Below are 57,061 nucleotides of genomic sequence, written 5' to 3'. Positions count from 1 at the left end.
CGGATCGATCGCCGCGAGCCGCACGTCGAGCGGGCCAAACCACGCGTCGTACAACGAGAAATAGAAAGCGCGCACCAGACGGTAGCCGATCGCATCGGTAGCCGCACGGCCGTTCCACTCTTCGATCTGCCGACGAAAGGTCGCGCGTTGCGGGTGATCCTTCAATGCATCGGCATCGAGCGCGGCGAGCGCGATGTCGCGCCAGCGGCCCATCCATAACGCGCGGTCGTCGGTCTGGATCGACAGCATGTCGCGTTCACCCGCATGCGGCAGCGCGAGCAGATCATCGCGAATCTGCGAAGCGCGCGCGCCGACGTCAGCGCCGGAATCGCCGATGCGCGCGGCTTCAGCCAGCGGCAGCGTGCGGTTGTTCGCGGTCCACAGCCGGCCCAGCGGCGGATCGACGCGCGATGGATACGCCTGCGGCGGCAGATACGTCTGCCAGCCGCGATACGTCGATGAATCGAACGGGAGATCGTCTTCTGGCGCGCCGTCTGGGCCCGGCGCCCCGGCATCCCGCTCCGGCAACGGGCCGGCCAGCGTCCAGCCGATCGTGCCTTGCGCATCGGCGACCATGAAGTTCTGCGTGGGAATGCCGCTCGTCTGCGCGACGTGCAGTGCGTCTGCGACATTCGCGGTGTCTTCGAGATGCTGCAGGTTCAGGTTGACCGCCCGAGGGTCATGCGCGACCCAGCGCAGCGCGTACGCGCGCGACCCGACGACGATCAGCGGTCCCCAGTGCGTCTCGGCCACCGGCAGATCGACCGGTGCCCCGCCGTTGACCTCGATCGATTCATGATGGACAACCGCGCGCTCCCACGTGCCGCCGCTCGCGCGATATCGCAACGGATCGGCGGGATCGCGCTGCAACACGATCAGATCAATGAAATGGCCGTAGCTGTTGGTGAAGCCCCATGCGATCTGTCCGTTGCTGCCCGCGATCACGAGCGGTGCACCGGGCAGGCTGACGCCCGTGATACGCACTGGCTTTCCGTGCGCGCCCGGCCACGCGAGCGAAAGCCGGTACCAGATGTTCGGCAGCGAGAGGCCAAGGTGCATGTCGCTCGCGAGTAGCGCGCCGCCATGCATGCTGTGCGCGCCATCGACGACCCAGCCATTGCTGTCCGCCATCGCATCCGTGGCGGTCAGCGATGCGTCTTCAGCACGCGCCAGCGTCGTTGGCGACGATGCGGCCGCCAGCCAGTCCGGACGTAGTGCGGGCGGCATTGGGGGTTCGTCATGCGCGGGCACGGCATCATCGAACGGTGCGTCCCAGTGGCTTTGCTTCGGCAGCAGGAATGCGAGCAGACCGTCTGGTACAGGGTCGCGCAACAGGTCGCGCAACGCCGCGCGCGACAGGATCCGCCGCACCTCCTGCGATTGAAGATCGAAGTACATCGCGTAGACCACCAGCAACGTGTCCTCCGCACGCCACGGTGCCGGACGCGTGCGCAGCACGACATACTCGAACGGTCGCGCTGAAAGCGATGCGAGCCCGTCGTTGACGCCGGCCACGTAGCGTTCGATCAACTGGCGCTCGCCTGCGGGCAGTGAATCGAAAGTGCTCCGTGCGCGCTCGCGAAACCGGTGCAACCGGTTGCGGCGATCGAGTTCGAGCGCGGCCGGCCCGACCAGCGCGGACATCTCGCCCGCAGCGACGCGACGCAACAGATCCATCTGGAAGTAGCGGTCCTGCGCGTGCACGAAGCCGGTCGCATACGCGACGTCGGTACGCGCGTTGCCGCGCAGCGTCGGCACACCGAGCGCATCGCGCGCGATCGTCACGGGCGCGGAAAGCAGCGGAGAAGAGGAAGCGTGCGCGCCATCGAGTTGCGGCAGGCTTGCCCGCAATAGCATCCAGAACGCCAGCGCCAGGGCCAGAACGACCAGAAGCACGGCGAACGTCGCGGCAAGGAGCCAGGTCGAGCGGCGGGATGTCGAAACGTCAGCGGTACGGGTCATCGCGTCAGAATGCCGTACTGGCCGATTTTTCGCATGCACCTCATCTAATGCGCCGGATCTGGCTCATTCGGGTCACATATTTCGACGCGAGCGCCCAGTTCGATCACGCGGTTGGTCGGCAGCTTCAGATACGCGGCCACATTGCCGACGTTATGCAACATCACCGCGAACAGCCGCTCGCGCCACAGCGCCATGCCCTGGCCACGCTTCGGCACGAGCGTCGCGCGACTCAGGAAATACGACGTCTGCGCAGGCTCGAAATCGAGTCCTGCCGACCTGCAGGCTTCGAGCGCGCGTGGCAGGTCGACTTCGTCCTTGAAGCCGTACGTGATGGTCAGTTGATAGCAGCCGGATTCGAGCGGATGCAGCGATACGCGCGCGCTCTCCGCCACCCACGGAATCTCCGCGTTCTTCACGGTCAGAAACACCACCCGCTCATGCAGCACGCGATTGTGCTCGAGGTTGTTCAGCAACGCATGCGGCACGACGTTCGGATCCGTCGACATGAAAATCGCGGTACCGCCCACGCGCACAGGCGAACGCGCGAGCAACGAGGCGAGGAACGATTTCAGCGGCGTCGTGCCCGCGCGAATCCGCGCTTCGACCAGCATCATTTCCCAGCCCCGTCCCCACGTTGCCATGACGGTGAACATCAACATCCCGATGACCAGCGGGAACCAGCCGCCCTGCGCGATCTTCAGCAGGTTGGCGGAGAAGAACGTCGCATCGATGATGAAGAAAAACACCGTCGCGAACACGCACAGAAACCAGTTGTAATGCCATGCATAGCGCACGACGAAAAACGTCAGCACTGTCGTGATCAGCATCGTGCCGGTGACCGCGATGCCGTAAGCCGAGCCAAGCGCCGTCGATGAACCGAAGCCGAGCACGGCGGCCACCACCGCGATCAGCAAGGTCCAGTTGATCCCGGGCACGTAGATCTGCCCGATCTCTTTCGCCGACGTATAGACGACGTTCATGCGCGGCAGGAACCCGAGCTGCATCGCCTGCTTGGTCATCGAGTACGTGCCGGAAATCACGGCCTGCGACGCGATGACGGTCGCGACGGTCGACAGCACGACCATCGGATACAACGCCCATTGCGGAAACAGCAGATAGAACGGATTTTCCAGTGCCGAAGGACTGGCGAGCAGCAACGCGCCCTGCCCAAGGTAATTCAGCGCGAGCGCCGGAAACACAAGGGCGAACCACGTGAGCCGGATCGGACGCTTGCCGAAGTGGCCCATGTCCGCATAGAGCGCCTCGGCGCCGGTCAGCGAGAGTACGACGGCGCCGAGCGCGACGAACGCGAGCCATTCATGATGCAGGCAGAACGCGAGGCCCGCGAGCGGATCGAGCGCGTACAGGATGTGCGGCGCGTCCATGATGTTGACGACACCCGAACCGGCGAGCACCGCGAACCACACGACCATCACCGGGCCGAACACCGCGCCGATGCCCGCCGTGCCGTGCTTTTGCATCACGAAGAGCGCAATCAGCGCAACCAGCGTGACGGGGATGACGTAAGGCTTCAGCAGCGGCGTCGCGACTTCGAGCCCTTCCACGGCGCTCAGCACCGAGATCGCGGGTGTGATTACGCCGTCACCGTAGAAGAGCGCCGCGCCCATCACACCGATCGCGAGCAGCGTATGACGCAGACGCGGCCGCGTTGCCACCGAAGAAGCGGCGAGCGCCAGCAGCGCCATGATTCCGCCTTCGCCGTGATTGTTGGCGCGAAGGATCAGCGCCACGTATTTCAGCGAAACCACCACCGTCAGCGACCAGAAGATCAGCGAGACGATACCGATGACGTTGCCCGCGTCGAGCGGAAGTCCGTTGGCCGGGTCGAAAACGGTTTTCAGCGTATACAGCGGACTCGTGCCAATGTCGCCGTACACGACGCCGAGCGCAGCGAGCGAAAGGGCGAACAGCGCCGGCCTATGCGGACTCGGCGCGCCGACATGCCCGGGGGCCGGTGCAGCGGATGCTGGCAGTCCCACGTCTCCCTCCAGACGTACGCCTGCGCCGGCAGAAGCCGCGCAGCGCTGCGCGCTTTGCCCGCGTGGGTACGGATTGTCGTTCCGGTTGTGCCGCGCGAGCCCGAATCTTGCAAGAGTGTCAGGTCGTGCTGCGTGCTGGCCGTGTTGATGAAGTATAGGGAAGGGGCGCGAAAAACGGCGGCAAAAAAACCGGTGACGCAGTGCGCGAAAACCCGGATCCTCATGGGGTTTTCCACGAGTACTTATATCACCTTGTGAGATGTAACTGGATCTGGCGCGGGCACTTCAGATGGTGCGCTTACGCGCGCGGACGCGCTTTCACGGCGGTATCCAGACCGGCAGCCCTCTCCGGCAATCGTCGATTTATATCACGATCGCATACATTCATGAGAACAAGTTCTTTCCCTTAATTCCAGCTTTCATTTAAGGTGACGACTCTTTTAACTGGCGTCGCTTTCTTCTGACCAAACCGACCTTGCTCCGCTCGATACTCGTTCGCACACTGTCCTGGCTTGCCCGCTTTACGCCTGGTAATCTCACCGTCCGCTGGGAAGAGCGTATGCGCGCTTGCGTCGGCGCACTGCTCGGGATCGGCTTCACCGGCACGGTCATGCATCTGCTGCTCGGTCCGGTCGGCAGCATTCCGCTACTGGTCGCCCCGATGGGCGCGTCTGCCGTGCTGCTGTTCGCCGTGCCCTCCAGCCCGCTGGCGCAGCCGTGGTCGATCATCGGCGGCAATCTCGTGTCGGCGACGGTTGGCGTGCTGTGCGCGCAGTGGATCGCGGACCCGGTCGTCGCCTCTGCGCTCGCAGTCTCGCTTGCGATCTGCGCGATGTTCGCGCTGCGCTGCGTGCATCCGCCTTCGGGCGCGGTTGCGCTGACCGCGGTGCTCGGCGGTCCGGCCGTGCACGCGCTCGGCTTCGGCTTCGTGCTGGCGCCGATTGCCATGCAGTCGGCGGCGCTGCTCTCGGCCGCGCTCGTCTATCACGCCATCACGGGTCATCGCTATCCGCACGCAGCACACGTCGTTCACATCCGTTCGGGCACCGACGCGGCTACAGCCAGCGAACAGACGCGCGGCGGCGTCACCCGAGCGGACATCGAGGCCGTGCTCAACCGCCGCGGCGAGCTGCTCGCGATCGATCCGGACGATCTGGAATCGCTGCTGCGCGAAGCCGAGATGCGCACCTATGCACGCACCTTCAGCGAGACCCTCTGCGCCGACGTGATGTCGAAGAGCGTGATCAGCATCTCGCCCACTACCACGGTCAAAGCTGCGTCGAACCTGCTGAAGCGGCACGGCATCAAGGCATTGCCGGTCACGGATGCAGCGCGACAGGTGGTCGGCATCGTCACCCGCGCGGACCTGGCGGGCAACCCGACGGGCGCGCGAAAGAGCCCGACGGAAAGCCTGTCCGCGCGCTGGTTCACCGGCACGCCCAACCCCGATGCGACAGTCGATACGGTGATGAGCACCGATGTCTGCTCGATCGAGGCCGCGACGCCGATCGTCGAACTGGTGCCCCTCTTCGCGGATTACGGCCACCATCACATTCCCGTGCTCGACGCCAGGCGCCAGCTCGCGGGCATCATCACGCAGGCAGACCTGATCTCCGGCCTGTACCGGCAGACCCAGGCCCAGGCCCAGCAAAGACAGGTTGCATGATTGTCTAACGACGAAATATGTATCACCTTGTGATATATTCGCCATTTAACCTGTCTTCATCAATGGCGGATCACGGATGAAAGTCATCACACGCGGGTTGGCGAAAGCAGACTTCGAACAGCTGTCGGAATTTCGTTACCAGATGCGGCGCTTCGAGCGCTTTTCCGAGCAGGCCGCGCAGGGCGAAGGCATCACGCCGCTGCAATACCTGCTGCTTTTGCACATCAAGGGCTACCCGGATCGCGAGTGGGCGACTGTCGGCGAACTGGCCGAGCGGTTGCAGGCGCAGCATCACGGCGTGGTCGCGCTGGTCTCGCGTTGCGAGGCGCTGGAACTGGTGACGCGCAAGATCAGCGAGACTGACCGGCGTCAGGTCGAAGTGCATCTGCTGAAAGCGGGCGAGAAAGTGCTCGCGCGGCTCGCGGAACTGCATCGTGCCGAACTCAAGTCGCTCAAGGGCGCGTTCACGATTCCACAGATCGATTTGTAACCCGTCATGAACCACGATACGCACAAGCGCGACTTCTCGATCAATGCGCGGCTGCCCGGTATTTCCGCGCTTGCAGCGGGAATCGGTGCACTCAGCACGCTCGCCGCGTTCGCGCTGCTCAGCCTGATTCATCTGTTCACGAACCTGTTTTTCTTCGGCAGCTTTTCGTTCGCCGATCGCTCCCCGGCACTCAATACGCTCGGCGCGTGGGTCGTGGTGATTCCGGCAGCGGGCGGCCTCATCGTCGGGCTGATGGCGCGCTTCGGCTCGGAGAAAATCCGCGGTCACGGCATCCCGGAAGCCATCGAGGCGATTCTCTTCGGCAAGAGCCGGATGTCGCCGAAAGTGGCCGTGCTGAAACCGCTATCGTCGGGCATCGTGATCGGCAGTGGCGGTCCGTTCGGCGCGGAAGGACCGATCATCATGACCGGTGGTGCGCTCGGTTCGCTGATTGCGCAGTGCGTCAAGGTGACGTCAGCAGAACGCAAGACGCTCCTGGTGGCCGGCGCCGCAGCGGGTATGACCGCCGTATTCGGTACGCCGGTCGCGGCCGTGCTGCTTGCCGTCGAGCTGCTGCTGTTCGAATGGCGTCCGCGCAGCTTCCTGCCGGTGGCGCTCGCGTGCGCTGTCGCAGGCTTTGCTCGCGCCGTGTTCTTCGGCACCGGGCCGCTCTTTCCGCTCGTGACCGCGCCGCCGGACGCCTGGTCGCTCGTCTCATGCGTGATCGCGGGCCTGCTGTCCGGGGCGCTGGCATCGGGTCTGTCGGCGGCGCTCTACAAGACCGAAGACCTGTTCGGCCGCCTGCCCATTCACTGGATGTGGTGGCCGGCGATCGGCGGTCTTGTCGTGGGCATTGGCGGACTGATCGAGCCGCGCGCGATGGGCGTCGGTTACGACGTGATCGGCGATCTGTTGCACCAGCACATCGTGTTGCAGGTCGCGATTGCGATTCTCGTGGTGAAAGCGGTCATCTGGGTCGTGGCACTCGGCTCGGGCACGTCGGGCGGCGTGCTCGCTCCACTCCTGACGCTGGGCGCGGGCCTGGGCACCGTGCTCGCGCACTGGCTGCCGGGCGGCGAGCCGGCACTGTGGCCGCTCGTCTGCATGGCCGCCACGCTCGGCGCGACGCTGGGCGCACCGCTGACCGCCATCATGTTCGCATTCGGCCTCACGCACGACAGCAACGCATTGCTGCCTTTGCTGGCGGCCACGCTGGTCGCGCACGGCTTCGCCACCGTCGTCATGAAGCGCTCGATCATGACCGAGAAAATCGCGCGTCGCGGTTACCACATCTATCGTGAGTACGGCGTCGATCCGCTCGAACGCCATTACGTCGACGAAGTGATGACGCGCACGGTGGACGCCATCGTTGCGAGCCTGACCGTGCGCGATGCGCTCCTCACGTGGTTCGGTGCGACGCAGGCGCGACGTGCGTATCCCGTCGTGCAGAACGATGCCGTGCTGGGCGTGGTGGACCGCGCGATGCTCGAACAGCTTCGCGACAATGAACCGGGCAACACGCTCGACCTGAAGCTCGCCGACGCACTTCGTGATCATTCAGCGGTATTCGCACTGGCCGACGAGACGTGCCGCGTTGTCGCGACGCGGCTCGCGGTGCACGGTCTAGAACGGCTGGCCGTGGTGACGGATCTTGAAAGCCGGCGTCTTGTGGGCATTGTGTCGCGCAGCGATCTCGTCAAGCCGTCGATTGCACACTTCGAGGAAGAGCAGAAGAAAGAGCGCTTCCGTCGTCTGCGCCTGAAACCAGGGAAGCGCCACTTCCCGCCTGTGCGTCGATCGGGCGGCATCGAGCAGTAGCCGGCGCGTCGTCGAAGCGAAGCGCGCGCGTACGGGAAACGGGAACAGCGCGCGCACACGCGACATCCAATTGCCTGTCGAAGGTCGAAAGAGACCCGACGCGCGCGGGTCGACTCCGGCCCGCCGCCCTCGAACAGGAGATGGCCCATGAAACTCATCAGCGCAGTACTCTGCGGTGCACTGGCGCTGGCCAGCGCAACCGTTCGCGCGCAGAACGCCGGCCCGACCGATCCACAGATCGCGGCGATCGTTGTGACGGCCAATCAGGTCGACATCGACGCCGGCCGGCTTGCGGAATCGCGAACGAAATCGAAGGACGTCAAGGCGTTTGCGCAACTGATGATCGCCGATCACAGTGGCGTCAACAAAGCGGCTGTCGATCTCGTTCACAAGCTCGGCGTGACGCCGGAAGACAACGCCACGAGCCAGAGCCTCAAACAGGGCGGCGACGCGAATCTCACGAATCTCCGCACCCTCAAGGGAGCGCAATTCGACCGTGCCTATATCGATCATGAGGTCACATATCACGAGAATGTGCTGCAGGCGCTCGACAAGACGTTAATCCCGGACGCGCAGAACGCTGAATTGAAGGCGCTCTTGGTGAAGGTCAGGCCGGCATTCGTCGCGCACCTCGAGCACGCGAAAGCATTGCAGGCTTCGCTGGAGAAGAGCGGTGCTTGAACGTCGCGTGAAACCGCGTGGTCCCCGAAGGCGTGCAGCACCTGCGGATGTTCGTCGCGCACTCCGCGCATGCGTCATGGGTCTCGCGGTGGCAACGGGCGCAATCGCAGATGCTCGTGCGGAAACATACGTGATCGCCATCGAGCAGATGCGATTCAACCCGCCCGCGCTGACCGTGAACCGTGGCGACCAGATCGTCTGGGTTAACAAGGATCTGTTTGCGCACACGGCAAGCGCAACCTCGAAAGCGTTCGATTCGTCCAGCATCGCGCCGAACGCCTCATGGCATTACGTCGCGCGCAAGGCCGGCAGCTATCCGTATCTGTGCACCTTCCATCCGACCATGCGTGGCACACTGGTCGTGCGATGACACAACCTCGACGAGGCTCATCCGATGAATGCCCCTGACGTAGCAAAAACACCTCGCATGGACGACGAACTGTCGATCGTCGCGCGTATCGTCGCGGGCGATCGCTCCGCGTTCGAGTTGCTGATGCGCCGGCATAACCGGCGCCTGTATCGCCTGGCGCGGGCGACACTGCGCAACGACGCGGAAGCCGAGGACGCGCTTCAGGAGGCCTATCTTTCGGCCTACCGTTCGATTGCACAGTTTCGTGGCGAGTCCACGCTGTCCACCTGGCTCTCCCGCCTCGTGCTCAACGAGTGCTTTGGACGTTTGCGCCGGGCTGCCCGCCGCCAGAAGGTGATTCCGATGTTTGATGCGAACACTGAACCCGATCTTGACGCCATGGCCGCACACGCAGACTCAAACGCGATCCCCTCCCCGGATACAGCCCTCGCGCGCGCCGAGATGCGGGCACTGATCGAGCGTTAGCTCGATACATTGCCGGAGGCGTTTCGCATCGTGTTCGTGCTGCGTTCGGTGGAAGAGATGAGCATCGAGGAGACGGCCCACTGTCTCGACATTCCGGAAGCGACAGTGCGCAGCCGGCACTTCCGCGCAAAGCACCTGTTGCGCGACGCGCTGGCGCAGGAAGTCGATGTCGCCGCACGCGACGCGTTCGAATTCGGTGGCGCGCACTGCGACCGGATCGTGGCGACCGTGCTTGCGCGGATCAACGGGGTTACGCAAGCGCCGATGCGCCAGGTCGCGCAGATTGACCATCGGCTGAAACAGGGTCCGGTTGCGGACGGAGCGTCGAAATCATGAAACCCGGGACGATTGCGACGATGATCCTGGTGTCCGCATGCGCGACCGCCCACGCGGAGACGATCAGGATACTGTCAGGCACATATGGCGAAAACTGCGGCGTGCGGCGAGGCAACGCGACCGGTGATCTCGCCCTTCATTGCAACAACCGGGATGCATGCGATTACGTCGTTGACCGCTCACGCATCGGCGAGCCTGCGGTGGGTTGCCAGAAAAACTTCCTTGCCGAATGGTCGTGCGGTAGCGCTGAGCGGCACACGGCCGAGGTAAGCCCCGAGGCCGGTGCGGGCAGTACGCTCGTATTGAGCTGCATTCCGATGACAGGCGCCGGGCATTGAGCCCACTGCAGAAGCCAGCCTATTGCCCGTCACACAGAACCGCGGTAATCAGCAGGGGAACCACCTGTTTGACGATCGCAGTGCTGCCCGTTGCACGCACACGCGACTCCACAGTCTCAGCGGGACCATTGACGACTGCGCCATAGGCCGAATTGCTGATCGGCTCGCCGCTTCCCTTCCTGAATATCGCGTCGTTGCGTTCATAGCCGAGCACGGCGTAGACGCGAAAGCCGAACGCCGTCAGGTTGCTGCCGCGGATGGGTCGAAAGGCGTTGATCGAGTTCGCCTCGACGCGCATGGGCTCGGGTTCGATGTACTGGCTGTTGAGGAGCTGTGAGATGTAGTCGTGCGGGTTCGATTTGCAGTCGAGTTGCGAATCGAGTTCGTAGGCGCGACACAGCGCGGGTGCGAGCATGGCGCCGCCGGCGGCAAGCACAATCAGCGCGTGGACAGCGACCTTTCTCATGGTAGCGATGCCGTTTCCTTTACCGTGTCACGCTCTCACGCGAAGGCGCGAGGCGTATGTACGCTAGCCGCCAGTGTCACACACCATAAGCCGCCTTGCAGTCGGGCTGCCAGCCGCTGCCCGCAGCGTCCCGCAGCGGCCTTCACGCCGCCAGCCGGTGGCCGTCCATGGCAGGACGGGCGTCGGCGGGCGGGAAAACGTTCCATGAACCGTCGGCGTGGCGAAAGAAGAAGATCGACAGCAGACCGCCCGGGCGTAACGCCTCGACGCACACATAGCGGCGCCGCTCAGCGCCGCCGTGACAAAAGCGCGTGACACGGGCGGGCATCGCGGGCGTCGGCGCCAGCCATTTGTCGACGGCCCAGTGCAACGATTTTTCTGCGGCGTTCATGATGGTCTCCTTACAGCGTATCCGGGACTGCGTCAGGCAGCGTGGGCCGCGAGATACGCATCGTTTCTTCCACCTTCGACAAATGCCTTGACGAGGCACACCAGCGCGCGCACGCCGGCACGCGGATGCGTGAGGCAGGTCTGCACCTGTTCGCTATGGCTCTTGCCAAGCAGGCACCACGCACAGAAGTGTTCGCAGTTGTTGGTCAGCAGGCGATAACGGTTTTCGCCGAGGCGGGAGCGTGCGCGGCGCACGGCTTCTTCGCTGCCGTAGCGGGCGTGCGGATAAGGACGCACCATGACTACGTGCCCGGCGGCGAAGTGCTCAAGCGTGACTTCTTCGACCGGCCCGCGATGTGCCGACGAGGCAAAACCCGCGTAGTGAACAACCATTCCTTCGCCGACATAGATGCCGTGATGTTCATAGCCGCGGCGTTCGGTAACGAGATGCGCGCCAAGCGGAAGTTCGTTATAGGTCTTGAGCGGAAGGTCAGGCGACATCGAGACGACGATGGGGTCCTTTCCCCACCCTTCGCTCTTCGCCGGTTGCTGGTTGCTGTTCATGGCTGCCCCGATTTCGTCTGGTTGCTGCAAGCGGCGCTTGCATCCGATGGCCAACACTTCTGCAGGGTGTTTTGCATCAACCGGGCCATGTTTATTAACTCATTGATTTGTATATATTTTATTGCACATTGCTTGCTGCGGACTGGCCGGTATGTGCGCAGATAACCGACAGATTCCGGTTCGATCTGTTGGCGCACGACCGCCACTTTGACGCGGCTCCGAAGAGCCGGCGCGCTGATTCGAGGTGTTGGGTCGACCACCGGTGCGGGTGGGCGTCTGTTGGGGTGAAGCCAACGAATAGAGGGGTAAATGCAGGCGCCGTGTGCGCGAGCACACAGTTAACCTTCAAACAATCAATGGCTTACGCGATGCACGTTGCACCGGCGAAGTGTTGGCACGACCCTTGCGCCTAAGGGCTCAGACTTCTTTTGACCCGGCCGTGCCAGACGGCCAACCGGAGACCCAATATGGCTTCCATCACGGTGAATGACCTCTCGTTGAATCTCGCGCTCGATCGCAAGGCCATGGCAGCGATTCGGGGCGGCGGCGGTGCGCCGTGGGTGTACGGCTGGATCCAGCCCTACGTTCGCGAAACGCCGAGCTTCGGCCCGACCGTTAACCTGTACGAGATCTCGAACAGCTTCTATGCTAACCAGATGATCAATACGTTCCAGTCGGTCGACGTCAACAACACCGGCTCGAATTCGAACATCACTGTTTCTCCCGACGCTCGCAGCAAAAACAATGCGGTGTAAATGTCGTGACCTGCAGAAGCCAGTTTCGATGGACGTCATCGGCGCGTTCCGATGTGGGACGCATCCGTGAGATCAACGAAGATGCCTGCCTCGATCAGTCCGGGCTCGGACGCTGGGCCGTCGCCGACGGGATGGGCGGACACGCAGTGGGCGATCTCGCGAGCCAGCTCGTCATCGATACATTAAGCCAGCTCTCCCCGCCCGCGAGCATGAAGCGCTTTATCGCGGAAGCACGCGCACGCCTGCAGGTGGCGAACACACAGCTACGGGAAGAAGCGGCGCGACGGCATGTACAACGCATTGGCAGCACAGTCGTCGTGCTGCTCGCATGCGACCGTTTCTGCGGTTATCTATGGGCGGGCGACAGCCGCATCTATCTGCTGCGGGCGGGCCAGTTGCGACAACTGACGCGCGATCACAGCCAGGTCGAGGAACTGCGCCTGATGGGCCATATCACCGATGAGGAAGCGCGCAATCATCCTGCGCAGCACATGATTACGCGTGCGGTCGGCGCGATGGACCAGCTCGACCTCGACGAAGCCGTCATTGAGGTCGCCGATGGCGACATCTTCCTGCTGTGCAGCGACGGCCTCTGCAACGAAGTCACCGATCACGAAATCCTGGTGGCGCTCGAGTCGGTCGATTGCCTGCACGCTTCCAATGAGCTGGTCGAGATTGCGCTTGCACGCGGCGGCCGCGACAACATCACGGCGGTGGTGGTGCAGGCTGAAGATCCGGCTGCGTCGGATAAAACGCTGTTGAATCCGGCACCCTGACTGCTTTTCCAGCGCGTTCGCGTCTGCGTTCGCGTCTGCGTTCGCGTTTGTGTTTGCGTTGACGACGCCTCAGACGTTCCCCGCCTCCTTCTCGTCGCCATCATCCCGGTTGTCTTTCCCGCCGTGATTGCGAAAATCCTTCGAATGCAGGCCGTGTTTCTTTAACAGCATCTGCAGGTGCGAACGGTTCATATCAACGCGTCGTGCCAGTTCCGCCACCGTGCCGCCCACTTCGTGAAGGCCTCGTTCGAGAAACGCTTTCTCGGCCTCATCGCTGGCGGCCCGCTTCGCGTCGCTGAGCGACATCAGGTTCGCCACACTCGCACCATCGTTCACGGACGTACGCGGCGCGGCGCTGCCGTGTGCCGCTGACGTCGTCGCTGCGGGCCGCATATCGACCGGCAGATGTTCGATATCCGCCGTTTCACCCGCAAGGCACGAGACGCGGTACATCACGTTGCGCAGCTCACGGATGTTGCCCGGATACGCGTAGTTCAACAGAAAATCACGCAGTCGCGGCGTCAGGCGGACCGGGCGTCGTTTGAGCACACCCGCTGCTTCGTCGCCAAACCAGGAGAACAGCAGCGGAATTTCGTCGCGCCGCTCACGCAGCGGCGGCAACGTCACGTGAATCACACTCAATCGGTAAAACAGATCCTCGCGAAACTTGCCCTCCTCGCTCAACTGCCGCAGATTGCGATTGGTCGCCGCGACGATGCGCGTATCGACCGCGATCGTTTCATCCGAGCCGACGCGCTGGATCTCGTGCGCTTCGAGCACACGCAGCAGCTTCACCTGGCCCGCCAGCGGCAACTCGCCGATTTCGTCGAGAAAGATCGTGCCGGTATGCGCGCTCTCGAACTTGCCCTTGCGATCGCTCGAAGCGCCCGTGAACGCACCGCGTCGGTGGCCGAACAGTTCCGATTCCAGCAGGTTGTCCGGAATCGCGCCGCAGTTCACCGAGATGTACGGCTTGTCGGCGCGGCTGCCATTTGCGTGGATGACCTTCGCCATCAGCTCCTTGCCTGTACCGCTTTCGCCATCGATCAGCACGGGCAAATCCGTCGGCGCCGCTTTCTCCGCGATTTCGAGTGCTTCCAGCAGACGCGGGTTATCGCCGAACGTGCCTTCGAAAATAAAACTGCGTTCAAGCAGAGCCTGACGTCGCGCCTGGCGTGACTGGTCGACGCGCACCGGTTCGGCGACCGCGGCCTGCACGAAGCGCTCCTTGTGCGACAGCTGCATGACCTCGTCGCGCAAGGTGTTGGCCTGCCGCAGCAGCTTCTCGATATCCGCCCGTTCGAGCCGCGACGACCACCGCAGCGTCGAGCGCAGGATTTCGATCTTCTCGATCAATGCGGCATACGAGATCGCGGGGCTGCTGTCTTCTTCGGGCTGGTCGAGTATCTGCATCACGCACTCAACTGTTTTTGAACGAGCTGGTAGTACATACCTTTGCGTTGCACGAGTTCCTCGTGACGCCCCTGTTCGACAATCGCGCCTTCGTACAGCACGAGAATCTTGTCCGCGCGCATGATCGTGCTGAGCCGGTGCGCGATGATGACAGCCGTGCGTCCCTTCAGGATATCGTGCATGTTGCCGAGGATATTGCTCTCCGACTGCGAATCGAGCGCTGACGTCGCTTCGTCGAAAACCAGCAGACGCGGGTCGTGATACAGCGCGCGCGCAATGCACAGCCGCTGGATCTGTCCGCCCGACAAACCGATACCCCGTTCGCCGACGATCTGCTCATAGCCAAGCGGCATCCTGGCGATGAACGCATGGGCGTCGGCCATTTTCGCGACTTCCTCGATACGACGACGGTCCGGCGTATCGTCGCCGCTCGCGATGTTTTCCGCGATCGTGCCGGAAAACAGCAGATTGCTCTGCATCACGTAGCCGATCTGCGCGCGGTAATACGCCTTGTCGACCACGTTGAGGTCGTAGCCATCCACCGACATCCTGCCTTCGGAAGGCGCGTAGAAACCGACCAGCAGCTTTGCAAGCGTCGTCTTGCCCGACCCGCTGCGCCCGACGATGGCCACCAGTTCGCCCGGCTTGATATCGAAACTGATGTTCTCCAGCACGTAGGCGCTTTCGCTGTCGCCGTAGCGGAAATACACGCCGTTCAGGCTGATTTCGCCCTGCAGGTCCGGCAGCATCACGCGCGAGGCGAGGTCCTGCGGCTTCTGCTCCGGCTCGATATCGAGCACATCGCCAAGCCGCTCCATCGCGACGCCCGCATCGTTCAGCATGCTCCACAGACCGACGAGACCCATCAACGGGCTCAACACGCTGCCCATGAAGGCGTTAAACGCGATCAGCTGGCCGATCGTCATTTCGCGCGCGAGCACGAGATTCGCGCCCACCCACAGGATCGCAATCGTCGTCGCAGCATTCAGCAGCTGACTGCCAAGCCCCACGAGAATGCTGAAGGCGTGCGCCCGATACTGCACTTCCAGCGCCCTGGCGTATTTCTTTTCCCAGCGCAGGCGAACCGGCCGCTCGATGCCCATGCCCTTGACCGTTTCGACGCCCGCGAGCGCTTCCATCAGGAACGACTTCGAATCCGTCGACGCGGTGAATGATTCGCGCGCATAGTTCTTGATCTTCGGCGTGGCAATGGCGGTGAGCGCCATGATCGGAATCACGAACGCGATCAGCACCAGCGTCATCTTCACGTTATAGAAGAACATGATCGAGAAGTAGATGAACACCATCAGCAGATTCAGCGCGGTGGTCACCGTCGACTCGGTCAGGAATGCGCGGATTGTCTGGTTCTCCTGGAAGCGGGCGAAGATATCGCCGGTCTTGCGCTTCGCGAAGAATGAAAACGGTAGCGACATCGTGTGCTTGAAGAACTGCGACATCATCGCGAAGTCCATGTTGCGAACCATGAAGTTCGCCAGATACGCACGGATCGTCGACATCAGTTGCGAAAACACGTTCGAGATAATGAGGCCGACGATCAGCAGGTGCAGCAGGCTCACATTCTGATGCACGATCACGCCATCGAGAATGTTCTGGATGATGAGCGGCGGAATCACGCCCAGCACCTGAATCACAAAGGTGGCAAGAAACAGGTGCGCGAGAATCTTCTTGTACGGCGTGAGATAACCGACGAAACGTATCCACGGCGAACGTGACGCCGATATCTGCACGAGATTCGGACCGGGCGTGAACACGAGGCACGTGCCGCTCCAGCCGCGCTCGAAGTCTTCGACAGTCAGCTTTCTGAAGCCGAGTGCGGGATCGGCGACCCACACGTAGTCTTTCGAGAGCCCGTACACGACAACGTAGTGATACCCCTCCCAGTGCACGATAAACGGCAGGTCGAAGCCGCGCAGCGAATCGAACGTGCATTGCACACCGCGTGCAGTAAAGCCAAGCGATTCACCGGCGCGAGCGAGACTATCGAGCGTCGCGCCCTGCGTCGTCACATTGGCCAGTTCGCGCAGTTTGCCGAGCGTCATCGGGATGCTGTAGTGGCGGCACACCATCGCGAGGCACGCCGCGCCACAATCCATTTCCTCCGCCTGCTCGACGAGCGCAAAGCGCTTGATGACCTTTTCACCGAACTCGGGCTTCGTGTGAAGATCGAGCATCATCGGCAGCTTGCGGCGCTGCTCGATGCGCTTCTGGCGTTGCAGTTCGCGATCGCTATAACGAATCCGTTCGTCGAGCACCTCGCGCAGTTTCGGATTGCGCTCGAGAATGAAGTGGACCGTGCGTTCGGGGATCACGAGCAGGCGCGTATCGGTCGTCGCCACCACCGATGCCATCTGTTCCTGACGCATCAGGCAGGCCTTCTCGCCGAAGATCTCGCCTTCCTTGAGCGTCGCGAGCGTGTAGTCGTTGCCGTCCTCGTTGCGTACGATCCGCACTTCGCCTTGCCGCACGACGTAAAGACGCCGGTCATCGCGCGCGTCCTGCTTGAGGATTTCCTTGCCGGCGGCGACCCGCTTTACACCGACGCTGCGCACATATTCTTCGAGTTCAGCCTTGTTCAGCTTGCCGCGCAGATCGAAGAGCTGCGCGACGAAGCCGCCCGCGGAACTGATCGCCACATAGCTCGCGATAAACGCCATCGCCGCCTGATTGCCCGCGATCACCGGTTCGATCGCACCGCGCGGGATAAACAGCAGTTCGGTTTTAGCCGATGCACGCACCGACGATTCATGCATGTACGCGCGCAGCATCGCGATATCGGCAAAGATTTCGCCCGCCTTGCGTACGCCCATGCTGATTTCCTTACCGTGCTCCTCCGTAAAGATGCGCACCGAACCTGAACGGATCACAAAGAGGCCTTCCGCCGGCTCGCCCGCGTTGCACACGGTCTCGCCAAACGAATAGAAGCGGGCCTGCGCGTGCTCCGCAAGACGTTCGAGTTCCTCGCGCGAGAAGGGCGAGAGTATCTCGACCGTCGACAGGAACTCTGCCGCTGAAGGCGTGGTCTGGGGCGCGTCCATGTGCCTAGCGGGCCTCGATCACGTGTTCCTGCGACCGCGCAATCAGCCAGCCTTCGCGCAGCAGACGCCGCACTTCAGCGGCGACATCCGCATCGAGCGTCGCAGGATATTTCGCCGTCACCGCGAAAATTTCGTAGCAGGAGCGGTCAGGCGAAGGGAACGGTCCAAGCAGATCGCCTACCTGTGCGTTGAAAATCTTCGCCTCGATATCCGGCTTGAGCGACCCTCGCAGCACCTTGCCGATCACGCCCCCCGCTTCGCGCGTATCCGCGATCGAGTGTTCACGCGCCATCTCCGCAAAGCTGTCGGGATCGTCGTGCAGATACGAGATCATTTCCTTCGCCTTGCCTTCGCTGTCAAGCACGATGTGGCTTACTTCGATCGCGTCGAACTTCGGCGAATTCAGCGAGAAGTATTCTTCGATCGCGGCTTCGTTGCCGACCTGGTCGAGCATCTTCTCCTGATATAGCCCGTCGGTGATGAACGCTTCGAACTCGTCGAGACTCACATTGAGCGCGTCGAGGTACTGGTTCATATCGGTGGCGCGATGCAGGCCGCGTACGCGGCGAAACTGGTCGGCGCGCTGCTGGATTTCGTCGGCCGATACGGTAATGCCCTGCTTCTTCGCCGCATGCACGGTGAGCTTGTCGCGCACGAGCTGTTCGATCAGGCTCTCGAACTGGCCAGTCAGTTTCAGCAACCGAATGAATTCGGCGACGTCCACGACTTCTTCATCGATTCGCACTATCGCGGTCATCTCATCCGCTCCTCAGGTTGGGCCGCGCATCGAACGCACGACCTTCGGTTCTTCTCGGTACTGCGACTTCCCACTTCGATCAGTCCGCGATCAGTCCGCCATCAGCCCGCGATCTGCCGGAACGGATCAAGGCCCAGATCGATCAGCCGACGTTCACGCACGACGATCTCCGCATTCGCCGTCATGCCATAGCGCAATGGATAGCGCGTGTCGGCGATCTGGTAGTAGTTCTTGTCCAGCGTGACGCGGCCTTCGTAGACGGGCTGCTTGTCCGCCGCCGAGGGTTTCGTCGCCGGCGAAATGTAGGCGAGCGTGCCGCTGATCAGCCCGTAACGTTGATACGGAAACGCGTTGAATTTCATCTTCACCGGCAGGCCTTCGTGCAGAAACGCGCGATCGTGCTCGGGGATTTCGATCTTCAGCACCTGGCGCGCATCTTTAGGCGCGATGCCACCGAGTGGTGCGTTCGCCTGAATCTTGTCGCCCGGCTGCGTCGATGTGACCTCGGTAATCACACCCGAAGCAGGCGCGAGAATCAGCAGGAAATTGTCCTTGTCGATATTCTCGAAGCGGATGCGCGCGGCGGCGTCGGCCACGAGACGCGCCGTTTGTAGTTGCAACCGCAACTTGTCTTCGGTGGTCGTGATTTCGCGCACCGCGGCGTCGTACTGGATCTGCAGATTGGTGGTTTCCTGCCCGCTCGTTTCGAGTTGCGCATGCGCCTGCGTATATTCGTGGCTCAGGCGGAAGTCCAGTTCAGCGAGTTTCGACTGCGCGACGCGATACGCGTTTTCTGCCGCCAGATAGGCGGTTCGCTTCGATTCGACCTGAAGCTCCGCGATGCCGCCACCACCTGGCTGGGCAAACAGGCGCGAATAGCTGTCCAGCTCCTGGCGCGCCGCATCGCGCGAACGCCGTGCGTTGTCGAGGATGCTGCGCGCTTCGTCGAGTTCGGCTTTCTGACCCTCGGCCAGCTTCGTGGTGCCTTCGGCCACGCGCGTTTCGTGCTGCCGCGCTTCCACGTCGACCTGCTCTTTCAACGCCGCCACCTTACGTTGCATCAGCGCCTTTTTCTCGGGAAACTGCTTCCATTCGCGCTCGGCATCTTCAAGCTTCAGTTGCGCCTGGAGCGCGTTGCTGGCCGCTTCGATGGCACCTCGCGCATTGAGCCGCGCGAGCACGTCGCCTTTCGAAACGGGCTGACCTTCCGCGATATAAACGTCGGCGAGTTCGCCATCGATGGGTGCGTAGAAGCGCCGCACGTCCGATTCCGGCGAGAGCGTGCCCGGTGCGCTCACGATCACATCAGCGCGGCCGACGAACGACCAGAGAAGCCCGACGACGACCAGCCCCGCCATCGCCAGAATCAGCGCGCGGGCGAGCTTGACGGGTTCGGCCATCAGGATCGCGATGCCTTCGGCGCTGTGGTCCTCCAGCGCCTCGGATAGCGGCTTAGGGTGACTGTCGCGTTTCACCGCTGTCGCCTCCAATGAGTGCCAGCTTCGACTTCAACAGTTCAGGTTCGAGCACCATGCGCAGTTCCTGCAACGAGCGGCGCTGCATATCCGCTTCGGCGTTGATGTCGGCGACGAGCGCGTCCCAGTCGGACGGATGATCGGCCTTCAGCTGCGTGTAGATGCGCATGCCCTGCTGCGCGAGCGACTGCGCGTCGGACAGAAGATGCGCCTGGCTGCGGAAGCCACCCGAAATGCCCGACTCGAGCCGCTGTGTGCCGCCGATCGCCCCGTTCGCCCGATACTGGCGCCACTCGCCTTGCGCACGGGTCAACAGATCCTGTGCGCGCGCGAGCGCCTTGTCGCGCATCGCGGATACGTCCGCTTCGATCGCATGCATGTACCAGGCGTCTTCCGTCGGATCCAGCACGGCGTAGAACGACAACAGCCGCTCGTCATAGCCCTTCGTGCCGCGGGATTTCTGCAGATCGGCGAACTGGTCCAGCACAGCCTTCTTGTGCGCCCGCTCAGCTGCCAGCACATCAGACCACGGGCCGGCCGGCATCGCCTGCAAACCGGCCAGCGCCTGCAGCCCGTCGCCGTGCTGCCATGCTGCCGATACCGCATCGTGTCGCTCGATCACATCCGTGGACGGCAGACGGCTCGCCGCAAGCCGCTCGAATTGCGCCTGGAACGGGGGCGTTGTGAAATGCGCGCGCTTGAGCGACGCGAGCAACAGGGTGAGCTTTCGCGCGACGGCGTCGTTCAGCAGTTCGGTGTACTGGCGCAGGTCCTCGCGCACGCGATCGAGACCCGCCAGACGCGGATAGCGCTGCGCATAATCGTCGAGTACAGGCGGCAGCACGTCGGGTTTGTCGCGCGCGAGCTCGGTGTTGATCGTCGTGTTCAGACGGTCGATGGCCGCCAGATACGCGGAATCGTCGCTTTGGAGCCTGCGCAGATGGCTCAACGCCCGTGCGTAAGGCTCGGCGAACGCGGGCACGTACGACGCGATCCGGTCGAGCGCACGCTGATGGCTGCGCGCATCGTCTTCCCAACGCTTCAGCAGATCGCTGATTCTGGATTCGTCTGCATAGATGCGAATGGGCGCATCCGGGCCTCCGCGGCCGACCACGAAGCGTTCGAGATCGCCCACCCACTTCAGTTCGCCGACGAGTGACGCGCCGTCCGGATTCGCCGCGCTCAGCGACTTCATGTCGCCGAGCAGTGTGTCCGCGCGATCGAATTCGCGCTTTTGCAGCGCGGCGAGCCAGTCCGGCAGCTTCGCCTTCAGCAATGCCTCGCTGGCGAGCGCCTTCAGATGCGCGTCCGCCGGGTGGCTTTTGACGTCGTCGTTCGCGACGGTCAATGCCTGCTCGTAGTCGCCCGACGCGAGCAGATTCTTCAGTTCGCGTTCCGATGCGCCCCTCAAATACAGTGCGACGCCGATTCCCATCACCACGACGACGCCCGCCAGTCCCCACCATGCGGCGCGCCGCGTCGCAAGACGCTCGCCGCCTGAGAACGCGCTCGACAGCTCGGAAGCCAGCACGCGCCAGCGCCGTTGCGCGCGATGCGCGTGCGTGTCGCGCTTCGTGTCGTCGGCGTCGGGTTGCGCCGCCTCGTTGACTTCGTCTTCGCGCAGCCGCGCCTGGTCGACGCAGAAAATGTCGAGAAACGAATGCGCGGCGCCGACGAAGGTAGTTTTGTCAGCGTCGACGTCATCGATCGGCGGGGCTGAAATCATCTGGGTCACGGTCGGCTCGAATTCGGGTGTCTGCTGCAGTTCCACCCGGTAGACGAAGTGATCGCCGCCAAATGCAAGGACGTCGCCCTCCTGCAACGCATGCGCCGACTCGTCAAGCCGCTTGCCGTTGACGAACGTGCCGTTCGTGCTGCCCAGATCCTCGACGTACAGGTCGCCCGCTCTCACGAAAATGTGCGCGTGCCGCCGCGAAATGTAATTGACCTGATGCGGATAGCGCTCCTTGTAGCGCGCAAAGACGTCGTCGGCCTTGCTGATCAGGAACGGGAACGCGCGCACATCGACGGGTAGCAAACCAAGGTCGCCGCGCTCCGGCACGAGCGTGAGGCCGGCAGGCTGCGGCGCCTGCGCGGCGGCAACGATTCGCGCGCGCGGCTCGATGCCGACGCGATAGGACAGCTCGCCCCCGAAACACAGTTCGTCGCCGGCGCGCACGCGGCCCGGCGTCTGCCGCACGTTCTTGCCGTTGAGGGTCGTGCCGTTCTTGCTGTCGAGATCCGCTACATACACGAGGCCATGCTCAGTGAAGATGCGGGCGTGACGGCGTGAGAGCCGGGTGAGCAACTCGCGCGGGTAATCGGCAAACGGGGGTTCGCTGCGGCCGATGGCAAACAGGCTGTCGATGATCCGGATCGCGCCGAGCGCCGGATGCGACACGGGCGACAGCACCACATCGAACGCCTGGTCCAGTGTCGTGCGCACCTCGGCAATCTGGGCTTCGCCTGGAGTCATGGTCTGGATCACTAAGCGTTTACCCGCTGCCGCGATTGCGTCAGAGGCGCGCCGCTGCGAAGAGCGGCGGATAAACCGTGTTCGGCCCGACCGCGTAAGCCGCGATCACTTAAAGATTGTAAGTCACGCATGGCGGTAGTCAATTGTCCGGCACGGCGAGATGACAGCGGCGAGCAAACGCTCACCGCGCGTTGTGCGCCGATCAGCCGGCTCATTGGCCCTTCACCTGCAACTGCACGTCCACACTCGGCCAGCCGCCGCCAAGTGCCTTGTAGAGCAGCACCGTGTCCGACAGAATCTGCTGATGATTGGCAAGCAGGTCCTGCTGCGCCAGCAGCAGCGAGCGCTCGGTCTCGAACACTTCGAGCTGCGACACCACACCTTCCCTCAACTGCGCTTCGATCTGGTCGGCGACGATCTGCAGGCGCGACACCTCCTGTAGCAGTTCGACACGCTGCTGACGGTGCGAGTTGAGATTGACGAGCGCGCTTTCCGTTTCCTGGAACGCGGCCATGACGGTGCTCCGATACTGCTGTTCGGCTACCGTCGTCTGCGCCTGCGTGGTTTTCACGTGCGCCCGCACGCCTGGATCGAGCAGCGGAATGTTGATGCTCGGCATGAAGCCGTACGTGAACGACTTCAGCAGATCGGTCAGCGCGAAGCTGGCGGTGCCGCCATGGCCGGTCAGGCTGATCGTCGGCAACTGCGCGAGCTTGGCCTCGCCGACGAGGTTGTACGCTTCCAGCACGCGGAATTCGGATGCAACCACATCGGGCCGGCGTGACAGCAATTGCGCAGGCAGGCCCGCGGGCACCGGCGGCAACTGCACACGTTGCTGAAGATGGCCCGTGGGCAATCTGAATTCGCCGGCAGGAACGCCCAGCAGCGTCGAAAGCGCGTTATTCGCTACGTCGCGCGAGCGGCGCAGTTCCAGCAGCTCGTTGGTCAGACGATTGATTTCCGCCTGCTGACGCAGCACCTGTGTCTTCGGCACGATACCGTTACGGCTCATGCCCTCGTAGATCGACAGTATCTGCCGGTTGGTGGCGAGTGTCTTCTGCTGCTGTTCGATCTGGTCGTCAAACTGCAGGATCTGGAAGTACGTGCTGGATACGTTCGACACCAGTTCCAGATAGCCCGCGCGCCAGTCGGCTTCGCTTGCGTGAAATTCGGCTTTCTGCGCCTGCACGCCCTTTTCCACCTTGCCCCAGATGTCGATGTCCCAGTTCACCTGGGTGCCAAGGTTGTACTGATGTGTAAACGGCTGCCCCGTGATCTTCTGGAAATTCGCGCCTGCGCCGAGGTCCATGGTCGGCAGTGCACCGGCCTGCGCTTCGGCGATCTGCGCGCCGGCCACATCAATGCGCGCAGCCAGTACCTTGATATCGAAGTTGCCGGCGATCGCTTTCGCGATGAGCGTATTCAGGTAGGGGTCCTGGAAAGTCTTCCACCAGTCGGGATCGATCGTATCGGCGGGCGACACGATGGAGCCGGTCTTGTCCGACCACGATGCTTTCGCGGGTGTGTCCGGACGCTTGTAGTCCGGCATGCTGACATCGACGCACGCGGATAGCAGCACGGCGCACAGCGCCACTGCGCTCAATGTCCTGATCGTGGTGGATGCGTTCGTCATCCGGGATGCACGCGTAGCGGCAGGAAGGCGTCCGGCGCCCGCTCCATCGTCCGCTACGTGGCGGTTCGCTGACGCGATGCGCCAGTTGCGACGGACAGGGAAATGAAGCAACGCTGACACGATAGTCTCCGGTGAATCCGGCGGCACAGCATTCGAGCGCGCGTCATCAGGCAAAGCACGTCCTGCACAGCTTCTTTAATCGAAGTGTGGCTGGCGGTCGGCGCGGGGGTAGGTGCGGTGCGGCGATGTTTAAAGAAAGAACGATTGGATGCAGGCTGTTTTTCATGAGGGCCGGCGTGCGCGATGGCGCAGCCGGCTTGTGTCCGCGGAGGCGTCGAGGCCTCCGTGGTGGTCTCCCCGTCACGCTTTACATGTTGACGGTGTTCTTGCTTTCGATATACGGATCCGAATACGTCTTGACGTTGTCAAGGAAAGCCGAGCCGTTGCCGGTAGCGATCTGCGAGCCGAGCTGGTTCTCGTTGAGTTGCTTGACGTTGGCCGTCTTGCTGTAATCGAACGTGATCGGCATGATGTTGACGAAGTTGTTCGACGGGAACGGTGCGAAGCCACCGCGCACGGCGCTCATCTTCTTGCTGTCGAGGTCTTGAGCGTTCGAGAGGTCTTTGATCATCAGCGTTGTCATGATAGGTCTCCAAAGAGGAAAAGGTCAGGTCTTGCGATTGGTTTCGAGCATCTTGTCTGCTCGGGTGTCACTAACGCATGGGCTGTGCCAGGCACGTGATCTTTATCGAAGAAAACCTGCGGAGCCCTGAAAACACTGGGGTGTGCGGCTTGTATCGCTCAGGGCGAACCGCACAGGGGATGAGATGGGCAGGCAGAAGGTGATGGCTCGGGGCAGACAACACACCGGATAGTGTTGGGTGGCTAAAGACATCTGCTTTAGCGCGATGTCTTTAGCGTTGAACCTAAGCAATGCGCCGCAACAAAGGGATGGCCGCAACCCGCCAAAGCAGCGTCATGCCGGGCCTTGTCGCATCACGTCACATCACGTCGCATCACGTCCCATCACTTCGCGATGACTGTGATCTTCTTCGAATACACCGGCGGATTGTGCGGAATATGCATGTCATCGCCCATCAGCAGTTGCAGCGTGTGCTTGCCCGGGGTCAGTTCGATCGTCGTCTCCGTCTGGCCCGCGCCGAAATGCAGATGATTGCGATCGGATGGAATCTCCTGATCCATCGGCGGCAGATCGGTGTCGATCAGCAGATGGTGGTGGCCGGTATTCGGATACTTGACGCCTTTAGGGGCGACGCCCATATAGCGCAGCCCGAACCACACGCGAAACGGTTTGTTGGCCGGCACAACCTGGCCGTCGTTCGGATAGCCGATATAGGCATACGCGCCGGCGGGCGATGGCGTCATGCCCGCAAAAGCCGATGCGGTCGCAACGGATGTCAGCGCAACGAACGCAGCGACAGCAATGATCTTGTTCATGGATGGTGCTCTCCGTCCTGACAGGCCGAAGCGGCCGCGCGTTCTTACTGCACGATGATGGTGATCTTCTTCGAATACACCGGCGGACTGTGCGGCACGTGGTTGTAGTCGCCGAGCAGCAGCTGCAGCGTGTGCTTGCCCGGCGGCAGTTCAATACGCGCGTCCGTCTCACCCGCGCCGAAATGCAGGTGATTGCGATCCGATGGGATTTCCTGATCCATCGGCGGCAGGTCGGTGTCGATCAGCAGATGATGGTGCCCGGTGTTCGCGATGTTGACGCCCTTGGGACAAACGCCCATATTGCGCAACCCCATGCGTACCCACAGCTTGCCGCCATGAATCACGGTGCCGTCGGCGGGCCAGATGATGTATTCCTCGGCGCCGGGCGGCGACGGCGTCGAAGCCGCTAGCGCGGGCGCATTCGCGAGGAACAGCGAGGTCAAAGCATACAGCGCACCCAGCTTTATTCTTTTTGGCATTGCGCATTCTCCCGAAGAATTGTCCGGGTCGCCCCTGCTGTGCAAAAAAGAGCCTGGCCACGCGCTCTGGCGAGGCGTGCGCACACGCGCGTGTCGGAACGACCGGTAAAAAACCCCGATCCCTGTTGTCTGCTTTATGGATTAGCTTAGGACGGAACTTGCCAAAAAGATACGCCACTCTCGTTAACGTTCTGACGCGTGAACTGCGTGCTATCGTTGTTTATAACGGCCCGCATACATCACTACGCAGGCGGGGTCGTGCGGAGACACTGCCGCGCCATGCGTGGCAGCGGCCGATACCGGAGCGCCGGTCATCGGAAACCTGAGTTCGGTCCAGAACAAACAGGATTTGAAAATGTGGCGAAAACTCCTGCTCGTATGCGTGGTCGGTGCCCTCCAGGCACAATGGATCGACGCTTTCGCCACGACCGGATCTCCACAGGCTACCGCGACCGTACAGGTCAATTTTCCCGACGAAATCAAGGTTGGCCGCGGCGTGGCGCTGGTCATCGGCAACGGCGCTTATCCCGTTCTGGCGCTAACGAACGCGACCCGCGATGCGAAAAATGTGAGCGACAGGCTCGCCTCGCTCGGCTTCGAGGTGATCACGCGAACCAACGCGACGCCACTCGACATGAAGCTGGCACTGGCCGAATTTGCACGGCGTTTACAGCGTGGCGGGACCGGCGTGTTCTATTTCGCCGGACACGGTTTTCAGGTGGCGAACGACACGATGCTGATGCCGTCGGGCGTCGACGCGCGCTTGCCCGCATCGCTGGTGACGGATGGCGTCAACCTGGCCGATGCGCTTGCGGCGATGTCCGCGCCACGTCCGCACAAACTCAATCTTGTCGTACTGGATACCTGTCTGAACAATCCTTTCGATGCTGCGAATCCGGGCACAACCGCGCTTCCTGCCCTTCCCGCGCAGACACTGATTGCCTACGCGACCGCGCCTGGCGGGTTCGCGGCGGATGGTGTGCACGGCGGCGTCTATACGCATGCGTTGTTGCAGGCGCTGGCCGATACGCCCGCACAGGATGCACGCCTGCTTCTTGCGCGTGTCGCTGCGAACGTTCGTGCGGATACGCACGGCGAACAGCGGCCATGGGTAGCGTCGTCGGTTGAAGGCGGCTTTGCGTTGGCTGCTTCCGCGCGCAACGATGCGGGATCAACACCCTTCGTCACAGCGAACAGCGAAGCCGTCGTCACGCTGCACAGTCGCGGCATTCTGCCGAAAGACAGCAGCGAACAATACGAACTGACGTTCTGGGATTCCATCAAGGACAGCACCTACCCCAGCGATTACGAAGCCTATCTGAAGGCCTATCCAAACGGCCGCTTCGCGACGCTCGCGCACGCACGCATCGAGCGTTTGCGCGCCGCCGCGCCAAAGGCGCAACCCGCGCCCGAAGCCACGCATGCCGCGCCGGCGTCCGCCGTGCCGCCCCTGCCGCCGGAGAAACCGCGCACGATGGCTGCACCCACACCGGCGCCCGCAGCTGCAGCAGCGTCACCTGCCAGGGCGATCACGCCGGCCGCGCCAGCGCCCGCCCCCACGCCTGAAAAGACCATCGGCCGCGTGACCAACAACGGCGAAAGCAAGGACTGCGCGGCCTGCCCGACGATGGTTTCACTGTCGCCGGGCTCGTTCTCGATGGGCAGCAGCACCGACGATCCCTCAGAAAAGCCCGTTCATCACGTGACGATCGAAGCGCCCTTCGCGATCGGCAAATACGAGGTCACGGTCGAGCAATGGAATGCATGTGTCGATGCGAAAGCCTGCCCTGCACTCTCAAGCGACAACAATCCGTCGAAAACCGCGCCGGCGCGCGATCTCAGCTGGGACGACGCGCAGTTGTATGTGAAGTGGCTGGCGAAGACCACGGGCAAACCGTACCGTCTGCCCACCGAGGCGGAGTGGGAATACGCCGACCGTGGTGGCACATCGACGCAATACTGGTGGGGCGACAGGATGAGCAAGGGCATGGCGAACTGCAAGGAGTGCGGCGACCCGTGGCACAAGGAAGGACCGGAGAACGTCGGTACATTCGCGGCAAACCCGTATGGGTTGCACGACATGAACGGCAGCGTCTGGGAATGGGTCAGCGACTGCTGGCATAACTCCTATCAGGGCGCGCCCTCCGATGGCCGCACGTGGGACGCACCCGGCTGCAACATGCGCGTGATCCGCGGCGGGTCGTGGCGCGAAGGCGCGAACTATATGCTCACGTCGACACGCTTCAAATACAGCGCAAGCGTGCGTCAGTCGCAGGATGGATTCCGCGTCGCTAAAGATCTCAAGTGAGTGTTGCGTTCGCGCTGGCTAAAGTCAGCGAAAGGACGCGCAGCGGCGATCAATGCCACGCTCAATGCGCGCGGGTCTTCGTCGTGATCTGCGCGATGTCGACGGCGATGCGGTCGCGGCCGTATTTGCCTGCGATCTGCGACAGCCGCGTATCGAGTGCGTGCAGATAGTCGGCGCGCGATTCGCTTTCCGGCCGCAGTTTGTCGAAGAGCGGAACAGGCGTGATCGTCAGCACAACCAGTTCAGATCCGAACGGCTTCGAGATGACCCAGTCACCTCCGCCACCGATGGTCGCGGCATAGTGCGGCGGCGCCTGATTGTCCTTCGCGCGCGGGCCCGGCACCATGTGCACGACGTTGCCGTCCAGCTGGTAGTAGTCGAGATTGACGTATGAGTCGTAGCCCGGTGTCGTCACATCGACGATGAGTGGATCGCCTTCGGTGAGTTGTCCTCCGGCTGGACGCACATGCAGCGACGTAGCGCGACCCGTCTGCCAGTTCTTGACCCAGTAGGGCGCGAGCGTCTTCATCTCGTCGCATTTGTCATCGGCGAGCGACTGGACATCGAGGTTCAGCGTATCGACGCCCGGCACCGCACCTAACGTGCTTTTCAGCTGCGCGACGCCATAACGCTGCGGCACGAATCCCTGCACATGCAACGTGTGATCAGTTGCAGAGGCGACGAGCGCCGAACACGGCACCTGCACGAGCAAGGGCGTCACAGCCGACATCGATAGCGTGGGCTTCGGCGCCGGGACAGGCACAGCGGGCGGCGGCGGAGGGGAAGACGCGGCCTCGGTAACCGAAGTCACGGAAGCAGCGGATACAGGCGCAACAGGCTCTGAAGAAGCAACCGACGCGAGAGGTGCAACCGGCGACGCAACCCCACCTGTCGTCACCGCTTCGCCATGTCCACCCGAAGACGCCCGGTACACCGCCACACCCACGCCCGCAGCGACCAGCACAGCCAGCCCGGCCGCGACACCTGCCTTCATCCGCGGGCCCGATTTCGCGGCGACTTTCTCCTCGGCGCCGAATTCCTCGACGAAACGCGCGACGGTCGGCATCCGCGTAGTGCGGTCGAACGAGAGCGCCGAACGCAGTGCGCGCCATTGCCGCGTGCCGAGATTCTCGGGCCGCTCCGGCTTGCGGCCCGAACTGCGCGCCTGGGTCGCCGACTGACGGTCGAACGGATGACGGCCCGTCAGCAGTTCATAGGTGATGCAGCCGAGCGCGTAGATATCGTCACGCGGGTCGGGCTCGCGATGCTCGAGCATTTCCGGACTCGCATAGGCGGGCGTGAGCGCGCCGAGCGTGCCCGGATCGAAGACCGTCGCGTCGCTTTCCTCTTCGGGACGCTGGAACACGCGCGCGATGCCGAAGTCGATCACCTTCACTTCGCCGGTGTCGGTCAGAAACACGTTGGCGGGTTTGAAATCGCAGTGGACGAAGCCGCGTTCATGTGCGTACGCGAGCGCGCCGCACATGCCGCGCACAATCGGCAGCGCGGCGCGCACGGGCATGCCGTGAAAATCCTCGGTTCGCAGAATCTGGCTGAGCGCCCTGCCCGACAGATACTCCATCGTCAGATACACGATCGCGCCGTCGCGGTCGAAATCGTAGACCGTCACGATGTTCCGGTGCGCGAGCACCTGCGCCTTGCGCGCCTCGCGCTGCAGCGCAATCAGCGATTTCGGATTACCGCGGAACTGGACGTTGAGCACCTTGATCGCGAGATACGGCTTGCGATCCGACGCTTCGAGCTTGCGCAGATCGAGCGCCTTGTAGACGGTGCCCATTCCGCCGACACCCAGACACTCTTCGAGCACGAAGCGGTTATTGAGCGTGTCGCCGGTGCCCTTGATCTGGTCGTGGCCCGGGAGCGGCCCTGGCGTGCTCATGCCCGACGATGCAAGCGATGGCGCGTCCACGCGCGTCTGCAAACGGGTTTCCTCGCCGCCGGCGAGATTCGAGACCGGCAGCTGCTCGATCCTGCGACGCACTTCCACATGAAGATCCGCGGGCAGCGGCGACCGGGCGTGCGCTTCACTGAGGACTTCCATCAGCCGCGCGGGACTCAGGCCATCCGTCGTCAGCGTGCTATCGAGCTGGGCGATGAACTCATCGCGCGTCAGTCCGCCGCTCTGGAAATCGCGAATCACATGCGCAAGGCTAGCCATATGTGCGAAGCGACGAGCTCCCGTAGGGCCGGCAGGAGCGGCACGGAACCGCGAAGAGGCCGGAGAAAAACCTGTCGTAACCAGTTACATGTGCTGTTTCGATACTAGCCCGCACGTGAATCTTTCGCAAACCAGGATTGCCCCGCGACGCACGCACAGCGTGTGTGTCGCAAAGCGACCAACTTCGTAGCGGGCGTAGTTGGCCGCTGTCCACCATCGTCCGCCGATCTGCGCGCTTCGCATCCGCTCCATGGATCCAGCGGAATTCGCGTTGCGCCTTGCCCAGCAGGCATTGCGCGATTTTTTCAGCGCGTGCGTCAAGGACTGGCACAGCCTGTGCGTTAGTGTCCCCCGAGCAAACAAGATGCTCGAACCCGGCTGCAAGACTTCTTTTTCTCTCAGGAGACCCGAAATGAAAACGCTGATCATCAAAGACCTGTCGCTCACCGAACAACTCGACAGCAAGGCCATGCGTGCCGTTCGCGGCGGCTACGTCTTCCCGACGAGCAACTACTTCAATTTCTCGCCGATCACGATCGATACGAGCAAGCACGTCAACGCCGATCAGTCGATCGCGACGCTGATGAATGTGCAAGTCGAAACCGGCAACGGCTCGGCGTTCCTCGACCACGTCACCTCGAACGTGAACCCGACGGTGTACGCCAGCAACACGGTCAACGTGAAGTAAAGCGCTGGCAGGCGCACCGCGAGGACCCACCGGTCCGATGCGGGCTCTGCGTCTGCCTCCCTTTTCTCGACACCTTTGGAGAACCACCATGTCATCCATCATGATTCAGGATCTGTCCCAGACCCGCGACCTCGACCGTCGCGCCATGTCGGCCGTGCGCGGCGGCACGGGCATCGGCAGCAACCCCTGGCTGCAAGGCAAGGGCCCGGTTGCGAGCCCCACCGTGAACGTCAATGTGAACCAGAGCATCCAGCAACTGCAATACGTCAACGTCGAAGCGCTGAACCATATCGGCGTGCTCGGTGCGAACCTCGGCCCGCTCGGGTTCGAAGTGAATCCGACGCAGTGGGCCAGCAACAACGCCACAGTTTGAACCCGCGCCGTAGCAGGCAGCCCGGGGGCTCCTGCTACGGCCGGTTAAAAAACAGAGCGCAGCATACGGGGTAGAGGCGAATTTCCTATACTGGTTGTGCGATGCCTTATCCGCATCGGCAACCATCGGGCGACAGTCGATTGCATCGACTGTCGCGCTTCGCTTTCCAGGAATAACTGGATTCTCTGGGACCGACATGACTCTCCTCGTCGTCACCGATCTGACCGAAAGCGTCGAACTCGACAGGCAGGCCATGGCCGCCATCGTCGGCGGCACGCGCATCGGCGCGCATCACATCGCCCGGCCGGCACCCGACGCGCCGCGTGTCATCGACTGGCCGCCGGGGTTTCCCGCTGCCCGGCAGGCGCCACTGACTGAATCCGATACCGGCGGCGTCGCAGCGTCGCCTTCCGTGCTGCGAAAATAGCGCCTGCCCGCGTGCGCGCCGCCGGGAATACGACGCGCGACGCAACCAACAGCATCCGGCCACCTGTCCGGCTCACGCCGACACATTGCGCGCAGCGGACGGCGCACGTGCGCGAGTCCGCAATCGAAGCACCGGCCCTCAGCCCTTCCATAGCACGTTCGGACGCAGCTCACAGCGCGCGATACGGATTCTTCCGCACGCATCGACCCAGTGGCATATCCCTTGCAGAACGAGGGACGAGCACACCGCCGTGCTCATCCACCCTCAGGAGAACTGCCATGAAAGCCTCTGTCGTCATCAAGGACCTCACGCCCACCGTCGAAGACACCCGCCACGAAGCCACCCTCACCGCAGACCAGATGAAACTTCTGACCGGAGGCCGCGCAGTGCGCGTCGGTGTCGACGGCACGTCCACGGGTACCGTGGACGACTGGGACATCAATATCGGCATCTTCGAAGGTCGCATCGGCGGAGCCTACCTCTAGGACGTTCGTCATGCCTGAAATTGAAAGAGGAGTCCCTCCAGCCGGACGTCTGGAGGGACTCCTCTTTCCGGCGAAGCGATCATTGCGGATGATCGCGAGGCGCGCTCCCCACAAGGCGTTGCGCGTACGACGCTAAAGCAGGCTGTAGCGACTGCGCAGCGTGTTGATGATGCGGGCGGCGACAGGCATCACGACGTCCTTCACCTCGGCAGCTTCGCTGTTGCCGCGCAGATAGTGGATATCCCAGTTGCAGCCTTCGGAATCTTCCTCGTGCTCCTGGATGGCGGTCGGGCTCCAGCCGGTCGTATCCGGATTCGCTTCGAGCGCTGCGGTCACGAGGGCGAGCAGTTCCTGTTCCGTTCTGGCTTCACGCGGCATGTCGGTCTCCATCGTCATGTGCGCGGAACCGCCGCGCCCGGCTCAGTCCCAGTTTTCGTCACACCATTCGATGGCCCACGCCTTTGCGCAGGAAATGGCGTCGGACTCGTTCACGAAGGAATCGATATCGCCGGAATCGTGCGTCGTGACGCGCCCTGCTCCCACGGCCGGCACCGTGATCTTCGCCCGCGCGACGTAATGACCATCTTCGTCGTGCCGGGCACGGCAATCGATATGAAATGTCTTGTAGTCGAACTGCATGGCAGCGTCCTGTTGTTTTGATGTGTTTTCGTGAGCGCGAGGCGCGGGCGCGGTGAAGATGGGTCCACCGGGCCGCCGGTGATGCTTCAGTCGCCAAGCGGATCGGGTTCGCCGAGCGCGTCGTCGATGGCGCGCCGCGCGCGGTCCATCGCTTCGCCTACCGCAGCCGGCCCCGCGCGCACCGAGCGGTAATGCTCCGGCTCGGAACGTGGCGCCGCACTGCGCGCGTCATGTCCCGGCGTCGATGCGCGCTCGATCAGCAACGTCACAAACGCACCACCGGCGCGATCATCGCGCGTGCTGACGGTGATCGTGAAACCGCGATGTTCCTGCTGCTCGTCCATAGTGGCTCTCCGGAGCGGTGCAGAACTTCTAGCATGAGGTCAAAACCGCAAAAGGAAAAGGGTTTGCAGAGCGGCAGATGAGCCGAATGAGCATCTTGTTGCGCCCAGGCGGCATTCACGGTTTTCATCCCGCCCCCTAAAGTGCTTCTCACGATGTGCCAGTGCAGCAAAGCTGGCACGCGATGCAACTTCAGGAGGTCAACATGAAAATCCAGCGTGGTCCCATGCCAGTCGCTTTTTTCGGCATTGCAGTCGGATCGCTCGCGCTCGTCAACGCGTGGCGCGTGGCAGCCCGGCTCTGGCCGGTTCCCGAAGCCGTTGTCGATGTGCTGACGTTCGCCGCGATTGCGACGTGGCTCGTCATTCTGCTGACATATGCGCGCAAGTGGCTGCTGCATCGCGCCGAAGCGCAAGCTGAAATGCGGCATCCGGTGCAATCTTCGTTTGCGGCGCTCGGGCCAGTGTCGAGCATGCTGGCAGCGATTGCACTTATCAGCTACGACCGTCCCGTCGCGCTCGCCCTGTTCGGCGTCGCGGTCGTCGCCCAGCTGGCGCTGGGCGTCTTTCTGCAAGGCCGCTTGTGGCAGGGCGGACGTCCGCCTGAACTGGTGACGCCCGCGATCTATCTGCCGACCGTTGCACCGGGCTTCGTCGCCGGCGCCGGCTTCGCGGCCTTCGGCTGGCCGCAGGCCGGCATGCTGTTCTTCGGGGCGGGCATGCTGTCGTGGCTCGCGCTGGAATCGCTGATCCTGCACCGCGCCGCGGTTCACGATCCGTTGCCCGATGCGCTGCGGCCGACGCTCGGCATCCAGCTCGCGCCGCCGGTCGTCGGCGGCATCGCGTGGATGAGCCTGACCACCGGCACACCTGACCTCTTCGCGCAGATCCTGCTCGGCTACGGTCTCTTTCAGGCGTTGTTGCTGCTGCGGCTCGTGCCATGGATCCGCACGCAGTCGATCACGCCGTCCTGGTGGGGTTTCAGCTTCGGCGTCGGCGCCCTGCCGACGATGGCGATGCGGATGGTCGAACGCGGCGCCACCGGCCCGGTGGAATGGCTCGCACCCGTGCTGTTCGTGATCGCCAATGTCGTGATCGGGATCTTTATCGTGAAGACAGTCAGCCTGTTGCTGCAGGGGAAGTTGTTGCCGGCGATCCCCGCGGCCGGCGGCGACGCCGGTAGCGCCGGTAACGCGACGGTGGTGCAACTGCCCGTCCGTCACACGCAATTCAAGTAAAGCCCCGTTTGATCCGTTATCCACGACATCCCTTCAATCTGACGTCGGAGCACGGTTTGAACAATTCGAGGCTAGCCTGCGCTGTTGCTGCAATCGCGTTTTCCATCACGCTGGCCGGATGCGTCACCACCCCACGAAGCGCGCAAGTGGTTGTCCAGCCGGCGCCGCAACCGGCACCCACGACCGTCGTCGTCGCGCCGCCTCCGCGTCCGCGCCCGCCCGTCGTAGTTGCGCAACCGGTCGTACGCGAGACGTACGTGCCCGCGCGCTACGATGTGTATATCGCGGCTGTCGTCGACCGTGACGTGCTGTACATCAACGGCAGCACGTATATCTGGATCACCGGTTCCGACGGCATGCGTCACCGGCAGTTCTACGCGCATGGCGATCATCGTCAGGACGTGTTCCGCCGCAGGGCGCATCTGCGTGAGGTGATGGCACATCACAATGGTCATTTACCCGACCGGTATGCGCGCGACGAACATCATCGCGAAGCGGTGCGTCATGAAGAACATCGTGAGGCAGTCGCCATGCGTGAACAGCATCATCAAGCCGGGCATCACGATGTAATGCACGAACATGGGCATGAACACGACCACGGCCCGCATGAGGTCGCACAGCATCCGCAGGGCGGCAGTCACAACCATGCTGTTCACGAAGCCGCGGGCCATCACCCCTCTCCCGCCACCCACGAGGCTGCTGGCAACCGGGCCAACGCGGACAGGGACGCCAGAAAATCCTGATCGCAAGCGGGCACGCATGGCGGATGACGCGTTGCCGGCGCCCGCCGTATTCCGCTGCCGCGTTCCGCGTTCATCAAGCGCGGATAGGTCTATCGCCTGCTTATCATCGCGCGTGGATGGCAGCGGGAAGTCGAAGATCAATGACGTTGCGGATGATCGAGAAAAAAGCGCAGCATTTCCGCGCTGGCGTCGGGCCCGTCCGGGTCCGTGTAACTGCCGAGCGAACTGCCTCCTGACCAGGCGTGCGGCGCGCCATGCACCGTCCACAATTCCGCGTCGATACCGTCATTCGATACGAGCCGCGTCACCGTCGAGGCGCGTCGTCCGGGTATCGACGTGCGTTGGGCTGATGCGTCCGGACGCGGCTCGAACCCATGCAGGATCCGTTGACCGTTCACGACGTGGACCGTCGCATCCGCGTCGCCGTGGAAGACGATAAGCGGTCGATGTGCCGCAGGCGCGTGTACAGCATGCATCTCTTTTGCGGCGCGCCGTCCGGCGCCGGCGCGTCGGCCGCCTTTCATCGCGGCGAGCGCGGATGGCAGGTCGTGCGCGGCACCGGCGGGTAGCCCGGAATGTACGCCGGCGGCGGCATAGAGTTCGGGATACGCATCGACCATGATTGCCGCCATCGCGCCGCCCGCCGACATGCCGGCGATATACACGCGCGCCGGATCGACATTGTGCGTGGCGACGATTTCGCGCGTGATGCCCGCGATCAACGACGGCTCGCCGCGCTCGCGATGCTGGTCGTCCGGCCTGAACCAGTTCCAGCATTTCGACGGATTGGCCTGCCGCGGCTGCACCGGATACGCGACGAGGCATCGCTGGCGTTCGGCCAGCGCATTCATCTGCGTGCCTGCGGCGAAATCGTCCGCGTCCTGCGTGCAACCGTGGAGCATCACGATCAGCGGAAGCGGATCGCCCGCTGCGCCGGAAGGCACATACAGCCGGTAACGACGGCGGCCGGCAGCATTCGCATACATATAGGTGCTGAAGTGTCCGCGGTCTTCCGCTTCAGTGCGCGTTTCACGGGCGTGCCGTGATTCCCGCGTCGCGGATTCGTCCTTCGTGTCTGTCCTTGCCTTCGCATCCGCGGCGCCAGCAGCACTACCGGCGCCGAAAACATCGGCGAACGGAAATATCGTGTGCCGCGCTTCGCTGTTCGGGCGAACCGTCGCATCGGCTGTATGGGCCGCTTCTGCTGTTTCACCCCGCAACGCGCGCTGGATCGCCTCCGTCGCTTCAGCAACGCCGTGGCTGCGCAGCAACGTCATCGCATCATGCATCGCGTGCAGAAAACCTTCCTTCAGTTTCATTGTCGTGATCCGGTTGATCGGCAGACTGTCGGTGGGCCGTCGGGGACGCTAGCGGATCTTTCCGGCCAGCGCCGCCTTGACGGCGGGAGAAGCGTGAAAGGCACCCAGCACGACGACGCTTTCGATCGTCGCCGCAGCCAGTTCCGCCGGGACATCCGCGGCGATACTGGCCAGTCCGAGCACCTGAATGTTCAGACGTTCGCGCGCCGCGCGCACGGCTTCGAGATCCAGCTTCGAGAAGTGCTGCAACCCGAGCACGAGCGCGCGGCGCGTCACCGTTTCGTGGACGACCTGCGCATGCAGCGCAAGCTGGTTACGGATCGCGGTGCGAATCAGGTCGGTACGGTTCGAATAAAAGCCTTCTTCGACCAGCAGATCGATCTGCCCAAGATCGACCGGGCCGAGGTTGATCGTGATCTTTTCGGTGTCGCCGCCCTTGGGTCGCGACAGATCAGTTGCTGCTAGCTTTTTCATCGATTACCTCTTGTTACCATCCATATGGATGGTTATAGGATGGTTTCAAGTGTAGCGCAACTTTTAAAATCCGCGAGCGTCCGGTGCCGGGCACGGACGGTTCCTTCAGATCGGAACAATGCGTCTTACGGATCTCAGCCTGGGGCTGGACGCCAGGCATACGGCTAACGTCGCGTTCAAGATTGTTGCGAATGCCTCACTCACTCACTCACTCCTCTATATCGAGCAAGCGCGCTTCGACGAACGTGGTTCGACCCGAAGGTGAGATTCCGCGCAGGCTCGCACGCCGCGCAGAACGAAACCTGCGCGTTTTCAAAGCTTTCGATAGACGATCTGTGGGCGGAATCTGAAGCCGCGACGGATTGACGACCTTCCAGCCCTCGATCAATCCCTGAACGCCCCGCCCGAAGCAACCCCTCCAGACCCCACTCAGCAAATCGCCTTAGGCGGATAACTCGCTAGAACAACCGAAGTCGTCACAGGCCCGAATCGGGCTAGCGCATCGATCGCCGCTTCAAGCTGCGTCATCTCTTCGACCACAATCCGAACGATGAAGCAGTCTTCGCCCGTAATCCGATGGGCCTCGATCACTTCGGGCATCGCTTCGAACGCGCTCAGGCAGTGTTTGATTTCAGCATGGCTGGTCCGTATCCGGACGAACGCCGCAATACCTCGCCCGATGAGCCCTGGATTGATCCGCGCCGCGTAGCCCTCGATAACGCCCTGCTCTTCGAGTCTTCTGATACGCGTGGTGACAGCCGGTTGTGAAAGCCCGATCTGCTTGCCGAGCTCCGTGTTGGTGACGCGGGCATTGCACTGAAGCGCCTCCACAATTCGCCAGTCCAGGCGATCCAGCACGATCTGCTTAGGTTTCATTTGAAAGAGCCTCAAGTTTCCGTCGATTCGTCAGTGGCCGACCGTCAATTCATTTGTTTAACGATGTTGCCCGAGTTCGCGGACTTTTACACTGATGAACACCACTTATCCGCTGACTCCTGGAGATTTCGCTTATGGATTACCCCGTCCTCGTCGTACCCGGTATCGGCAACTCGGGGCCCACGCATTGGCAGAGCGTGTGGCAGGCGTCTCATCCAGCGTGGGAGCGTCTCACGGTCGACGATTGGGATCGCGTCGTTTGTGACGAGTGGATATCGGCGATAGAACAACAGGTAGCGCCCCACGGAAAGGACACGCTCATCGTCGCGCACAGTCTTGGGTGTCTCGCCGTCGTGCATTGGGCTGCCCGCCATGCGGGCCGGATTCGTGGCGCGCTGCTCGTCGCCGTCCCCGATCCGGCAGCTCCGGCGTTTCCCCGGGAAGCAGCGACCGGGTTCGCACCCCTGCCGTTACAGCGGCTACCGTTCCCCACGATCGTCGTGACGAGCACCGACGACCCCTATGGCAGCGTGGACCACGCGCGTGCCTGCGCAAGCGCGTGGGGCAGCGACCTGGTTGACGTTGGAGCCCGCGGACATCTCAACGCGAACAGCGACCTGGGCGCCTGGCCCGAGGGATTTCAGCTCATGCAGAAGCTGGGATGACGCTATCCACGCGCCGCCTTTTTAATCCTGACCTTCTTAATTCATGCCGCATACCGCAAGCCGGACTCCGTGCGATATCTGACGTATTGAACGACAGAACTTGATCAACGCTTCCCGTGGCGCTTAATCTTCGACCTTGTGATTCGTCTTCAGAAGAGGCCGAACACATCGAACGGTCATACACCCGCGCGGCGTGCCATTACCGTCAACGTCGCGACTCGAGGCACAGACTCAAGGCACAACATCGGAGCGCCCCATGTTCCAGATCTCTGTCGTCAATCGCACGAGCAGCATCGCAGAACGGGAAATGCATCGCGTTGTTCGCGCGATCAACCGCCAGGTCGCCGAAGACTTCGAGCCGTATTGGGCGTTCGGCGGCCGGCTACGCGTCGAGGGACCGACGGGCGCGAGCGCCGACCTTCAGCAACTGAGCGAGCTGCGGGGCGATGCGATTCTTTACGTGCTCGACTCGGCCGACTCCAACGATGCGCTCGGCTACCACGCTCGCAATCTGTCCGGCATCCCGTATGGCTTTGTGTTTCTCGATCTCTGCAAGTCACTGGGCGATGAATGGTCGACCACGCTATCGCACGAAGCGCTGGAACTGATTGGTGATCCGCAATGCAATCTGCTGGTGCAAGGCCCCAATCCTGATGCGCCCGATCGCACCGTCTACCACTTCTTCGAAATGTGCGACGCCGTGCAGTCGCAATGCTATGAGATCGATGGGGTGTCGGTCTCCAACTTCGTGTTGCCGCATTACTTCACTGCCGGCGAAGAAGCAGGCGCGCGCAACGACTTCTGCGGCACTGGCCTCGTTTCGTTCAGCGTCAACCCGGGCGGATATATCGGATTCTTCGATCCGGTCCTCGGCCGGAACCAGCAATTCTTTGCGCACGACCCGAAAGCGGCCAGACGCTTTCAGTTGAAAACGCAAACTCGCAGTGGACGGATGGTCCTGCGCGACACGATCTCCACCGCCACGACAGGCGCCACCTCCGGCAACGGTAAGGCGACCGGCGTCCACGCAGCCGAAGTACCGACGATGAACGCGTCGACAGCCGGCTCGCCAGCCGACCCGATCAAACATGTTGTCGTCCTGATGCTCGAGAACCGTTCGTTCGATCATATGCTCGGCGCGCTGCGGGAGTCGTTCAATCACGCGATCGATGGCGTCGACCCGTCCAGCCCCGGCACGAACCTCGACGCAAAAAACAACGTCACGTTCACGCAGAAACCCATCGCCGCGCAGTTCGTCCGCAATGACTTCAAGGTGCCGCATGAGTTTGACAATGTGCAGGCGCAGGTCAAGGACGGCATGGCGCATTTCGTCGATGAGTATCGACGGATGAGTCCCGATGCACCGGTACCAGATGGCGACCAGATCATGGCGTACTTCAAGGATGGCGAACTGTCCGCGCTGCACACGCTCGCGAAGAACTTCGTGGTGTGCGACCGCTGGTTTTCGTCGATGCCCGGACCGACGTGGCCGAACCGTCTCTTCGTGCACAGTGGAACGACGCTCGGCGACGTGCTGATGCCCGACGGTGCATTCGATACGGTGAGGATGTTTTTTGGCCGCTATGGTCAGCCCACGCTTTATGACCAGCTCGACACCAAAAACATTTCGTGGAAGATCTACCACGGCGGCGTTCCGCAATCGATCGTGCTGAACACCCTGAAGGCGCGTCTCTTCACGAGCCACTATCAGGGCATGGCCGCTTTCTTCACGGACTGCAAAGGTCAGGCCGACGCTTTCCCGTCATATGCGTTTATCGAGCCGTGCTATTTCAAGGGCGTGGACGGTGTCGAAAACGATCAGCATTCACCGGCGGGTATCGCGGCCGGCGAGCAGCTGATTGCCGATGTGTACAACGCGATCCGTGCAAACCAGCCGTTGTGGGAATCGACGCTGCTCATCGTCACCTACGACGAACACGGCGGCTTCTACGATCACGTCCAGCCGCCCACCGCGACCCCGCCCGATGACAACACCGCCAACTATGCATTCGACCACCTGGGCGTGCGCGTTCCTGCGATTCTCGTGTCGCCGTGGGTAGGCGTGGGCGTCGATCACACCGTCTACGACCACACCAGCGTGCTGCGCTACGCATGCGATAAATGGCAGTTGCCACATCTGTGCCGCAGGACGATGTCCGGACCCGGCCTGAACCCGATTGGCAATTTCGCATCGACGATATCGCTCGACAGGCCGCGCACGGATACACCCGCCACGATTGCCGCTACAGGCGTCGTACAGATGGCCGCGGCCGTTGCCGATGTCCCGTCGAGCTTCCACGACGCGCAGACCGCGCTCGTTTCATACGCCGAACTTGTCCAGCAGGAGCAGCAAAGAAAAACAGCGGGACCCCAACCGGCGGCAGCCGTGCTCGCCGCCAGAGCGGCTGACGGTGCGGCGCCACCGCCTATCGACAAACGCGCGTTGAATGTGGAGCGATGGATGTTCTCGGCCCAAAGCACGAGCAGGCTGCCGGCGTCGCCAAAGGAGATCACCGTTCCACCCGATGCGAGTGCGGCGCCGACCGGTGCATCACCCGATGGGTCGGGTGTTACGCCTGTTCCACCCGTCACGCCCGCGCCCGCCGTCGCCCCCAAAGCGCCTCCTGCGCAACCGGCGAGACGCAACCAGTCGTGACTTTCGCCTGAGCGCTACCGGCTGGGCATCGTCGTCAGGACGGTGGTGCTCGGCGCGCCCCCTGGCCCCTTCGGGTCGGGATTGCCAAAGCGCGGAAGACCGCCATTCGTGCGCGCACGGTCCAGCTCCGCACGTACCTGCGCGCGGGTCTTCGGCCCTCGATCTGTATCGGCCGCGACCGGATCTGGCTGCGCGACCTGTGCGGTTTCGACCTCCGGCTGGGCCCTTTCGACAACTGGGGACGCTGCGGGCGCGTCGGCTACGGTTGACGCTGCGGGTAACGCGATCGCAACCCGCTCGCCACCTCCCGACGCTGGAATCGCGGCGTCGACGTGCGCAGCGTCGGTAAGCCCCATCTTCACCTGGCTCGCACCTGTAGCCGGCGCGCTACGCTCAACGCTGGTCGCGTGTTCGCGCACTGGAGCCGCGCTCTCACGTGAATGACTGGCCGTCACGATCGACCGGGATGCAGACCGGTTCGACTCCAGTTTCCTCTCGGGCCAGTCCGTCTGTGCAACAGGCGCCGCGTGTTTCGCCTTGCTTTCGCGCGTCTCCAGTGACCGCTGAAGCGCCAATACCTGTTTGTTGTCTTTGTGAAGCGCATGCACCGCGTCAAGCAGCTGCTTTGCGGAAACGGGATCGTTGCGTTGCAGATTGTCCCGCACCGCCTGAAGCACCTGAGCAACGTCGGTGTCCGCGCTATTGTCTGCGGAAACCGGACCTGATCTGACAGAAGGCGCCGGCGCTTCGTCGACCGCTCCTGAAGTCGAAGCGCCATAGTGCTCGAAGCTGGATTGGCTCGCCGAAAGCTCGGCCTTGCCCGAACGCAGCACAGAGACGGTAATCGCAAGCGCGCTGAGAACCAGACCTGCAAGAAACATGCTCTTCTGGCTGCTAATCATGGCGTCCTTCCTTCAAGCGTGAAAGTACGCACCCGGGCTACAGGCGCAGAGCGGCCTTGCACTGCTCGAGTGCTTACTTCATCTACGAGAGTACGCCGAAAATGGATGCGTGGATGTCTAGTCGACATCCGCCAAAGTCGCGACTCAAGCCGCTTAAAGCGCTCGCGTGGCGCACCCCGAGGTCAGACGAATGCCCGCGAGTATACCGGGGTTATCCGCAGAAATACGCTTCGCACGATATGCTGCGTTTACAAACCCGCATACCTGTATCCACCAGGGGACCATGAAATGTCGCAACCCATCCTGCGGGTAGCCCGCCCCACCAACGACATCGAACGCGTGGCCGACTTTTATACCGCCGGGCTGGGTTTCGACGTGCTGGCGCACTTCGAGGATCACGATGGCTTCGACGGCGTCATCGTCGGCCGGACGGGTTGTCAGTGGCACATCGAGTTCACGCATCAGCACGACGTGACGGTGGACGATGCCCCGACAAAGGAGCATCTACTCGTGCTCTACCTGCCGGACCGGGATGAGTGGAACGCGGCCGTCGCAGGCCTGCACGCGCTCGGCGTTACGCCGGTCAGATCCGAAAATCCCTACTGGGACCACCACGGCATGACGTTCGAAGATCCCGACGGCTATCGCATCGTGTTGCAGAACGCTGCATGGGGTTAAACACCGCCGGATATGCGGACATTCGTCCGACGATATCCCGCTATACTCAGCGCCCCAGGTCAGCCTGAGCACAAGAGTATGAACGTACCGACATCAGACCTTCCGGCCGACGGCCTCTTCACCGCACGTCTGCAGCTTCGGCCTGCGAGCGATCGCCATGCTGCACACCTGCAGCGCTACTACCAGGAAAACCGCGCGCACCTCCAGCCTTGGGAGCCGTCGCGCCCCGACAGCTTCTTCGAAACCGGGGCGATCGCCAGTCGACTGCGCTCGATGACGCAGCACAACGCTTCGGGCAGCGCGCTTTTCCTGCTGATCTGTCACAGCGGGAGCGACGAGATCCTCGGCGACTGCAACTTCACGAATATCGTTCGCGGACCGTTTCAGGCGTGTCATCTGGGCTTTTCAATCGCGAAGCACATGGAAGGTCAGGGCTTGATGCACGAAGCGCTGACGTGTGCACTCGATCATGTCTTCCAGCACCTGAAGCTGCATCGCGTAATGGCGAACTATCGTCCGGAGAACACGCGCAGTGCGCGCCTGCTAGAACGAACAGGTTTCCAGTACGAAGGGCTCGCCCGCTCGTATCTGAAGATCAATGGATCGTGGGCTGATCACGTGCTGACGTCGCGGCTCAATCCAGAAGACGCTGGATGAGAGATGCGCTGGCGAGTCGGAACAAAACGCGCTCACTCTCTGGTGCCGTTTTCCGGTTCGCGAACCTTGGTAGATACTGCTGCGCAGTGCGTGGCGGCACATGACGCTCGTGTTCCGGTGCATATGACAGACACGCCGACATCCGGCGATTCCCGCAACGGGACCACCGGATGCCGTCCGCTCACGATGTGCTCAACCAGACGCTCAGAAGCGATGCGTCATCCCGACCGTCGCCATCACCTGGTTCGTGCCACCCTCGGTCACGGTAACGCCGGGCCAGCTAACCGTCGCGGCGCCGTTGTTCTTCATGTAACCCGCGCGCATGTAGACGCTCGTACGTTTGGACAGCGAGTGTTCAGCACCGATCTCGATGCCCGGCGTGTTGTCGTGCGCGCCGCGCACGTCGCGTTCGACGCCCGCGATCTGGATCACGTCGGCCGCCGTCACCTGGATCGTCGCGCCCAGCTCGGCGATGCTGAGCGAGTGCGCCGTGCCGAGTCGCGCGGCCAGCGATCTCGCCGGCGCGTCCTTCGGGCGGTTATAGGAGTAGTTGAACTGGAAGTTCACGATCCCCAGCCGGTACGCGAGCGAGCCAATGAAGTGCTCGGTGCCCAGCAGGCTGAGCGGTGCCGGCAGCGCGGCGAGCGTCTCCTGTCCCGCATGCTGGTTCACATAGGCGAGGCCCGCATAGAAGCCATAGCCCGTATAGCTCATCGCGACGTTCAGCATGTTGCCGGTCGTTGCCGGCACCGGCTGGGTGACCGTCGACGAGAACGCATACATGCCGTAAAGCTGCAGACCCCGCATGTTCGGCGACTGGTACAGCACCGAATTGCTGGAGCGGCCGGAGTCGTACTGCGTCGACAGCGTGTTGCGGTCGACGGCAAGCACGTTGGCCGAAAACGGCGACAGGGCCTCGTTCAAACGAAACGGATCGGTCGGATACACGATGCGGAAGCTCGGTTCGTACTGACGCCCGAACGACAGCGAGCCGTACGTCGCGTGATTCAGGCCAACCCAGGCCTGACGATAGAAGAGCGCCGTCGTATCGGCAAACAGGGTGCCGTTGTTGAGGTTGAAACCGGTCTCGACGTCGAACTGCGCCTTAAGCCCGCCGCCCAGATCTTCATCGCCCTTCAGGCCAAACAGCGAGCCGGTCGAGCCACCGCTTCGTTCGGACCACGTGTGTTTTCCACCATTGTCGAGGTACTGGACGAACGTGTCGGCCACACCGTACAACGTCACACTCGAATCGGCCGCCGCGGCACTGCCGGCGACGAGAACCAGCGTGGCTCCGCAAATACCCTGACTGATCAAACGCATGCATGTCTCCTCTTTTTATGTCCGCCTGCAGCGGATCTGATTGCACAGCTTTCTGTCACCAGAGGATCTGGAGATCGATTTCGCCTGGGTGTCGGCCCTCGACCCGGCCAGCGCGCGCAGGCGCTGGGTCGTACGCCGCGTTTTAGCGGCATCAGGGCGGCCCCGGTCCAACTATAAATAGAATGAACGTGCTAATTTCACGTCAACGAAATCAATAAGGCCAGTGCATTATTTTCATGAGGAGCTTGCAGAAGACGCATGTCAGCCGAGGCGCGGAATTTCGCCCGCGAGAGGAGTCGGGACAGGGGGCACGAGAGGGGTGGAAGACCGATGCGGTTACAGCGATGAGGTCCAGGCCGGCGGGAATATCACGTCACGCCAATCTCAAACAGCCGGTGCGTCAGATCGTTTTCGGTGCCGCCCGCCCGCGCCTTGCGCCAGCCGAGCGCGCGGCCATAGCTGCCGAGTTGCGCCCGCTGCACGAGATCCGCTTCGTTCACCGTGACGTGCCGGTCATGAAACGGATGAACGTACATCGCATCGACGGGACAGTACAGTTCGCACATGAAGCAGGTCTGGCAATCGTCAGGACGCGCGATAACCGGAATGCCGTCTTCCACGGCATCGAAGACGCCGGTCGGGCACACCTCGACGCAGCGATTGCACGACGTACAACGCGATGCGCTGATCAGTTCAATCAAGACGCGTTCCCCCGTGATGTGTCGACGGCGTCGCGACCCGTCGTCAGCGTATCGAAGCCGCTGATGACCTGCCGATAGCGACGCGCCGCGTCGCGTTGCGGATAGTCGCTGCGTCGGTGCAACGCGCGCGACTCCCTGCGTTCGAGTGCGCTCCGGTAAGCCAGCTTCGCCACATACAGCAACGCGCGTGCGGAGCGCGCCGTGGCAAGCTTCGCGTCCGCAGGCGCGGGTTCGTCGAGCGCGTCGTCGAGCGCGCGGGTCGCGCGCAGGAGTCGCGTCCCGTTGCGAAACAGATTGACCTGCAACGGCAGGACCTCGCGTTGCAGCGTCTCGCGTGCGGCCGCTGGATGTGCAATCGATAGTGACTCGTACGCTGGCCAGTCGCCGGCAGCGGTGCTGATCGATGCACCGCCTCTGCGCTGTGACTCAGCAAAACTGCTGGCCGCCTCGCCTGCCCACGCGCCCGTTGCAATCGCCCACGCCGCATTCGGCGAGCCGCCGCCGCTACGCCCACCGACGATGACTTCGCGCGAGGCCGCGTCGCCTGCCGCGTAAAGCCCGGGCACGTCGGTCGAACAGTCGGCGCGGGCAAGCCGGATGCCGCCCGTGCCGCGCACCGTCCCTTCGAGCCGCAGCCCGACGGGAAAGCGCTGACGGAATGGGTCGATGCCCATCCGGTCGTACGGCAGAAAGGCGTTCGCCTGGCCACTGCGCAACCAGCGCTGGATGTCGTCGTCCGCGCGATCGAAGACGGCGAACACTGGCTCATTGATCAGCACGCGCGCAACGGAGACAAAGGCTTCATCGTCGTCGACGGGAATCTCGCTGCCGTCTTCGCGCGAGTAGCTCGCCCACAGAAACGGCAAGCCCTTCGTCACCGACGAGAACGCAGCTGCAAGCCCATACTGGTTCGAAAACTCCATGCCGGAGAACGTCGCGCCTGCTTCGGCTGCGGCGAGATGGCCGTCGCCGGTACAGACGTCAGTGCCGAGCGCGCCGCCGAGAAATGCGCAACCGCCCGTTGCGATGACCGTGGCGCCCGTCGAGACACGCCAGCGCGCGCCATCGCGACGCACGCCGTAGCCGCCCGCGACCCTGCCCTCGTGTTTGACGAGGCCGAGTACGGGGCTGTGATCGAGGATCGTCACGCCTGCGCGGCGAACCTGCAACCGCATGAAGCGCATATAGTCCGGTCCGCGCAATGTCGCGTAATTCGCGGAGCCGTCTGCTTTCCTCGCGAACGGATAGCCGAGATCGCCCAGCAGATGAAGCCGCTGGACGACTTCCCCGAGCAGCGCGTCCGTCCAGCTGCGTTCGCTGAGTTCACCGCCGGATGCATACCGCTCGGCGAAGTGCCGCCCGTAATCCGCCGGATCGGTCACGTACCAGACGTTGTTGTTCGACGCGGCCGCCGCGCCCGACGTGCCACACCAGCCTTTGTCCGCGAGTACGACGCGCGCGCCACGCCGCGCGGCACTCAATGCGGCCCACGTGCCAGCGGGGCCGCCGCCGAGCACGAGGACGTCGGCATCGAGCGCGATGGCTTCAGTCTGTCCGTTAGCCGCAGCGGACGCGCTCATGCGTGCCCATCCCACGGCACCAGCGCGCGCTGCAAGCGACGCAATCCCAGCTCGAACGTCGCCGCGATCAGCGCGATCACGATGATGCCCATCACCACGACGTCGGTGACGAGAAACTGCGCAGCCGACTGGATCATGAAACCGAGCCCGCGCGTCGCGGCGATGAGTTCCGCCGCGACCAGCACCGACCAGCCGACGCCCAGACTGATCCGGATACCGGTCAGCACATCGGCGGCCGCGGACGGCACGACGATGTACCGGATCAGTTGCCAGCGCGTGGCGCCGAGCGCCTGCGCGCCGCGCAGGCGGCTCAGCTTCACGCGTCTGACGCCCTGCTGCGTCGCGATCGTCAGCGGCGCAAAGATCGCGAGCCAGATCAGCAGGATCTTCGACGGCTCGCCGATGCCGCACCAGATCACGATCAGCGGCAGATACGCAAGCGGCGGGATTGGACGGTAAAACTCGATCAACGGATCCGCGATCGCCTGCGCCGTGCGATTCAGGCCGACGAGTACGCCGAGCGGCACCGCCGTCAGAATCGCGAGCGCAAGCGCGGCGAATACGCGCGAAAGACTCGCGAGCGTATGTTGCAGCAACGTCGCGTCACTGAAGCCGACCGTCGCCACCGCGATCGCCTTTTTCACCACCGCAAGCGGCGGCGGCAGAAACACCGGGCTCACCCATTGCATCGCCGCCGCCAGCGACCAGACCGATATCACCACGATCACCGTGACGATGCTGACAACGAGCGGTCGCGAGAGCGCGCCGTGCAGATCGCCCGTGCGGTTCTCACGCCGTGTGCCCGCTTCCGCACGTGGACGCGTGAGGCGAATGCCGCCTTCTCTGCCGTCCGTGGCCGTGTTTGCTGTTGTCACGCTTCCTCCGTCTCGCCTGCAAAGAATTCCGCTTCGATTTCGTCGCGCAGTTCGATGAACGCCCGGTCGTTCTTGATCTGCCTCGACGGTTCGCCCGCGACGAAGCGTTCGCCGAAATCCAGCCGTCGAATCGAATCGATGCGCCCTGGCGACGCTTTCATCAGCACGAGGTCGGTTGCCATGAAGAGCGCCTCGGTGATGTCGTGCGTGATCATCAAAATGCCTTTGCCATAGCGGGTCCACAGGCGCAGCAGATATTCCTGCATGCGTGTGCGCGTCAGAGAATCGAGCGCGCCGAGCGGTTCGTCCAGCAGCAGAAAGCGCGGATCGACGGCGAGCGAGCGCGCCAGCGCAACGCGCTGACGCATGCCGCCGGAAATTTTCCACAACGGATAGTGCGCATACGCTTCGAGCGCCGTCAGCGCGAGCAGCGACTGCACCTTCGCCTCGCGCGCCGCGCGCGGCACGCCGGCCAGCTCGAGACCGAAGCCGATGTTCTGCGCCACGTTCTGCCAGGGCAACAGCGCATCGTCCTGCGCGACGACGCCGCGATCGGCACCAGGTCCGGCGATCGTTTCGCCGTCGATCGTGAGTCGCCCTGAAGACGGCGCGATAAACCCGGCAATCGCATTCAGCAACGTCGTCTTGCCGCAACCGGAAGGACCGAGCACGACCGTGAAGCTGCCGTCGCGCAGATCGAGATTGATGTCCGATAGCACGGTTGTGTTGCCGCCGGCGCTTTCAAAGCTCACGCTGACTGAATCGATGCGTATCATCGCGCTCGCCTCCTGTGCGTTTGATGGATCGAGTGAACGGGCAACTCAGGAAGGACTATCGGCTGCTCGCCTGCTGCACGATCGATGCCGTCACCGTCGGCCGGTAATCGTGCAGCACGTCGTCAATCCGCTTCTGCTCTTTCAGAAAGCGCGACGTATCCGCAAGCGCCGAAGCCGTTCCGCCACCCAGCAACGTCTGCCCGGCCTGCTCGCTCAGGAGCGGGAAGGTCGTGCCGCGCAACAGCGCGGGCACGTCTGCCGGGTCCGAGCCGCTGACGCGCGCGATCTCCTGGATCTGCGGCGAATTCGCCGTCCAGTTCGCGCCGTCCTTGCGGTATTCGGCGTTGACGTCGCCTGTCACCTTCGCGAACGTCACAAGAAACTCCGGATGCGCCTGCGCGAAGTCATTCCGCGCAACCCACGCGAGGAACGTCGGCGCACCCCACTTGCGCACATCGGCGGAGGTCGTCAGCACCTTGCCCGTTTTCGCGATCTTTCCGAGCGCCGGGTCCCAGATGTAGGCGGCGTCGATGTCGCCGCGTTGCCACGCCGCAGCAATTTCAGGCGGCGCAAGATTGAGGATCGTGACCTGTTGCGGCGAGATATCCCAATGCTTGAGTGCGGCGAGCAGACTGTAGTGCGTCGTCGAAACGAACGGCACAGCGATCTTCTTGCCGATCAGATCTTTTGGATTGTCGATATGGCTGCCATTGCGCACGACGAGCGCCTCCGCCGAGCCGATTTCAGCCGCAATGAAGAACGTCTGCAACGGCAGGCCGCGCGTGATGCCCGCTGCCAGCGGACTGCTGCCTGTGAAGCCCACCTGCACATCCCCGGATGCCATCGCCGCGATCACTTCCGCGCCGGTCGAAAACTTCCGCCAGTTGATTTTCCAGCCGCTCGCCTTCTCGTAGCGCCCTTCCGCCTGCGCGATTTTCGATGGTTCGATGTCGGTCTGGTAACCGATCGTGACTGTCCTGTCGGCGGCAAGCGCCGAGGTGGCCAGCGTCGCAAACGACAAGGCAAGCGCGAAGCTGCGCGCGAGTTTTCCGTACATGGTCAATGCTCCCCGAAAATGAATGCGCCGGTCGGGCGCGCGATGTATCCGGCTGTCCGCAAGACGGAGGTGTCCGCCTGCGATGTATGAATGTCTGATTGCAGTGGTGATTACCGGGCTGCCGCCCGAGCCTCGTGTGAAAACAGCACGAGGTCGATCTCAACGCGTGCATCACGGCCAAGACGCGCAACGCCGACTGTCGTACGCGACGGCAGACGTTGCGGGTCGTCGAAGTGCGCGTCGTAGACACGATTGAATGCCGCGTAGTCCGCGTCGAAATCGCGCAGATAGATGCGCGCGAATACCGTGTCGCGCAGCGCGTAACCTGCGTGCGTGACGATGCGCTTCAGGTTGTCGAAACACAGTTGCGCCTGCGCGGCGATATCGCCGGGCAGCGGGGCGTCTGGACGCTGTGGATCGACCGGCAACTGCCCGGTTACGTGAAGCCAGCCGTCGGCTTCCACCGCATGGCTGTAGCGCGCTGAAACCGGCGCGGGCGCCGCGGCCGCCACTGTATGAAAGATCGTCGACGACATCTGTTATATCCGCTCTGGCATGGCCTGACCAACTTCGTGCCTGTTCGTGCCGCTACGTGCTGCGTTTGCAGCATTGGGCTGTCAGGGGTTGTTTTAACAACGATGATTCCGGAGCCAGTATATGAACGGCGTCGTGACGCTCAAAGCAACCATTCCTGACTTGCTTATCGCTGGCGGAGATTTGGCGCGGAGCCATCGAACAGGCCGCAGAAGACTGAAGTGGGACAGCGGATTAGCCCGCGCCAGTGATCGCTGAAGTGACCGTTAGGGGTGTCGCAACAGTTCGCCGAGACCGATCGACAGTGAGCGCGGTTCGGGCCCAATTGCTTCTCGATGCGCCCGGAAAACCCATTTTTTGGTACTTCCCCGCCATTTCTGCGCCATAAGAATGCCCAATCTTTCCAGTTCATATCCAGCGCGGACATTGTTGGGACAGATGGAATAGTGAATTTGGAATGATCGTCTTGATCGGGGTAATGCGTTCATCCATATTTGTCGCCGTGACGACGACCCAGGGCATCGGCAAAAACGGTGACTCGATCTTTCGATGCCCTTCGGTCATGCACCTGCTTTCGTCCAGGAAATCATTCATCTCTCGAAGACATGCCATGAAACTGACAGGAAACACCATCCTCATCACCGGCGGCGGCGCCGGCATCGGTCGCGGCCTCGCAGAAGCGCTGCACAAGCTGGGCAACCAGGTCATCATCGCTGGCCGTCGCAAGGCCGCTCTCGATGAGACCACCAGCGCCAACCCTGGCATGAAGTCGATCGAACTCGACATCACGAATCCGGAAAGCGTGACGTCTGTCGCGCGCCAGTTGATCGAGACGTATCCCGCACTGAACGTGCTGATCAATAACGCGGGCATCATGCACATCGATGATCTCAGCGCACCCGTCGACGACGCGATGATGGTGTCGACGCTCACGACCAACCTGATGGGTCCGATCCGCATGACCGGTGCGCTGGTCGAGCATCTCCAGAAGCAGAACGACGCTGCGATCCTGAACGTATCGTCGGTGCTGGGTTTCGTGCCGATGGCAATCGCGGGCGTCTATTCGTCGACGAAGGCCGCCATGCATTCGTATACGCAATCGCTGCGCTACAAGCTGAAAGATACGACGGTGCGCGTCATCGAAATCGCACCGCCGTGGGTTCAAACCGATCTACTGAACAGCAGGAATGAACCGCGTGCAATGCCGCTTGCACCGTTCATCGAACAGACAATGCATGAACTCGGCACCGACGCAGACGAAGCGCTTGTCGAGATCGCACGTCCGATGCGCAACAACGCGGGCCCGAACGAAGCCGCGTTTGTCACGCAGTTCAACGATATGTTCGCGGAAGGTTAAGCGAGCGCGCGACCGGACGGAATGTATGCAACAGTAGATACGTTCTGCCCGGCATCCGGACTTCCAGCAGGTGATTCGATGACTGAGCAATCCGGCCCATCCCTTCCCGCCGCAACTCTCGTCGCTCCAGTCCGCGTCGGCCTCGTCGGTGTCGGCAACTGGGCGCAACATGGACACGTCCGTGTGCTGAGCCTGCTGCCGCAGTACGAACTGACCGCCGTCTACAGCCAGCGGCGCGAAGCCGCCGCATCGGTCGCCGAACGTTACGGCTTCAAATATGTGGTGAACTCGCTAACCGAACTGGTCGAGCATCCGGAAGTCGATCTTGTGATCGTTTTGACGACGGCACCGCAACACGAAGAAGGTATCCGCGCCGCCATCGCCGCAAAGAAGAACGTCTATAGCGAGTGGCCGCTGACGCCCGCCGTCGAGACTTCGCAGGCGTTGATCGAACTCGCGAAAGAGGCTGGTGTGCGTCATGTGGTGGGTCTTCAGCGACGCCTCGCGCCTCACAACCGCTATGTTCGCGATCTGCTCGCGCAAGGCTATGTGGGCAAGCTTCGCTCCGTGCGCATTCACGTGAGCATGAACTACTTCCAGTCGCTGCGTTCGAATTCGCTGCGGTGGACCGTGCCTCCTGAAAACTTTTCGAGCGTGATCGCGATCTACGCAGGGCATTTCCTCGACATGCTGTTCGAAGCCACAGGCTGGCCGACCAGCGTCGCTGCACTGGCCGTCAACCAGTTCGAAACCGTCACGATCAGGGAAACCGGCGAGGTGCTGCCCACGTCGACACCGGACCAGCTCGTGCTCATCGGCAGGCTGCGTGACGGCGCCGTGGTCACGGTGCACGTTGAAGGCGGCAAGCGCAATGGGTCCGGCGTGCAGATCGATATCACCGGCACCGAAGGCGATCTTCGCATCTCGAACCGGTCCGCGTTCGGCAATGTCGGCGACGACTATGTGGTTGAAGGCGCGCACGGCGACAACCTGCCGCTCGCGACCCTGCCTGTGCCCGCTTCGTACGATCGCCTGCCGCCGTCGGACCTGCCGTCGGCCGTGCTCGAACTGGCGCAGCTATACGCCGCGTATGCGGATGACGTGCGCACAGGAACCCACTCCGCGCCGACCTTCGAGGACGCCGTGCGCATGCACAAGCTGATCAATGCAGCAGTGGAATCGACCGAAACCGGCCGGCACATCAACCTCGACTGACCAGGAACATCACATGTCGTCGCGCCAGACTTCCGCCACGTCGCGGCCCGCATCGTCCGTTACCGCCGAAGCCGCAAGCGGATCGGGCGCGATGGAGCGTTTCGGGGCGCTCAATGTTTTCGTGCGTGCCGCGGAAACGCGGAGCTTCACGGAAGCCGGGCGGCAGCTCGGCATCTCTGCTTCCGCCGTCGGCAAGGCGATCTCACGGCTCGAAACGCGGCTCAACGTACGCCTCTTCCACCGAAGCACACGCAGCATCGCGTTGACACCCGAAGGAGCGATCTTCCTGAAGCGCTGTCAACGCATCGTCGAGGAGATCGAGTCCGCGGAGGCCGAACTGGCGCTGGCCAATTCCGCGCCACGGGGACAACTGCGCGTCAGCATGCCGATGGTCGGCACGCTTGTGATGCCGGTGATCGGCGCATTCATGAAGGCGTATCCAGACATCACGCTCGACATCGACTTTTCCGATCGCATGGTGGACGTCATCGAAGAAGGCTTCGACGTCGTCATGCGCACGGGCGACGCAAGCGACTCGCAGCTCGTCACGCGCGCGATGGGAACGTACCGGCATGTGATCGTCGGCTCTCCGCAGTACTTCGCGAAACACGGGCCGGTGACCGATCCGCATCAACTGCCGGATCACGCGTGCCTTCAGCATCGCTTTCCGACGACCGGCAAGCTGCGCCGCTGGCCGCTTAACAGCGACGGCGAGTCGCTCGATATCGACCTGCCGAACACAGCAACCGCGAGCGCCGTCGAGCCGTTGATTCATCTCGCCGAACACGGTCTCGGTCTTGCCTGCGTACCTGATTTCACTGTGCGCGCGCAGCTTGCGAGAGGCTCGCTGGTCTCCGTGCTGAATCAATACGTCGACACGCCCAGCACGTTCCGCGCGGTGTGGCCTTCCGGTCGGCAGGTGTCGCCCAAGGTGCGTGTATTCGTCGACTTCATGAGCAAATACCTTTTCCCCGCCGGGACTGAATCTGTTCGCGACCCGTCCTCATCAATGGAGTAAGGCGGCTTCGTACGCTGTATCCCATCCGCAGTACGACGGCTCGATCACAGCGGCGTTCCGCGTTAACGAGAAAAGGCCGGCGCATCCAGCAACGTGCTGAATGCGCCGGCCTTTTTACACGGCGGTCAGAAAACGCAGCCCCTTACGCGGTCTCAGCTTCTTCCGCGAAGAACGGATAATCGGTGTACCCCACTTCCGTGCCGCCGAAGAACGTCGGACGGTCATACGGATTCAGCGGAAGCTTGAGGCGCAGGCGTTCCGGCAAATCCGGATTCGCGATGAAATCGCGACCGAATGCGACGAGGTCCGCATCGCCATCCACGAGGATCGCTTCCGCCGTATCGCCCTTGAAGCCGCCTGCAACGATGATGGTGCCGTTGTAGTGCTTGCGGATCGTCTGCGCGGCGACCGGGTCCGGATTGCGGCTTTCATCGTCGAGGTAACCGGCGATGCGCGGCTCGATCAGATGCAGATACGCGAGATCGAGTTTCGCAAGCTCCGAAGCGACGTAAGTGAAGAGTCCGATCGGATCGCTATCCGACATGTCGCCAAACGAACCGCTCGGTCCAAGACGCACGGCAACCTTGTCGCTGCCCCACACCGAGATCACCGCACGTGTTGCTTCCAACAGGAAGCGCGCGCGGTTTTCGAACGAACCGCCATACACGTCAGTGCGCTTGTTGCTGCCGTCCTGCAGGAACTGGTCGAACAGATAGCCGTTAGCCGCGTGCAGTTCGACGCCGTCGAAGCCCGCTTCGACGCCGCGCTCCGCGGCGCTGCGGAAGCGCTCGACAATGCCTGCGATCTCGTCGGTTTCCAGCGCACAGTTCGGCGTGTTCGGTACCCATCCGGCGTTCGTGTAAGCGACGCCGCCGTGCAGCACTTCCGAAGGGCCGACCGGACGGCCACCCTCCGGCTGTAATTCGGCGTTCGACTGGCGGCCCGCGTGATATAGCTGCAGGAAGATCTTTCCGCCCTTCGCGTGCACGGCATCCGTCACGAGACGCCATCCTGCGATCTGGCTGTCTTCGTACAGGCCGGGCGCGCCGAGGTAGCCGTTGCCGTTCGCGGCAGCGATGGTCGCTTCGCCGATCAGCAAGGCGCCTCGCGACGTGCGCTGCGCGTAGTACTCAGCCATCAGCGGGCCAGGCTGCGCGCCGTCTTCTGCACGCACACGGGTGAGCGGTGCGAGCACGACACGGTGCGAAATTTCGTAGGGTCCGACTTTGACGCGGGTGAAGAGTTTGGACATGGTTGCCTCAAGAATGAAGTGCTGGATAACTGTCGCCGCGGCATCGAGGTGCTCAGAAAACCGTGGGATCCGTTGCCCGTTGCTGAGTTGAAATTTACAGGCCCGGACCTCGAAGAAAAACGGGTCTACGTTCCACAGACTCTGGACCCTGGGGTCCGCAATAGGCGGAGAGCCGCGCCAGTGATGGCTCCGGCGGTGTCGCAGGATTGATCGGAGATTCCGAATAGTGTTTTCGGACAGGGATTTGTCCGGCTTCAAGACATGAAAAAAGCCAGTGACGGCTCACCGTCACTGGCTTCCTTCCAACGTCACCGCGTGGGCGACATGACTTCTCGAGCACTTCCTTCAGCGTCGCGCGGCGTGTGTTGAACGTGGCTGTCGATAAACAGTCTTACCGTTAAAGCAGGGCAGCCCCTTGCGCGATGGGAACGCGACATGACGCGACGTCTCACGTCACGCTTCACATCGCCGTCTTTCCACCGTTGATCCGGACGATCTCGCCCGTCATGAAGCTCGCCTTCGCGGACGCGACGAAAACGATCGCATCGGCGATCTCTTCCGGTGTACCAGCGCGCTTGAGCGGAACGTTGGCGAGGAACTGGGCGCGTCGCTCCTCAGCGCCGATCAGCCGCTGCAGCATCGCGGTTTCCACGGGACCGGGGGCGACGGCATTGACGCGCACGCCGAACGCAGCCGCTTCGAGTGCCGCAGACTTTGTCAGCCCTTCGACTGCATGTTTGCTGGCCACGTACAGCGACGCGTTCGCGGCGCCGCGTGCGCCCATCGTGGAAGAAATGTTGACGATGCTACCGCTGCCCTGTTTCGACATCGCCCTCAGTTCGTACTTCATGCTGAGCAGCGTACCGAGCACATTCGTATCGAAGACGGCAGCGTAGCGTTCGGGCGTCTGATCCATGACGGCGCCCGACTCGCCTTCCGTGCCCGCGCTGTTCACGGCAATGTCAAGGCGCCCGAAGGTCGTGACGGTGAAGTCGACGAGACTTTGCACCTGGTCTTCGAACCGGACGTCGGACAGGAAAAACGCCGCTTCGGCACCGGGCGTGCGAAGTGCTTCCGCCAGCTGGCGGCCCTCTTCTTCGCGGCGCCCCGACAGGACGATACGCGCACCCTCGCGTGCAAAGGCTTCCGCGGTTGCGCGTCCAATGCCAGTCAGCGCGCCGGTAATCAGGATGACAGGACTGTTTGACATGTGCTTCCTCAGGTAAATACATCGGTCTGTGCAAAGCCCGGCGAACTCAAATATAGTGTGTTTTCGATAAAAGGACAGCGAACGGACCTGGTCTGAACGAGACTTGCAGTGTGTTCGCGTCGCTCGCCCATTCAGTCCACTGACGAGGTTCACATGAGTGCCCCTTCCTTCGACAGTCTCCCCGTCGAACTCAAGAGCGTGCAAACGCGTCCGCTATTCGTCATGCGTCTGAATGTCAAAGGGCCGGTCATCATCGGCGGGACACCGGCATCATTCAGGCGCGTGGGTATCGTGCCGTCGGGCACGTTCGCGGGCGAACGGCTCTCCGGTACGGTGCTCGACGGCGCCAGCGACTGGCAGACGGTACGCAGCGACGGCAGCACAACGCTTGATGTCCGCCTCGTCCTCAAGACCTCAGGATTACCCACAAGTTGAATGATCATGCTATTCGTTTTACCTGAAGAGCTGATACATCTTCGTGATCTCGTGCAATATAAGGAACCCTCGCCAGATGACAGTCGGGCCCGGTGGTCGGTCATGCTTGCGATTCAGGTAGCCGCCAAGCATTGCGATCCACAACACCGCTTGCTGCAAGGGTGGGGTCTTCTTCGGCGGGTGCCTGGTATGGTGCGTATGGCAATACAGCGCCTGCCATTCGACGGGTTGCAGCAATACTTCGCAAGACAGATCG

55 protein-coding genes and 1 pseudogene (1 of these 56 cut by a window edge) are annotated in these 57,061 nt (G+C 62.6%); 24 read left to right on the top strand and 32 right to left on the bottom strand.

Annotated elements, in window-relative coordinates:
* Positions 1-1,962 carry the 5' portion of a penicillin acylase family protein gene (locus P3T21_RS25405; RefSeq protein WP_429258719.1) on the bottom strand. The gene continues 513 nt to the left of window position 1, outside the view, so only the first 1,962 of its 2,475 coding nucleotides appear in the window; it begins with the start codon at positions 1,960-1,962; its stop codon lies beyond the left edge, outside the window.
* Positions 1,963-2,006: 44 nt separating this feature from the next.
* A complete protein-coding gene (locus P3T21_RS25400; protein WP_429258804.1) occupies positions 2,007-3,956 on the bottom strand; it encodes a potassium transporter Kup in 1,950 nt (649 codons plus the stop codon).
* A gap of 481 nt (positions 3,957-4,437) precedes the next feature.
* Between P3T21_RS25400 and P3T21_RS25395 the strand changes: the two genes are divergently transcribed.
* The 7 genes and pseudogenes from P3T21_RS25395 to P3T21_RS25365 all read left to right on the top strand — a co-directional run bounded on the left by P3T21_RS25395 (position 4,438) and on the right by P3T21_RS25365 (position 10,126).
* On the top strand, positions 4,438-5,628 hold the full coding sequence (locus P3T21_RS25395; protein WP_429258718.1) for an HPP family protein: 1,191 nt from the start codon (positions 4,438-4,440) through the stop codon (positions 5,626-5,628).
* 76 nt (positions 5,629-5,704) lie between these two features.
* Complete coding sequence (locus P3T21_RS25390; protein ID WP_429258717.1) at positions 5,705-6,118, top strand: MarR family winged helix-turn-helix transcriptional regulator; 414 nt, start codon at positions 5,705-5,707, stop codon at positions 6,116-6,118.
* 6 nt (positions 6,119-6,124) lie between these two features.
* A complete protein-coding gene (locus P3T21_RS25385; RefSeq protein ID WP_429258716.1) occupies positions 6,125-7,936 on the top strand; it encodes a chloride channel protein in 1,812 nt (603 codons plus the stop codon).
* Between the two features lie 147 nt (positions 7,937-8,083).
* A complete protein-coding gene (locus P3T21_RS25380) occupies positions 8,084-8,617 on the top strand; it encodes a DUF4142 domain-containing protein (protein ID WP_429258715.1) in 534 nt (177 codons plus the stop codon).
* A gap of 76 nt (positions 8,618-8,693) precedes the next feature.
* Positions 8,694-8,987, top strand: a complete 294-nt coding sequence (locus P3T21_RS25375; RefSeq protein WP_429258714.1) for a cupredoxin domain-containing protein — start codon at positions 8,694-8,696, stop codon at positions 8,985-8,987.
* 57 nt (positions 8,988-9,044) lie between these two features.
* A pseudogene (locus P3T21_RS25370) lies at positions 9,045-9,695 on the top strand (RNA polymerase sigma factor); the annotation flags it as partial.
* A gap of 89 nt (positions 9,696-9,784) precedes the next feature.
* Positions 9,785-10,126 carry a hypothetical protein gene (locus P3T21_RS25365; RefSeq protein WP_429258713.1) on the top strand — a complete coding sequence of 114 codons (342 nt, stop codon included), beginning with the start codon at positions 9,785-9,787 and terminating at the stop codon, positions 10,124-10,126.
* Between the two features lie 19 nt (positions 10,127-10,145).
* On the opposite strand, the gene P3T21_RS25360 is transcribed toward P3T21_RS25365, so the two are convergent.
* The 3 genes from P3T21_RS25360 to P3T21_RS25350 form a co-directional block, all read right to left on the bottom strand.
* Positions 10,146-10,592 (bottom strand): hypothetical protein, encoded by a 447-nt coding sequence (locus tag P3T21_RS25360; RefSeq protein ID WP_429258712.1) that lies wholly within the window; start codon positions 10,590-10,592, stop codon positions 10,146-10,148.
* Between the two features lie 142 nt (positions 10,593-10,734).
* The gene (locus P3T21_RS25355) at positions 10,735-10,983 is read right to left on the bottom strand and encodes a hypothetical protein (protein WP_429258711.1); all 249 of its coding nucleotides are present in this window, start codon (positions 10,981-10,983) and stop codon (positions 10,735-10,737) included.
* Positions 10,984-11,015: 32 nt separating this feature from the next.
* Entirely contained in the window at positions 11,016-11,546 is a 531-nt protein-coding gene (locus P3T21_RS25350; protein WP_429258710.1) for a lecithin retinol acyltransferase family protein, read from the bottom strand.
* 467 nt (positions 11,547-12,013) lie between these two features.
* On the opposite strand from P3T21_RS25350, the gene P3T21_RS25345 reads away from it, so the two are divergent.
* On the top strand, positions 12,014-12,301 hold the full coding sequence (locus tag P3T21_RS25345; protein ID WP_429258709.1) for a hypothetical protein: 288 nt from the start codon (positions 12,014-12,016) through the stop codon (positions 12,299-12,301).
* A 5-nt stretch (positions 12,302-12,306) separates the two neighbouring features.
* Complete coding sequence (locus tag P3T21_RS25340) at positions 12,307-13,077, top strand: PP2C family protein-serine/threonine phosphatase (protein ID WP_429258708.1); 771 nt, start codon at positions 12,307-12,309, stop codon at positions 13,075-13,077.
* 69 nt (positions 13,078-13,146) lie between these two features.
* Here the strand turns inward: P3T21_RS25340 and P3T21_RS25335 are convergent, their stop codons facing one another.
* From P3T21_RS25335 to P3T21_RS25295, 9 genes are all read right to left on the bottom strand, one after another.
* Positions 13,147-14,493: a sigma-54 interaction domain-containing protein gene (locus tag P3T21_RS25335; RefSeq protein WP_429258707.1), complete on the bottom strand. Its 1,347-nt coding sequence runs from the start codon at positions 14,491-14,493 to the stop codon at positions 13,147-13,149.
* Entirely contained in the window at positions 14,490-17,546 is a 3,057-nt protein-coding gene (locus P3T21_RS25330) for a peptidase domain-containing ABC transporter (RefSeq protein WP_429258706.1), read from the bottom strand. The genes P3T21_RS25335 and P3T21_RS25330 overlap by 4 nt, the downstream gene beginning before the upstream one ends.
* 4 nt (positions 17,547-17,550) lie before the next feature.
* On the bottom strand, positions 17,551-18,303 hold the full coding sequence (locus P3T21_RS25325; RefSeq protein ID WP_429258705.1) for a peptidylprolyl isomerase: 753 nt from the start codon (positions 18,301-18,303) through the stop codon (positions 17,551-17,553).
* 101 nt (positions 18,304-18,404) lie between these two features.
* A complete protein-coding gene (locus P3T21_RS25320) occupies positions 18,405-19,778 on the bottom strand; it encodes an HlyD family efflux transporter periplasmic adaptor subunit (protein WP_429258704.1) in 1,374 nt (457 codons plus the stop codon).
* The gene (locus tag P3T21_RS25315; protein WP_429258703.1) at positions 19,756-22,254 is read right to left on the bottom strand and encodes an FHA domain-containing protein; all 2,499 of its coding nucleotides are present in this window, start codon (positions 22,252-22,254) and stop codon (positions 19,756-19,758) included. The genes P3T21_RS25320 and P3T21_RS25315 overlap by 23 nt, the downstream gene beginning before the upstream one ends.
* A 211-nt stretch (positions 22,255-22,465) precedes the next feature.
* The gene (locus P3T21_RS25310; protein ID WP_429258803.1) at positions 22,466-23,887 is read right to left on the bottom strand and encodes an efflux transporter outer membrane subunit; all 1,422 of its coding nucleotides are present in this window, start codon (positions 23,885-23,887) and stop codon (positions 22,466-22,468) included.
* A gap of 367 nt (positions 23,888-24,254) precedes the next feature.
* Entirely contained in the window at positions 24,255-24,530 is a 276-nt protein-coding gene (locus tag P3T21_RS25305; protein ID WP_429258702.1) for a hypothetical protein, read from the bottom strand.
* Positions 24,531-24,913: 383 nt separating this feature from the next.
* A complete protein-coding gene (locus P3T21_RS25300) occupies positions 24,914-25,345 on the bottom strand; it encodes a DUF4399 domain-containing protein (protein WP_429258701.1) in 432 nt (143 codons plus the stop codon).
* Between the two features lie 44 nt (positions 25,346-25,389).
* Positions 25,390-25,824: a DUF4399 domain-containing protein gene (locus P3T21_RS25295; RefSeq protein ID WP_429258700.1), complete on the bottom strand. Its 435-nt coding sequence runs from the start codon at positions 25,822-25,824 to the stop codon at positions 25,390-25,392.
* Between the two features lie 355 nt (positions 25,825-26,179).
* On the opposite strand from P3T21_RS25295, the gene P3T21_RS25290 reads away from it, so the two are divergent.
* Complete coding sequence (locus P3T21_RS25290; protein ID WP_429258699.1) at positions 26,180-28,132, top strand: SUMF1/EgtB/PvdO family nonheme iron enzyme; 1,953 nt, start codon at positions 26,180-26,182, stop codon at positions 28,130-28,132.
* A gap of 61 nt (positions 28,133-28,193) precedes the next feature.
* Here the strand turns inward: P3T21_RS25290 and P3T21_RS25285 are convergent, their stop codons facing one another.
* Positions 28,194-30,311 carry a protein kinase domain-containing protein gene (locus tag P3T21_RS25285; protein ID WP_429258698.1) on the bottom strand — a complete coding sequence of 706 codons (2,118 nt, stop codon included), beginning with the start codon at positions 30,309-30,311 and terminating at the stop codon, positions 28,194-28,196.
* Between the two features lie 412 nt (positions 30,312-30,723).
* On the opposite strand from P3T21_RS25285, the gene P3T21_RS25280 reads away from it, so the two are divergent.
* The 4 genes from P3T21_RS25280 (at position 30,724) to P3T21_RS25265 (ending at position 32,284) form a co-directional block, all read left to right on the top strand.
* A complete protein-coding gene (locus P3T21_RS25280) occupies positions 30,724-30,999 on the top strand; it encodes a hypothetical protein (protein ID WP_429258697.1) in 276 nt (91 codons plus the stop codon).
* 88 nt (positions 31,000-31,087) lie between these two features.
* A complete protein-coding gene (locus P3T21_RS25275) occupies positions 31,088-31,372 on the top strand; it encodes a hypothetical protein (protein ID WP_429258696.1) in 285 nt (94 codons plus the stop codon).
* A 196-nt stretch (positions 31,373-31,568) separates the two neighbouring features.
* Positions 31,569-31,799 (top strand): hypothetical protein, encoded by a 231-nt coding sequence (locus tag P3T21_RS25270; protein WP_429258695.1) that lies wholly within the window; start codon positions 31,569-31,571, stop codon positions 31,797-31,799.
* Between the two features lie 278 nt (positions 31,800-32,077).
* Positions 32,078-32,284, top strand: coding sequence for a hypothetical protein (locus P3T21_RS25265; protein ID WP_429258694.1), 207 nt, complete (start codon positions 32,078-32,080; stop codon positions 32,282-32,284).
* A 132-nt stretch (positions 32,285-32,416) separates the two neighbouring features.
* On the opposite strand, the gene P3T21_RS25260 is transcribed toward P3T21_RS25265, so the two are convergent.
* The 3 genes from P3T21_RS25260 to P3T21_RS25250 all read right to left on the bottom strand — a co-directional run bounded on the left by P3T21_RS25260 (position 32,417) and on the right by P3T21_RS25250 (position 33,267).
* The gene (locus P3T21_RS25260) at positions 32,417-32,662 is read right to left on the bottom strand and encodes a hypothetical protein (protein WP_429258693.1); all 246 of its coding nucleotides are present in this window, start codon (positions 32,660-32,662) and stop codon (positions 32,417-32,419) included.
* Between the two features lie 42 nt (positions 32,663-32,704).
* Entirely contained in the window at positions 32,705-32,923 is a 219-nt protein-coding gene (locus P3T21_RS25255) for a hypothetical protein (RefSeq protein WP_429258692.1), read from the bottom strand.
* Between the two features lie 86 nt (positions 32,924-33,009).
* The gene (locus P3T21_RS25250; protein ID WP_429258691.1) at positions 33,010-33,267 is read right to left on the bottom strand and encodes a hypothetical protein; all 258 of its coding nucleotides are present in this window, start codon (positions 33,265-33,267) and stop codon (positions 33,010-33,012) included.
* A gap of 203 nt (positions 33,268-33,470) precedes the next feature.
* Here P3T21_RS25250 and tehA point away from each other — a divergent pair, with 203 nt between their 5' ends.
* Together tehA and P3T21_RS25240 are read left to right on the top strand one after the other, a co-directional pair.
* Positions 33,471-34,502, top strand: a complete 1,032-nt coding sequence (gene tehA / locus P3T21_RS25245; protein WP_429258690.1) for a dicarboxylate transporter/tellurite-resistance protein TehA — start codon at positions 33,471-33,473, stop codon at positions 34,500-34,502.
* 56 nt (positions 34,503-34,558) lie between these two features.
* Complete coding sequence (locus P3T21_RS25240; RefSeq protein WP_429258689.1) at positions 34,559-35,245, top strand: hypothetical protein; 687 nt, start codon at positions 34,559-34,561, stop codon at positions 35,243-35,245.
* 137 nt (positions 35,246-35,382) lie between these two features.
* Here P3T21_RS25240 and P3T21_RS25235 read toward each other — a convergent pair whose 3' ends face one another.
* The 3 genes from P3T21_RS25235 to P3T21_RS25225 form a co-directional block, all read right to left on the bottom strand.
* On the bottom strand, positions 35,383-36,564 hold the full coding sequence (locus tag P3T21_RS25235; RefSeq protein ID WP_429258688.1) for an extracellular catalytic domain type 1 short-chain-length polyhydroxyalkanoate depolymerase: 1,182 nt from the start codon (positions 36,562-36,564) through the stop codon (positions 35,383-35,385).
* A gap of 48 nt (positions 36,565-36,612) precedes the next feature.
* Positions 36,613-37,038 carry a CopG family transcriptional regulator gene (locus tag P3T21_RS25230; RefSeq protein WP_429258687.1) on the bottom strand — a complete coding sequence of 142 codons (426 nt, stop codon included), beginning with the start codon at positions 37,036-37,038 and terminating at the stop codon, positions 36,613-36,615.
* 429 nt (positions 37,039-37,467) lie between these two features.
* Positions 37,468-37,914: an Lrp/AsnC family transcriptional regulator gene (locus P3T21_RS25225; RefSeq protein ID WP_429258686.1), complete on the bottom strand. Its 447-nt coding sequence runs from the start codon at positions 37,912-37,914 to the stop codon at positions 37,468-37,470.
* Positions 37,915-38,048: 134 nt separating this feature from the next.
* Here P3T21_RS25225 and P3T21_RS25220 point away from each other — a divergent pair, with 134 nt between their 5' ends.
* Together P3T21_RS25220 and P3T21_RS25215 are read left to right on the top strand one after the other, a co-directional pair.
* Positions 38,049-38,579, top strand: coding sequence for an RBBP9/YdeN family alpha/beta hydrolase (locus P3T21_RS25220; RefSeq protein WP_429258685.1), 531 nt, complete (start codon positions 38,049-38,051; stop codon positions 38,577-38,579).
* 256 nt (positions 38,580-38,835) lie between these two features.
* On the top strand, positions 38,836-41,235 hold the full coding sequence (locus P3T21_RS25215; protein WP_429258684.1) for an alkaline phosphatase family protein: 2,400 nt from the start codon (positions 38,836-38,838) through the stop codon (positions 41,233-41,235).
* Between the two features lie 14 nt (positions 41,236-41,249).
* Here P3T21_RS25215 and P3T21_RS25210 read toward each other — a convergent pair whose 3' ends face one another.
* Entirely contained in the window at positions 41,250-42,137 is an 888-nt protein-coding gene (locus P3T21_RS25210; protein ID WP_429258683.1) for a hypothetical protein, read from the bottom strand.
* A gap of 288 nt (positions 42,138-42,425) precedes the next feature.
* Here P3T21_RS25210 and P3T21_RS25205 point away from each other — a divergent pair, with 288 nt between their 5' ends.
* The gene (locus P3T21_RS25205; RefSeq protein WP_429258682.1) at positions 42,426-42,815 is read left to right on the top strand and encodes a VOC family protein; all 390 of its coding nucleotides are present in this window, start codon (positions 42,426-42,428) and stop codon (positions 42,813-42,815) included.
* Positions 42,816-42,893: 78 nt separating this feature from the next.
* Positions 42,894-43,472, top strand: coding sequence for a GNAT family N-acetyltransferase (locus P3T21_RS25200; RefSeq protein WP_429258681.1), 579 nt, complete (start codon positions 42,894-42,896; stop codon positions 43,470-43,472).
* A 204-nt stretch (positions 43,473-43,676) separates the two neighbouring features.
* On the opposite strand, the gene P3T21_RS25195 is transcribed toward P3T21_RS25200, so the two are convergent.
* The 7 genes from P3T21_RS25195 to P3T21_RS25165 all read right to left on the bottom strand — a co-directional run bounded on the left by P3T21_RS25195 (position 43,677) and on the right by P3T21_RS25165 (position 50,320).
* Positions 43,677-44,795, bottom strand: a complete 1,119-nt coding sequence (locus P3T21_RS25195) for a porin (RefSeq protein WP_429258680.1) — start codon at positions 44,793-44,795, stop codon at positions 43,677-43,679.
* Positions 44,796-45,163: 368 nt separating this feature from the next.
* Positions 45,164-45,496 carry a 4Fe-4S binding protein gene (locus tag P3T21_RS25190; protein ID WP_429258679.1) on the bottom strand — a complete coding sequence of 111 codons (333 nt, stop codon included), beginning with the start codon at positions 45,494-45,496 and terminating at the stop codon, positions 45,164-45,166.
* Complete coding sequence (locus tag P3T21_RS25185) at positions 45,493-47,076, bottom strand: FAD-dependent oxidoreductase (RefSeq protein ID WP_429258678.1); 1,584 nt, start codon at positions 47,074-47,076, stop codon at positions 45,493-45,495. Before P3T21_RS25185 ends, P3T21_RS25190 begins: the two co-directional genes overlap by 4 nt.
* Positions 47,073-47,951, bottom strand: a complete 879-nt coding sequence (locus tag P3T21_RS25180) for an ABC transporter permease subunit (protein WP_429258677.1) — start codon at positions 47,949-47,951, stop codon at positions 47,073-47,075. The genes P3T21_RS25185 and P3T21_RS25180 overlap by 4 nt, the downstream gene beginning before the upstream one ends.
* Positions 47,948-48,727 carry a taurine ABC transporter ATP-binding protein gene (locus P3T21_RS25175; RefSeq protein WP_429258676.1) on the bottom strand — a complete coding sequence of 260 codons (780 nt, stop codon included), beginning with the start codon at positions 48,725-48,727 and terminating at the stop codon, positions 47,948-47,950. Before P3T21_RS25175 ends, P3T21_RS25180 begins: the two co-directional genes overlap by 4 nt.
* Positions 48,728-48,782: 55 nt before the next feature.
* Entirely contained in the window at positions 48,783-49,784 is a 1,002-nt protein-coding gene (gene tauA, locus P3T21_RS25170) for a taurine ABC transporter substrate-binding protein (protein WP_429258675.1), read from the bottom strand.
* A gap of 110 nt (positions 49,785-49,894) precedes the next feature.
* A complete protein-coding gene (locus tag P3T21_RS25165) occupies positions 49,895-50,320 on the bottom strand; it encodes a RidA family protein (RefSeq protein ID WP_429258674.1) in 426 nt (141 codons plus the stop codon).
* A 608-nt stretch (positions 50,321-50,928) separates the two neighbouring features.
* On the opposite strand from P3T21_RS25165, the gene P3T21_RS25160 reads away from it, so the two are divergent.
* The 3 genes from P3T21_RS25160 (at position 50,929) to P3T21_RS25150 (ending at position 53,908) form a co-directional block, all read left to right on the top strand.
* Positions 50,929-51,675 (top strand): SDR family oxidoreductase, encoded by a 747-nt coding sequence (locus tag P3T21_RS25160; protein WP_429258673.1) that lies wholly within the window; start codon positions 50,929-50,931, stop codon positions 51,673-51,675.
* A 78-nt stretch (positions 51,676-51,753) separates the two neighbouring features.
* Positions 51,754-52,890: a Gfo/Idh/MocA family protein gene (locus P3T21_RS25155; protein ID WP_429258672.1), complete on the top strand. Its 1,137-nt coding sequence runs from the start codon at positions 51,754-51,756 to the stop codon at positions 52,888-52,890.
* Between the two features lie 91 nt (positions 52,891-52,981).
* On the top strand, positions 52,982-53,908 hold the full coding sequence (locus P3T21_RS25150; protein ID WP_429258802.1) for a LysR family transcriptional regulator: 927 nt from the start codon (positions 52,982-52,984) through the stop codon (positions 53,906-53,908).
* Positions 53,909-54,050: 142 nt separating this feature from the next.
* Here the strand turns inward: P3T21_RS25150 and P3T21_RS25145 are convergent, their stop codons facing one another.
* A complete protein-coding gene (locus P3T21_RS25145; RefSeq protein WP_429258671.1) occupies positions 54,051-55,160 on the bottom strand; it encodes an alkene reductase in 1,110 nt (369 codons plus the stop codon).
* A gap of 460 nt (positions 55,161-55,620) precedes the next feature.
* Positions 55,621-56,370 (bottom strand): SDR family NAD(P)-dependent oxidoreductase, encoded by a 750-nt coding sequence (locus P3T21_RS25140; protein WP_429258670.1) that lies wholly within the window; start codon positions 56,368-56,370, stop codon positions 55,621-55,623.
* Positions 56,371-56,523: 153 nt separating this feature from the next.
* On the opposite strand from P3T21_RS25140, the gene P3T21_RS25135 reads away from it, so the two are divergent.
* A complete protein-coding gene (locus tag P3T21_RS25135) occupies positions 56,524-56,805 on the top strand; it encodes a DUF3237 family protein (RefSeq protein WP_429258669.1) in 282 nt (93 codons plus the stop codon).
* A gap of 18 nt (positions 56,806-56,823) precedes the next feature.
* Here the strand turns inward: P3T21_RS25135 and P3T21_RS25130 are convergent.
* Positions 56,824-57,061: IS4 family transposase (locus tag P3T21_RS25130; protein ID WP_429258668.1), on the bottom strand; the 238-nt coding region annotated here is incomplete at its 5' end.

Source organism: Paraburkholderia sp. GAS334 (assembly GCF_050436625.1).
GTDB lineage: Bacteria > Pseudomonadota > Gammaproteobacteria > Burkholderiales > Burkholderiaceae > Paraburkholderia.
The sequence above is the reverse complement of the archived record's forward strand: the minus strand, read 5'-3'. Positions and strand labels throughout refer to the sequence as shown.

Excerpts from the sequence above, each read along its gene's own strand:
- P3T21_RS25390 (WP_429258717.1), top strand. The coding sequence starts at position 5,705 with ATGAAAGTCATCACACGCGGGTTGGCGAAAGCAGACTTCGAACAGCTG.
- P3T21_RS25385 (WP_429258716.1), top strand. The coding sequence starts at position 6,125 with ATGAACCACGATACGCACAAGCGCGACTTCTCGATCAATGCGCGGCTG.
- P3T21_RS25380 (WP_429258715.1), top strand. The coding sequence starts at position 8,084 with ATGAAACTCATCAGCGCAGTACTCTGCGGTGCACTGGCGCTGGCCAGC.
- P3T21_RS25375 (WP_429258714.1), top strand. The coding sequence starts at position 8,694 with ATGGGTCTCGCGGTGGCAACGGGCGCAATCGCAGATGCTCGTGCGGAA.
- P3T21_RS25365 (WP_429258713.1), top strand. The coding sequence starts at position 9,785 with ATGAAACCCGGGACGATTGCGACGATGATCCTGGTGTCCGCATGCGCG.
- P3T21_RS25360 (WP_429258712.1), bottom strand. The coding sequence starts at position 10,592 with ATGAGAAAGGTCGCTGTCCACGCGCTGATTGTGCTTGCCGCCGGCGGC.
- P3T21_RS25355 (WP_429258711.1), bottom strand. The coding sequence starts at position 10,983 with ATGAACGCCGCAGAAAAATCGTTGCACTGGGCCGTCGACAAATGGCTG.
- P3T21_RS25350 (WP_429258710.1), bottom strand. The coding sequence starts at position 11,546 with ATGAACAGCAACCAGCAACCGGCGAAGAGCGAAGGGTGGGGAAAGGAC.
- P3T21_RS25345 (WP_429258709.1), top strand. The coding sequence starts at position 12,014 with ATGGCTTCCATCACGGTGAATGACCTCTCGTTGAATCTCGCGCTCGAT.
- P3T21_RS25330 (WP_429258706.1), bottom strand. The coding sequence starts at position 17,546 with ATGGACGCGCCCCAGACCACGCCTTCAGCGGCAGAGTTCCTGTCGACG.
- P3T21_RS25325 (WP_429258705.1), bottom strand. The coding sequence starts at position 18,303 with ATGACCGCGATAGTGCGAATCGATGAAGAAGTCGTGGACGTCGCCGAA.
- P3T21_RS25315 (WP_429258703.1), bottom strand. The coding sequence starts at position 22,254 with ATGACTCCAGGCGAAGCCCAGATTGCCGAGGTGCGCACGACACTGGAC.
- P3T21_RS25310 (WP_429258803.1), bottom strand. The coding sequence starts at position 23,887 with ATGACGAACGCATCCACCACGATCAGGACATTGAGCGCAGTGGCGCTG.
- P3T21_RS25305 (WP_429258702.1), bottom strand. The coding sequence starts at position 24,530 with ATGACAACGCTGATGATCAAAGACCTCTCGAACGCTCAAGACCTCGAC.
- P3T21_RS25300 (WP_429258701.1), bottom strand. The coding sequence starts at position 25,345 with ATGAACAAGATCATTGCTGTCGCTGCGTTCGTTGCGCTGACATCCGTT.
- P3T21_RS25295 (WP_429258700.1), bottom strand. The coding sequence starts at position 25,824 with ATGCCAAAAAGAATAAAGCTGGGTGCGCTGTATGCTTTGACCTCGCTG.
- P3T21_RS25290 (WP_429258699.1), top strand. The coding sequence starts at position 26,180 with ATGTGGCGAAAACTCCTGCTCGTATGCGTGGTCGGTGCCCTCCAGGCA.
- P3T21_RS25285 (WP_429258698.1), bottom strand. The coding sequence starts at position 30,311 with ATGGCTAGCCTTGCGCATGTGATTCGCGATTTCCAGAGCGGCGGACTG.
- P3T21_RS25280 (WP_429258697.1), top strand. The coding sequence starts at position 30,724 with ATGAAAACGCTGATCATCAAAGACCTGTCGCTCACCGAACAACTCGAC.
- P3T21_RS25275 (WP_429258696.1), top strand. The coding sequence starts at position 31,088 with ATGTCATCCATCATGATTCAGGATCTGTCCCAGACCCGCGACCTCGAC.
- P3T21_RS25270 (WP_429258695.1), top strand. The coding sequence starts at position 31,569 with ATGACTCTCCTCGTCGTCACCGATCTGACCGAAAGCGTCGAACTCGAC.
- P3T21_RS25265 (WP_429258694.1), top strand. The coding sequence starts at position 32,078 with ATGAAAGCCTCTGTCGTCATCAAGGACCTCACGCCCACCGTCGAAGAC.
- P3T21_RS25260 (WP_429258693.1), bottom strand. The coding sequence starts at position 32,662 with ATGCCGCGTGAAGCCAGAACGGAACAGGAACTGCTCGCCCTCGTGACC.
- P3T21_RS25255 (WP_429258692.1), bottom strand. The coding sequence starts at position 32,923 with ATGCAGTTCGACTACAAGACATTTCATATCGATTGCCGTGCCCGGCAC.
- P3T21_RS25250 (WP_429258691.1), bottom strand. The coding sequence starts at position 33,267 with ATGGACGAGCAGCAGGAACATCGCGGTTTCACGATCACCGTCAGCACG.
- tehA (WP_429258690.1), top strand. The coding sequence starts at position 33,471 with ATGAAAATCCAGCGTGGTCCCATGCCAGTCGCTTTTTTCGGCATTGCA.
- P3T21_RS25235 (WP_429258688.1), bottom strand. The coding sequence starts at position 36,564 with ATGAAACTGAAGGAAGGTTTTCTGCACGCGATGCATGATGCGATGACG.
- P3T21_RS25230 (WP_429258687.1), bottom strand. The coding sequence starts at position 37,038 with ATGAAAAAGCTAGCAGCAACTGATCTGTCGCGACCCAAGGGCGGCGAC.
- P3T21_RS25225 (WP_429258686.1), bottom strand. The coding sequence starts at position 37,914 with ATGAAACCTAAGCAGATCGTGCTGGATCGCCTGGACTGGCGAATTGTG.
- P3T21_RS25220 (WP_429258685.1), top strand. The coding sequence starts at position 38,049 with ATGGATTACCCCGTCCTCGTCGTACCCGGTATCGGCAACTCGGGGCCC.
- P3T21_RS25215 (WP_429258684.1), top strand. The coding sequence starts at position 38,836 with ATGTTCCAGATCTCTGTCGTCAATCGCACGAGCAGCATCGCAGAACGG.
- P3T21_RS25210 (WP_429258683.1), bottom strand. The coding sequence starts at position 42,137 with ATGATTAGCAGCCAGAAGAGCATGTTTCTTGCAGGTCTGGTTCTCAGC.
- P3T21_RS25205 (WP_429258682.1), top strand. The coding sequence starts at position 42,426 with ATGTCGCAACCCATCCTGCGGGTAGCCCGCCCCACCAACGACATCGAA.
- P3T21_RS25200 (WP_429258681.1), top strand. The coding sequence starts at position 42,894 with ATGAACGTACCGACATCAGACCTTCCGGCCGACGGCCTCTTCACCGCA.
- P3T21_RS25195 (WP_429258680.1), bottom strand. The coding sequence starts at position 44,795 with ATGCGTTTGATCAGTCAGGGTATTTGCGGAGCCACGCTGGTTCTCGTC.
- P3T21_RS25185 (WP_429258678.1), bottom strand. The coding sequence starts at position 47,076 with ATGAGCGCGTCCGCTGCGGCTAACGGACAGACTGAAGCCATCGCGCTC.
- P3T21_RS25175 (WP_429258676.1), bottom strand. The coding sequence starts at position 48,727 with ATGATACGCATCGATTCAGTCAGCGTGAGCTTTGAAAGCGCCGGCGGC.
- tauA (WP_429258675.1), bottom strand. The coding sequence starts at position 49,784 with ATGTACGGAAAACTCGCGCGCAGCTTCGCGCTTGCCTTGTCGTTTGCG.
- P3T21_RS25165 (WP_429258674.1), bottom strand. The coding sequence starts at position 50,320 with ATGTCGTCGACGATCTTTCATACAGTGGCGGCCGCGGCGCCCGCGCCG.
- P3T21_RS25160 (WP_429258673.1), top strand. The coding sequence starts at position 50,929 with ATGAAACTGACAGGAAACACCATCCTCATCACCGGCGGCGGCGCCGGC.
- P3T21_RS25155 (WP_429258672.1), top strand. The coding sequence starts at position 51,754 with ATGACTGAGCAATCCGGCCCATCCCTTCCCGCCGCAACTCTCGTCGCT.
- P3T21_RS25150 (WP_429258802.1), top strand. The coding sequence starts at position 52,982 with ATGGAGCGTTTCGGGGCGCTCAATGTTTTCGTGCGTGCCGCGGAAACG.
- P3T21_RS25145 (WP_429258671.1), bottom strand. The coding sequence starts at position 55,160 with ATGTCCAAACTCTTCACCCGCGTCAAAGTCGGACCCTACGAAATTTCG.
- P3T21_RS25140 (WP_429258670.1), bottom strand. The coding sequence starts at position 56,370 with ATGTCAAACAGTCCTGTCATCCTGATTACCGGCGCGCTGACTGGCATT.
- P3T21_RS25135 (WP_429258669.1), top strand. The coding sequence starts at position 56,524 with ATGAGTGCCCCTTCCTTCGACAGTCTCCCCGTCGAACTCAAGAGCGTG.